Below are 56,798 nucleotides of genomic sequence, written 5' to 3'. Positions count from 1 at the left end.
ACCTCGTCGGTCACAGCCCTGAGGACGAAGCGGTCGCCCTCCATGCCGTGGTAGCGGCTGAAGTCGAGCGGCTTGCCGATGCGGATGCCCGGCCGCATCAGCTTCGGCATCACCTTGCCCGGAGGCTGGATCTTCTCGGTGTCGATCATGGCGACGGGGATGACGGGGGCGCCGGTGGACAGCGCCACGCGCGCGAGGCCGCCCGGCTTGCCCCGGTAGAGGCGCCCGTCGGGCGAGCGCGTGCCCTCCGGGTAGATGCCGAACAGCTCACCGCGCTCCAGGACCTCGATGCCGCTCTTGATGGCGGCCTCGCCGGCGCCCCGCGAGCCGGAGCGGTCCACGGGCAGCTGGCCGACGCCCTTGAAGAACGCGGCCGTCAACTTGCCCTTGACCCCGGGGGTGGTGAAGTACTCCGCCTTCGCGATGAAGGTGACCTTGCGGTCGAGGACGGCGGGCAGGAAGAACGAGTCGGAGAACGAGAGGTGGTTGCTGGCGAGGATCGCGGGCCCTTCCTCGGGGATGTTCTCGAGGCCCTCCACCCACGGCCGGAAGCCGAGCTTCAGCGGCCCGCCGATGGCCACCTTCATTGCGCCGTAGATCAACCCTCTGCCTTCCCTAGTGCCCGGACCTCGTCCCCGGACCAGTCCGAGGGTCCGACCTTAACCCGCTGGGCCGCCCCGGGGCCCGACGACCCTGGTCGGTGTCAGTCCGGTCGCGTACCGTGAGGTGCACGTCCCCGTTGCTCGTCCGTCCACCGTTTCTCTGCCATGAACAGGAGACCGAAGGTGCCGGTCCTTCCTGGAGCCGAGCCGTACCGCCACGAAGGCGGCGAGGTCGGCGTCCTCCTCTGTCACGGATTCACCGGGTCACCCCAGTCGCTGCGGCCCTGGGCCGAGTACCTGGCGGAGCGCGGTCTCACCGTCTCCCTCCCGCTGCTGCCGGGCCACGGCACGCGCTGGGAGGACCTGGCCGTCACCGCGTGGCAGGACTGGTACGCGGAGGTGGACCGCGCCCTGCGCGAGCTCACGGAGCGCTGCTCCAAGGTCTTCGTCTGCGGCCTGTCGATGGGCGGCGCGCTCGCCCTGCGCCTCGCGGCCCGGCACGGGGACGAGATCGCGGGCCTCGTCCTGGTGAACCCGGGGAACAAGGTGCACGACCTGGCCGCGCACACCCTCCCGGTCACCCGGCACCTCGTGCGCTCGGTCAAGGGCATCGCCAGCGACATCGCCAAGGAAGGTGTGACGGAGCTCGGCTACGGCCGGATGCCGCTGCACGCGGTGCACCAGCTGCGCGGCTTCTTCCGGGTCGTGGACCGCGAACTGCCGCAGGTGACCCAGCCGTTGGTGGTCCTGCACAGCGTGCAGGACCACGTCGTGCCGCCCGTCGACTCGGCGCGTGTCCTCGGCCGCGTCTCGTCCACGGACGTCACGGAGATCCTGCTGGAACAGAGCTACCACGTGGCGACGTTGGACCATGACGCGGACCGGATCTTCGAAGAGAGCTACGCGTTCTTCGACCGGCTCGCCCCCGAAGTCGGCAAGATCCCCAGCGCGGGCGTGGAAGGGACGACCACCGGTGACTGAGCAGGAGCGCGGCGGGTCCGAGCGGCCGGAGAGCTCGGACTCGGAAGGCCAGGAGGAGAGCGGCGGGCAGTCGCGCGACCCCTTCCTGCCGACCGACGAGGACGCGGCGTGGGCGGCGATCGTCGCCGGTTACGGGGAGGAGCCGCCGGACCCGCCGGGCGCCAAGCCGTTCAAGTCGGTCGAGGACCTGGCCCTGCTCGAACCGGAGACCAACGACGCGCCAAAGCGGTCGGCCGACGCCGAGCGGGACACTCCGCAGAAGGACACCCCGGCGTCGAACCGGGACGAGGACCGCAGCGAGGACAAGGACCAGGGCCGGGACAAGGACGAGGGCGGGAAGCGCCCCCTCGGCTCCTCGATCTCCTTCGCGCCCGGCATCGCCGCCACCCCCGGCCCGCGCGACCACACGGCGCCCGAGGCCTCGGACGACGACTTCGACGGGGACGACGAGGGCCACTTCGTCCCGCCGGAGCCGCCCCCGCTGCCGGAGGGCGACGTCACGTCCAAGTTCGCCTGGCTCGCGGTGGTCGGCGGACCCGTCCTGCTGCTCCTCGCGGTGCTGCTCAACTGGGACATGACGTGGTGGCTCGCGACGCTCTGCATCGGCGGCTTCCTCGGCGGCTTCGGCACGCTCGTCGCCCGGATGTCCCCGGGTGACGACGACGGGGACGACGATCCGGGTCGCGGCGCCGTGGTCTGAGGCTAGGCGGCGGGAAGACGGAGGGCGGCAAGCACCGGCAGATGGTCGGTGGCCGCCCTCATCTCGTTAACGTCCAGGAAGTCCGGCACCCCGCACCCGAGCACCTCAATGCCCTTGGTGGCGAGGATCGCGTCGATCCGCTGATGGGGATCGTCCGGCGTCGAGGTGTACTCGCCGCCCCAGGGGCGCGTCGCCCGGGCGTCCTGGAGGGTGCTCGCGAGCCGCCGGAAGGTGCGCCCGCCGGGCCGCTCGTTGAGGTCGCCGCCCACGACGACGTGCGGCACCCCCGCGGCCTCCATCGCCGCGACCCGGTCGAGGAGCATCCCGCCCTGCGCGTACCGCTCGTCCTTCTGCAGGCTCAGATGGCAGCTGACGACGCCGAGCCGTGGGCCACGCCGGCCCCCGAACCGTACGACGGCGGTCGCGAAGCCGCGCCGGTGCAGTCCCGGCGTGAGCGGGAGCAGCACGTCCTCGGTGCGCTCGACGGTGGCCCGCAGCGAGCAGAGCAGCGCGGGCCCGGCGGCGCTGCCGCCCCCGGAGAGGACCACCAGATCGGCGGCGCGGGCCAGCCGGGCGAGGTGCTTGCGCCAGCGGAAGAACCGGGGCGCCTCCTGGATCAGTACGAGGTCCGGGGCGCAGGCCTTCATCACCCGGGCGAGGGCGACGGGGCTGTCGCGCATCGAGCGGATGTTGTAGCTGAGGACGCGGATGACGGCCGAACCGTCGGGTTCCGTACGGGAGTTGGGCAGTTCTTCGGTGCGTTCGGGGAGCGAGCCGGAGTCCATGAAGATCAAGATACGCCGGTGCCCGCCGCCCCAGCGGGGAACGACGGGCACCGGTTGCGTATGTACGTCACATGACGGGGTCGGGCTCCCGCGCGAGGTCGGCGGCGCCGACCATGCCCGCCTTGTTGCCCAGCTGGGCGGCGATCACATCGGCGACCGGCCGCCAGTTCCCGCCGACCAGCCACCGCTTGTACGACTTGCGGATCGGGTCGAGGACCAGCTCGCCCTCGTCGGAGAGGCCGCCGCCGACGATGAACGCCGACGGGTCGAACAGCGAGGCCAGGTCGGCCAGGCCCGCGCCGGCCCAGCGGGCCAGCTCGCGGTACGAGTCGACGGCCACGGGGTCGCCCTCGCGGGCGGCCGTGGAGATGTGCTTGCCCTCGATGCCCTCGGGGCTGCCGTCGCCGAGCGAGAGCAGGTACGAGGCGTTCTCCGGCGTCGCGTTCGCCCGCTGCTTCGCGTAGCGGACGAGCGCGCGGCCCGAGGCGTACTGCTCCCAGCAGCCCTGAGAGCCGCAGCCGCACAGCAGGCCGTCCGGCACCATGCGGATGTGGCCGAACTCGGCGGCCACACCGAAGTGGCCGCGACGCAGCTTGTTGCCGATGATGACGCCACCGCCGAGGCCGGTGCCGAGGGTGATGCAGATGACGTTGCGGTGGCCCTTGCCCGCGCCGAACTTGTACTCGCCCCAGGCGGCCGCGTTCGCGTCGTTCTCGACGACGACGGGCAGCTTGACGCGCGCCTCGACCTTCTCCTTCAGCGGTTCCTGGCGCCAGTCGATGTTCGGCGCGAAGTACACGGTGGAGCGCTGGCGGTTGACGTAACCGGCGGCACCGATCCCCACGCCCACGATGTCGTGTCCGGCCCGGGCACCCTCAACGGCCGAGGCGATCGCGTCGACGATCCCGTCAGGCGTGGAAGGCGTCGGCACCTTGAACGTGGAGAGGATGTTGCCGTCCTCGTCGACCACGCCGGCCGCGATCTTCGTGCCGCCGATATCGACGCCGATGGTGAGTCCCATGAATCCCTCAGTTCGGTCGAGCCCCGCTATGGCCCACCTTAACCGAGCAGGGGTCTGCCGTTGGATTCCCGTTGTTCGCCCGAAGGGCACCCGGCAGACGGGATCCGACGGCAGTCACCTGGTTTCAGTCCGCGTTCAGTCCAGGTCGATGTGCTCCCCGCCTCCGGAGCCCTCGTCCTTGGGCTTCGGCGGAGGCGTCGGTTCCTGGGTGCGTTCGGTCCAGCGGCGCTCCTGGCCCTCGACCGCGGAGCGGTAGGCGGCGAGCAGTTCGTTGCCCGCGGCTGCCAGGTGGTCGAACACGTCCGAGTTCCGGTCGATGACCGGCTCGATGACGGAGCGGGCCTGCCGGGCGGCCTGCTTGGCGACCTGCTCGGCGGTGCCCTGGGCGACCGAACCGAGGAACGGGGCCTGCACGGACGAGAGCTTGTCGGTGACGGCGTCGACGAGCTTCTTCAGCTCCTCGGCGGCGGATCCGGGCGGCGGCCCGGACTCGGCCCTGCGGCGGGCCCGCTCAGCCTGGAGATCCTCGGCGCACGCCTTCTCCCACGCGTCGGCGTCGACCTGGTGGGCGGGCTGCTCGGTGGCGTCGCTCATGACGGCTGACTCCTGCGGAGAGCTGGACCGGTTACGCCTTCGACGTTACCCGAACGGACGCGCCGCGTTCACCGGGTCTGCGCGGCACAATCCTCCGGGCGCCCGCCCGGACCGGCTGTCTTCTCCTGCCGGGGGTCCGGGGGTGTCCCCCGGGAGAATCAGTCCCGGGTCTGCGGCCACAGATCGGGGTCGGGGGCGAAGCGGACGCGGAGTTCGCCGTCGACGAGTCCGGCGCCCGCCACGGTGCAGCGGCGGGGCGCGGAGGGCAGCGGAACGATACGGCGGAACGCACCCGCGCCGACGACCAGTTCGTCGCCGCGCCGCACCAGGCTCAGCTCCTCGCGGACCGCCCCGGGCAGCGGTATCCGCCACACCAGGACGCCGTCCTCGCCGAGCCGGTCCTCCACGGGCCACGGGGTGCGGGGACCCGGCACGGCCACCGGCACCGGTACGTCCAGGTCCTCGGGGCGCGGGTCGCGGCCCAGGTGGGGCAGCTCGTGCGCGCCGGGCCACTCGGCGACGACCTTGCGCTGGCGGGCGGCGGCGTCGGCGAGCCACGGGTCGGTGGAGCCGTCGGGGAGCACCCGGTTGGCGACGACCGACTCGACGTCGAGTCCGTGCAGGGCGAGGCCGGTACGGGTGGTGCGCAGTGTCTCGGCGGCGGCCCTGGTGGGCTCGGCGACGAGTCGTACGCGAGTGGTGGCGGCGTCGACCACGGCCTGCGCGGCGGCGAGTTCGGCGTCCCAGCGGGCGGCGGACTCGTAGAGCCACTGCGCGGGCATCGGCACTCCGGCGAGCCGGCCGAGGACGGGGCGCAGGGCGCGCGCGGCCTGGCGCTCCGCGGGGAGCAGTCGGCGCAGATAGCGGCGCAGCTGTTCGGGCAGGGCGAGGACGGCGACGGCGCGGGGGGCGGCCGGCAGGTCGACGACGACCAGGTCGTACGTCTCCTCGGCGCTGCCCCGAAGGGCCCGCAGCAGCGCGAGTTCCTCGCTGCCGGGCAGCGGGGTGACCTCGTCGGTGTCGAACCGGGTGGCGCCGAGCAGTTCGAGGCCGGAGGCCGCGCGTTCTTGAAGGGCGAGGAGGTCGCGGCGGAAGTCGTCGGCGGGGGTGAGCCGGGTGACGTCGACGTCCTCGACCCCGTCCACGGGATCCGCGGTGATCAACCGCGTACGCAGCCCTTGCCGGGCGGCCTTCTGAGCTGTGGCGGCGGCGACGGTGGTGCGGCCGGCGCCGCCGGGGCCGGTGACGAGAAGGGTGCGCATGAGGTGTGAGGTTACCTGGGTGCACGCCACGGGGCTCCGCCCCGGACCCCACTGCCCATGCGCCGCAGGGGGCCTAGGGCCTGTCGTTTGGATCAGGCCCTAGCTCCCCGACTCGACCCGCTTCTTCAGGCCCGCCAGCGCGCGGTCGATGATGACCTTCTCCGCCTTGCGCTTGATCATGCCGAGCATGGGGATCTTCACGTCGACCGTGAGGGAGTACGTGACCTCGGTCCCGGAACCCGCGGGCTTCAGGACGTAGGAGCCGTCGAGGGAACGCAGCATCTGGGACTTCACGAGGGTCCAGGACACCTCGTTCTGACCCGCCCAGGTGTACTTCAGCGTCTGGTCGTCCTTGATCGCCCCGGCGTCCATCACGAGCCGGACCTGCTCGGCGCGGCCGGCCTCGTCCTCGGCGATGACCTCCGCCTCCTTCACCTCACCCGTCCAGTCCGGGTAGCGGGCGAAGTCGGCGATCACCCCCATGACATCGGCAGGGGCCGCCTCGATCGTGATGCTCGAGCTGGTGTGTTCCGCCATCGCCGTGGCTCCTCCAGATACCGGTCAGGGTGCGCCGTGCCTGCCTACGCGTGTGTCGCGTGAAGGCTATCGCGCGTACGGCGCCGCGCTGTCACCACTCCAGCGCCCACGGCCTGCCCGAGCCCGCGAAGTGCCCGACGTTCACGCACTCCGTGGACCCGATCCGCATCCGCCGCGCGAGCGGCTGGTGGACGTGGCCGAAGAGCGAGTACCGGGGACGGGTGCGGCGAATCGCCTCCAGGAGGGCGCGGCTGCCGCGCTCGAAACGCCGCGCCACCGTGTCGTAGACGAGATCGGGGACCTCCGGCGGAATGTGCGTGCACAGCACGTCGACCTCCCCCACGGCCTCGATCTTCGCGGCGTACTCCTCGTCGTCGATCTCGTACGGCGTGCGCATCGGGGTGCGCAGGCCGCCGCCGACGAAGCCGAAGACCCAGCCGCCTATCTCGACGCGCTCCCCGTCGAGCACGGTCGTGCCGGGCGCGGCGTACTCCCGCCAGAGCTGCGGCATGTCGACATTGCCGTAGGTGGCATACGTCGGAGTGGGGAACGCCGCGAACATCTCCGCGTACTGCTTGCGCACCGCTTTTTCGATGGCGGGCACACGGTCTATGCCGGCCCAGAGTTCCCGTCCGAAGGCCCGTGCCTCCTCGAAGCGGCGGGCCGTGCGCAGTTCAACGATGCGGTCCGCGTTCTCCTCACCGAACAATTCGGGGAAAATGCCGCGCGCATGATTTGCGTAATCAAGGAACAACACCAGGTCACCGAGGCAGACGACGGCATCGGCGCCGTCTCCGGCTCGTGCGAGGTCGGTGGAGTTTCCGTGCACATCGCTGACCACATGTACGCGCATGCCGATCACCCTAGGACGATGGGTCCCCGGATGGATAGAGGCCGCCGGACCTGCGGTTACTTCCGAGTCAGGAGGCTTCTGGACTAGGGTGCGAGAAGAGTCGCGGCGACATGTGACGCAGCGTACATCTGGTCCGACCCCCCTACCGAAGAAGCAGTACCGGTGGGTAACGTCCGGGCAGTCCAGTCGTGTTCAGTTCAAGCAATGAGTTCCGTCCGTTCGGGGCGGAGAATTCATTGATGCACTGTGCACCTGCCCGATCTTGGACCGCACCGACGCATCACAGAAGAGTCGTGGCGCCGGCGCCCTATGAGGAGCAGCAGTCTTGCGCGAGTTCAGCCTTCCCGCTTTGTACGAGGTCCCTGCGGACGGCAATCTGACCGACATCGTTCGCAGAAACGCCGCGCAGCATCCGGACGTCGCCGTGATCGGCCGCAAGGTCAACGGCACGTGGCAGGACATCACGGCCGTCCAGTTCCTCGCCGAGGTGCGCGCGACCGCCAAGGGCCTGATCGCCTCCGGCGTACAGCCCGGCGACCGCATCGGCCTCATGTCGCGCACCCGCTACGAGTGGACGCTGCTCGACTTCGCGATCTGGAGCGCGGGCGCGATCACCGTTCCCGTCTACGAGACCAGCTCGCCCGAGCAGATCCAGTGGATCCTCGGCGACTCGGGCGCGGTCGGCATCCTCGTCGAGACGGACACGCACGCGGCGGCCGTCGGCTCCGTGCGCGACCGGCTGCCGCAGCTGCAGCACCTCTGGCAGATCGAGGCCGGCGGCATCGAGGAGCTGCACCGCGTCGGCGCCGAGCTCTCCGACGGGATGGTCGACGACCGCAGCGCGATCGCGAAGGCCGACGACCCGGCGACCATCGTCTACACCTCGGGCACCACCGGGCGCCCCAAGGGCTGTGTCCTCACGCACCGCAGCTTCTTCGCGGAGTGCGGCAACATCGTGGCGCGCCTCGGCCCGCTGTTCCGCACCGGCGAGTGCTCGGTGCTGCTCTTCCTGCCGGTGGCGCACGTCTTCGGCCGCCTCGTCGAGGTCGCCTCGCTGATGGCCCCGATCAAGCTGGGCCACGCCCCCGACATCAAGCAGCTCACCGATGAGCTGGCCGCCTTCAGGCCTACGCTGATCCTCGGTGTGCCGCGCGTCTTCGAGAAGGTCTACAACTCGGCGCGGGCCAAGGCGCAGGCCGACGGCAAGGGCAAGATCTTCGACAAGGCCGCCGACACGGCGATCGAGTACAGCCGCGCGCTGGACACCCCGAACGGTCCCTCGCTGGCCCTGAAGCTCAAGTACAAGACGTTCGACAAGCTCGTCTACGGCAAGCTGCGCGCCGTCCTCGGCGGGCGCGGCGAGTACGCGATCTCGGGCGGGGCGCCGCTCGGCGAGCGGCTCGGCCACTTCTTCCGCGGCATCGGCTTCACGGTCCTGGAGGGCTACGGCCTCACCGAGTCCTGCGCGGCCACGGCGTTCAACCCGTGGGACCGCCAGAAGATCGGCACGGTGGGTCAGCCGCTGCCGGGCTCCGTGGTCCGGATCGCCGACGACGGCGAGGTGCTGCTGCACGGCGAGCACCTCTTCACCGGCTACTGGAACAACCAGGGCGCCACTGAGGAGGCGCTGGCCGACGGCTGGTTCCACACGGGTGACATCGGCACCCTCGACGAGGACGGCTACCTGCGGATCACCGGCCGCAAGAAGGAGATCATCGTCACGGCGGGCGGCAAGAACGTCGCCCCGGCCGTGATCGAGGACCGGATCCGCGCGCATGCGCTGGTCGCGGAGTGCATGGTCGTCGGCGACGGGCGGCCCTTCGTGGGCGCGCTCGTCACCATCGACGAGGAGTTCCTCGACAAGTGGGCCGCGGACCACGACAAGCCGGCCGGGTCCACGGTGGCCTCGCTGCAGCACGACCCCGACCTGCTGGCCACGGTGCAGGCGGCCGTGGACGACGGCAACGCGGCGGTGTCCAAGGCGGAGTCGGTCCGCAAGTTCCGCATCCTCGGTGCGCAGTTCACGGAGGAGTCGGGCCACCTGACGCCTTCGCTGAAGCTGAAGCGCAATGTGGTGGCGAAGGACTACGCGGACGAGATCGAGGCGATCTACCGCGGGTAGCGGTACCGGGTGGCATCCGCCGGGCGCGCGTTTGTGCGCTGCGGCGGATGTCGCGTTTCGGCCCCCGACAGCTCACGCCACGGGGCTCCGCCCCGGACCCCGCGCCTCAATCGCCGGCGGGGCTTGATTGGCTCACCCGCCGCCGAAGCTTGAATTGCCCGGGCCTTGGGCGGCAGGGTGGGCAAGGCGGCCCCCGGTGCCGGGCACCCGCTACAACAGCCGCCGCAACCGCTCCGCCAGCAGGTCCCAGCGCCACTTCTCCTCGACCCATTCGCGGCCCCGCTCACCCATGCGGCGCCGCAGCTCCGGGTCCTGAAGGAGTGTCACGATGCGGTCCGCGGACTCCGATTCCGAGCCGCCCCGGACGACCCAGCCCGTCTCCCCGTCGAGCACCGCGTCCGGCGCCCCACCGGAGTCACCGGAGACGACCGGGAGCCCGGTCGCGGAGGCCTCCAGGTAGACGATGCCGAGGCCCTCGACATCGAGCCCGCCCCGCCGCGTACGACACGGCATCGCGAACACGTCCCCCGCCCCGTAGTGCGCGGGCAGCTCCTCCCACGGCACGGATCCCGTGAAGCGCACCGAGTCCGCGACCCCGGTCTCCACCGCCAGCTTGCGCAGGTCCTTCTCGTACGGCCCGCCGCCGACGATCAGCAGCACCGCGTCCGGCACCGCCGCCAGGATCTTCGGCATCGCGAGGATCAGCGTGTCCTGCCCCTTGCGCGGCACCAGACGCGACACGCACACCACCACCGGACGCTCGCTCAACCCCAGCCGCGCCCGCACCACGTCCCCACCCGACCCCGGGTGGAACGTCTTCTCGTCGACCCCCGGCGGGAGTTGTTCCATCCGCGAGGCCGCCTCCGGCGTGAGCGCCGCCGCGATGCGCGAGCGCGTGTACTCGCCGAGGTACGTGATCGTGTCCGTGCCCTCACCGATCCGCCGCAGCAACTGCCGGGACGCGGGAAGTTGCGCCCAGCCCGCCTCGTGCCCGTGCGTCGTCGCGACGATCCGCTCCGCACCGGCCCTGCGCAGCGCGGGCGCCATGAGCCCGAGCGGCGCCGCCGCCCCGAACCACACCGACGTACAGCCGTGCGCCCGCAGCAGCCCCGCCGCGCGCCGCGTCACGCGCGGGGTCGGCAGCAGCATCGTCGTGTTGTCGCGCACCACGGTGAACGGCTGCTCGGCGTCGAAAGCCGCCGTGGCCTCGACACCCTCCCGGCTGCGCTTCCACGTGGAGGCGTAGACGACGAGCCGCTCGGGGTCCAGGCGCAGCGCCATGTTGTGCAGGAATGCCTGGATCCCGCCGGGGCGCGGCGGGAAGTCGTTGGTCACGAGCAGAGTCTTCGGTGTCTGGCGCATCACCGCCGACAGTACCGAACGCCTCCGGCGCCGGCCGCCGCGCCGCGGGGGTCCATGGCCAGGCCACGGGGCTTTTCGGCATCATGTCTCGAATGAAGACGCGAACGCCCGCCGGGCTCCTGGTCACCTGGGTACTGACCCGGGCGCTGCTCCTGCTGTGCGTCTTCAAGGTGATCGTGGTGCCGGGACCGGACGTCACCAGCGACGTCCACGTGATTTACCACGGCTGGTTCGACGTGCTGCGCACAGGAACGTTCCCGCTGGACGACGTGACGTGGCAGTACCCGCCGGCCGCCGCGGTCGCGATCCTCTCCCCCGCGCTGCTGCCGTTCCTCAGTTACGCGTCGGCGTTCTTCCTGCTCGCGTTCCTGGCGGACGCCGTCGTCCTGCTGATGCTGCTGTACGTCTCCGAACGGCGGGACATGTCGCGGCGCGGCACCTGGGTGTGGGTCGTCGGGCTGCCGCTGCTCGGCCAGACCGTCTACGCGCGCTACGACGTGATGGTGACGGCCGTGGCGATCGCGGCGCTGCTCGCGGCGGCCCGGCATCCGCGGGCCGCGGGCGTCTTCGCGGCGATCGGCGCGGTGGTCAAGGTGTGGCCCGCGCTGCTGCTGCTCGGCACGCGCCGCGGCCGGGACACACGGGAGACGTGGGGCACGGCGGTGCTCACGGCGGTCGGGCTGCTCGCCGTCTTCACGGTGGCGATGCCGGGCGCGCTGGCCTTCCTCACGTTCCAGAAGGACCGCGGCACGGAGGTGGAGTCCCTCGGCTCACTGGTCTTCCACGTGGCGCGCCAGTTCGGCTGGAACGGCACGGTGCAGCTGAACTACGGCTCGGTGGAGTTCCTCGGCCCGTACGTGAACGTGGTGAGCACGCTGGCACAGGTGCTCACGGCGCTCGCGTTCGGCTGGCTGGTGCTGTGGCGGTTCAGGGCGCGCGCCTGGCAGCCGGCGACGCTCGCCGACGCGGGCCTGACGGCGGTGCTGCTGTTCACGACGACGAGCCGGGTGATCAGCCCGCAGTACATGGTGTGGCTGGTGGGCGTGGCCGCGGTCTGCATGCTGTTCCGGGACAGCCGGATGACGCTGCCGGTGTGGCTGGTGCTGGCGGCGACGTTCACGACGTTCCTGGAGTTCCCGCTGTACTTCGGGAACGTGGTGGCCAGCGACCCGCTGGGCGTCACCCTCCTCGCGGTGCGCAACGGCCTGCTGGTGGTGGCCTCGATCAGCGCCTGCCGCCGCCTGTGGCGCGCCACGGTGACCGAGCCGCGCCGGGCGGAGCCGGAGCCCCTGCCCGCGCGGGCCCCGCGGTCCGCGCACGACGACACGATTCCGGCGCCGTAGGTCTCAGCCCAGCTCGGAGCGCACGTACTCCCGCCACTGCGCCACGAACTCCTGCTCGTCGACGCCGAGCGCCTGGCGCAGCGCCGCGTCGACGGCCCCGGACCGCTGCTTGTGGCCGCCGACGGCCTTGTAGAAGGCGTTGAGCTTCTCCTCGCCCCACCGGTCGGCGATCATCCGGCAGGCCAGCCAGCCGCTCTCGTACGCGCGGGCCAGTTCGTCGGAGTCGCCGGAGAAGCCGAAGTCCTTGTCGGCGGGGAGCCCGCCGGGGACCGAGCCCTGCTGGACCGCGCGGCGCAGCTCGGGCGCGGCCTGCCCCGGCGTGCGGTCGCTCTCGCGGTAGCCCGCCCAGTCCGCGTACCCCTCGGAGAGCCACAGCGGGGTCGCGGCGGACGTCGCGCGGCGGGTGGCGACGTGGGCGGTCTCGTGGGTGAGGACGACCTGCTTGCCGACGGCGCCGAGCACGCTGTACGCCTCCGGGTTGAGGATCACCCGGTCCGCGGGCGCCGAGTCCGGCCCGCCCGCCTCGCCCGTGGTGACGGCCGCGATGCCCTGGTAGCCGGCGGCGGGCGCCCCCAGCAGCTCGCCCATCTCGTTGAGGGACCCGGGCACCAGGACGACGATCCGGCGCGCCCAGTCGTCGCCCCACGCACGGTTCAGCGAGGGCACCGCCGTGTCGGCGAGCCGTGCGTAGGAGCGCAGTTCGGAGCGTGGCTTGCCGACGCCGAGGACGAGGCTGTGCGTGCCCTTCACGGCGGCCACCGGGCCCTGCTCCCACAGCTGCTCGCCCGCCTTCTTCGCGGGGCGGTCCCCGGTGACGTACCAGCCGTCGTCGCCGTGGCCCAGGGTCAGCGTGCGCTCGGCGACGACGGGCGCCTTGTCGTAGCCGTCGACGCGGTAGCGCAGTTCGGCGGAGGCGGTGGCGGACCGCGATCCGGTGCGGTCGAGGTCGGTGAGCTTGTACTGCCAGGAGTCGAGCGGGACCTCGGAGAGGTCGTCGAGCAGGCCCGGCTCCGCGCTGCCCGTGGCCCGGTAGGCGGGGCCGTCGCCGGTGACGACGGCGTGCGCCCGCTGGTCGAGCAGCCGCTGCACGGCGGAGGCCTCGGCGCCCTTCGGCGCGTCGCCTCCCCCGCAGCCGGTCAGCGCGGACAGCCCGAGGAACAGGGCGCCCAGTGCCCCCGCACTCCACGCCCTGCCCAGCGCACGCCGACGACCAGCCATCTTTTCGATCGTACGGCGAAGTCGGGCGGGGAGCGTCAGACCCGGGTCACGGACGAGACCGGCATCATGCCCACCGGGTCGTAGCGCACGGGGGCGCCCGGGTGCGGCGCGTGGATGACCTGGCCGTTGCCCGCGTAGATGCCGATGTGGTGGGCGTCGGAGCCGTACGCGACGAGGTCGCCGGGCTCCGCCTGGGACAGCGGCACCTGGCGGCCCGCGTACCGCTGCTCCTGCGAGGTGCGGGGCAGACCGACGCCCGCCTGCCCGTACGACCACTTCATGAGGCCCGAGCAGTCGAAGCCGGAGGGGCCCGTCGCGCCCCAGATGTACGGCTTGCCGAGCGCGGACTTGGCGGCGGCGAGCGCGGCGGCGGCGCGGGCCGATGAGGCGGGGCCCACGCCGGACAGGTCGGGGCGGCTCTCGGCGCGCGAGGCCCGGTCGAACGCGGCGCGCTCGCCGCTCGGCAGCGCTTCGAGCAGCCGCCGCGCCTTGGCCAGCTTCTTCTCCACGCTGTGCTTGTGCCGCTGGACGGCCTTGCGGCTGGCCTCCAGTGCGGCGAGCTCGCCGCGCGCCTCTGCCCTGCGCTGGTCCAGGCTCCGCTGGGCGCCGCGCAGTTCGGCGAGTTGGCCCGCGTTGCGGGCGCCGATCCGGTCAAGCGTGCCGGCCTTGTCGAGGTAGGCGTCCGGGTCGGAGGAGAGCATCAGGGCGAGCGAGGGGTCCATGCCGCCGGAGCGGTACTGGGCGCCCGCCACGGCGCCGAGGGCCTGGCGCATCGCGTTGATCCGGTCCTGCCCGCGTGCCACCTGGTCCCGGGTGGCGGCGAGTTCCTTGCGGAGCCCGTCCGCCCGCTCGTCGGCCCGGTTGAACGCCTCGGTGGCCTTCTCCGCCTGCTCGTACAGGCGGTCCACAGCGGCCTTGGTCGCGCCCGGCCTGTCCTGGGGCGTGGCGTCCGCCGGGGCGGCGCCGAGGGCCGCCGCCGCGGATGCGGCGGCCACGGTCAGAACGGTCGCGCGCGTACTCCGGTCGAGGCCGGAGTTCCGAGAGTGCGAGACACGGCGATGAGAACCCACGGGTAGCCGCTCTCCCTTCCGCTGACGGACCCCCGATGATCGGGGGAATGCGCGCCGACAGTAGTCGGGCGACTACCCCCTGACCAAAGACCGTTCAGGGGACACGCAGCACGACGCCCCGCCTCTGACGCAGGTCATGGGCGGGGCGTGGGGGTCAGCGAACGGCCCTGGAATTCGCCCGAACGGGCGCGTTTCCAGGGCGCGTTGGAGAGCGAAATGCGCGGAATGCGGTGCGTCAGATGCGGCGGGCCGTCTGGTAGGGGCCGACCGTGTCCATCGACTCGTAGCGCACGCCGGCACCGGGGTGCGGGGCGTGCAGCACCTGGCCGTTGCCCGCGTACAGGCCCACGTGCTGGGTGTTGTTGAAGAAGACCAGGTCACCGGGCTTGAGCTGACTCCTGGCCACCTCGGTGCCCTCGCCGATCTGCGTGTACGTGGTCCGGGTTATGGAGACACCGGCCTGGTTGTACGCCCACTGGGTGAGGCCCGAGCAGTCGTAGGAGTTGGGGCCCGAGCCGCCGGAGACGTACGGCTTGCCGATCTGGGTGGCGGCCGCGGACAGGGCGGCGGAGGCGCGCCCGGAGGCGGGCACCGCGTTGCCGAGGTCGACGCGGCTCGCGGCGTCGCGGCTGGCGCGCTCGTCGGCGGCGGCCATCTTGGCGCGCTGCTCGGCGGTCAGCGTGTTGAGCAGCTTGCGGGCCTCCGCGAGCTTGCTCTGGACCTCTTCCTTCTTCTTGCCGAGCTCGGCGCGCGTGTCGGCGAGGTCCTTGAGCTTCTGGGAGGCCTCCGCGCGCTCCTGGGCGAGCGTGCGCTGCTTCTCCTGGACCTTCTTGAGCGACTCGAGCTGCTGGGCGCTGAGCGAGTCGAGCGTGGAGGCCTTGTCGAGGTAGCTGTCCGGGTCGGACGAGAGGAAGAGCTGGACCGAGGGGTCGATGCCGCCGTTGCGGTACTGCTGGCCGGCGAGCGAACCGAGGCCGGAGCGCAGCTCGTTGAGCTCCTCCTGGCCGCGGGCGACCTTGTCCTGGAGATCACCGATCTCGGACTCGAGCTTCTTCTGCTTCTCCTTGGCCCCGTTGTACCGGTCCGTCGCGCCACCGGCCTCTTCGTAGAGCTTGTCGACCTTGGCCTTGACTTCGCTCTTGCTGGGCTTCGGTGCGGCGTTGGCGGCCTGAGAGGTGAGGGCCACGGCAGCGGCGGCGGTCGCGGTGAGCACGGTCACGCGGGTGCGGCTCGGCTGCTTGGGTCGACGATGGGACGCCACGAAGGCGATCTCCTTCTTCCTCCAGCCGCCTGCCGATTGCGCCGGCGGGCGGTGCCCCTCCACCGTCACCCCTTTTAGGTGATCACCCGAGCGGAGGTTCGAGCCAGACCCTAGTGACCTCTTCGTGATCAGTTCAAATCCCTCAGAGAAAAAACTCCGTCACACGCTGCATTCTTTGCACTCAACTCACATGCAGTGATGTCCGCTTGACGCTACGTTGCGTGAAGGTTTCGCCAATTCGGGCATTCGACACGGATGTTGCGGGTGTGACATAGCTAACTCAAACCCCGTCAGCCGTGCGACAACCGCTTCAGGAGCACGACGGAGGCGACCGGCCGCGCCCCCGCCTTCGCGACGCCGTCCGCGACCTCCCGGTCGGTCGACACGACGATGACGGGCCGCCCCGAGGGCTCCGCGCGCACCAGCTGGCGGATCAGCTCGTCCGCCGTGACCCCCGGCTTGGAGAACAGCACCCGCACCCCGCGCGGCGGCGCGAGCAGCACCGGAGCGGCCAGTTCGGCCCCGTCGAAGACGCAGGTCACCTCGGCCCCGGTCTGCGCCGCGAGCTGCGAGAGCGAGCCGAGCAGGCGCAGCCGCTGCTTCTCCAGGGGCATCGTCGGATAGCCGGTCTTCGTGACGTTGTAGCCGTCGACCACGAGGTGCGCCTGGGGCAGCGCGAGCAACTGGTCGAGGATCGCCGGGTCGTGCTCGTGCAGGGCGCGCGCCGCGATGTCCTTCGGCGACATCCGGCCCGGCTCCACGGCGTCCACGGAGTCGGCGGGCCGGGAGGACACGGGCGGCAGCGCCAGCTCCCTGCGCAGCCCCTGGGCCGCGTCCAGGACCGTGTCGAGCAGCAGCCGCACCCGCATGTCCTCGATGCTGCGCCCCTCGCGGGCCGCCCGGCGGGAGGACTCCAGGGCCGCCTCCGCCTCGCCGAGCCGCGATTTGAGCCGGCGGGTCTCGCTCTCCGCCGCGGACACCTGGGCCTGGCTCTCGGCGCGCACCGCGTCGGTCTCGGCCTTCGCCTTGCGCACGGCGGCCTCGCCGCGCTTCACGTCGCTGAGCGCGGCCCGCAGCTTGCGCTCCACGGAGCCGACCTCGCGCTTGGCCGCGTCGAGTTCCGTGCGGAGTCGCTCCGTCTCGTTCTTGGTGTGGGCGCGGGCCTCGGCCAGTTCGTCGCGCAGCCGGTCGAGTTCGGCGCGGGTCTCCTCGTCGGCCCGCTCGGCGTCGGCCCGCTGGGCGTCCTCGCCCGCCGCGGCGACGAGCTTCACCCAGCCGACGGGGCGCAGCACGTAGGCGGCCGCCGCCACGTCGAGCGGGTCGGCGGCGGGCGGCGGCGTACCGGCCTCCAAGGCGCCGGTCAGTTCGGGCTGCGCGTCCCGCAGGCGCTCCCCGATCCGCTGCCGGAACACCGGGTCGCTCTCCAGGGCCGCCGCCATGGCGTTGCCGGCGAACTTCATCCGCCGGGTCGGGGTGAACCGGGCATACTGCCGCAACTGTGGCGGCAGTTCACCCACCGTCAGTCCGCCGAAGCCGTCCGACGCGATCTGCACGACCCGTCGTCGTACGCCTTCGGGCAGCGGGCGGTCGAGCACTTCGGCGGCGGCGGCCTGCTCTGGGTGCCCGGCCTCCCCACCTGTGCTCTCCACCATCCGTCACCCCAAAGTCGATGTGGGGCCGCTCCTCAGGAGTCGGCGCCGGGCCTGTCCACTAGTTCCACCTGGTCCACCGCGTTGCACCAGCGGCAGCGCACCGACTCGATGGTCTCACTGACCACGTCGCGCTCCTCCACCTTCGGCTCGCCGGCCAGGTCCAGGTGGACGTACTCGACGACCTTCGAGGACCGCGTGACGTCGAAGCGCGTCAGGTTGCCGCACAGGGTGCAGCGCCAGCGGGTGGTGGCGGTCGGCAGGGGAACCGTCATCGGGTGGTGCCTTCTTCCGGATGCATGCGGGTTGCGTGGTGCTTGCTTTATTGCCCGTAACCCTACGGCCTGCCGCGCGCCGCCCGCTCCCCGCCTTGCGTCATGCTCTGTCCATGATCGGCAATGGGCGCTCCGCGATCGACAGGCTGACCGCATTCCTCAGAGGACACCCGGCTCCGGTCACGTACGGCATCATCGCGGTCTGCTGCGTGGTCTTCGTACTGTCCCCGGCCTCGGGGCTGAACCCCGGCTACGGCACCGGGGACCGGCTGCTCGCCGCGCAGAGCGCGTACTTCGAACGCTGGGGCGTGGTCCCCGACGAACTGCTCGGCGGCTCGGCGCGGGCCCTGCTCACCCCGCTCACGGCCTTGTTCGTGCACGGAAGCTGGCTGCACCTGCTCGGCAACATGCTCTTCCTCTACGTCTTCGGGGCGATGGTCGAGGAGCACATGGGCCGCGTCACGTACGCCCTGTTCTATGTGGTCACCGGCTATGTGGCGCTCCTCGGGTACGCGATCCCGCACGCCGATTCCGATCAGAGCCTGGTCGGCGCGTCGGGGGCGATCTCGGCGGTGCTCGGCGCGTTCCTCTATCTCTTCCCCGAGGCCCGCGTGACGAGCGTCTTCCCGTTCCTCTTCTTTCTGCCGCTGCGCTTCCCGGCATGGGTGGTGCTGCCGTTCTGGGTGGCGCTGCAGTGGGTGGCGGCGGGCCAGGACAGCCAGGGGCCGGGGGTGGCGTATCTGGCGCACCTGGTGGGGTTCTCGGTCGGGTTCCTGTGGGCGTGGGGCAGATACAGAGGGCGGGCTAAGGTTGAGGCGAACCCAGCCACGGCCACCGAGGGAGACAGCCAGCCGTGATCACCGCGATCGTGCTCATCAAGACCAGCGTGGACCGGATCCCCGAGATCGCCGAGTCGATCGCGGCCCTGGACAACGTGAGCGAGGTCTTCTCCGTCACCGGTACGTACGACCTGATCGCCATGGTCCGGGTCGCCCGCCACGACGATCTGGCGGACGTCATCCCCGGAAAGATCAGCAAGATCCAGGGCGTCGAGGGCACGGACACGCACGTCGCGTTCCGCACGTACTCGCAGCACGACCTCGAGGCCGCCTTCTCGATCGGCCTCGACGCCTAGGACCCGCTCCGCTCCCCCTCAGGCGCTCGCCGTGTCCGGCACGCAGCGGCCGTCCTCCGTGCGGTAGTTCCAGCGCGCGCCGTCCCGCACCAGCTCCGTCACGGCGGACACGAAGCGGTCCACGTGCTCGTCGGGCGTCCCGGCGCCGAAGCTCACGCGGATGGCGTTGAGCGACTTCTCGCCCGGCGCGGCATCCGGGGCCCCGCACTCCCCCTGCTGCTGCGGGTCGGAGCCGAGCAGCGTGCGCACCAGCGGGTGGGCGCAGAACAGACCGTCGCGGACCCCGATCCCGTACTCGGCGGAGAGCGCGGCGGCGAAGTGCGAGGAGTTCCACCCCTCGACGACGAAGGACAGCACGCCCACGCGCGGCGCCTCGTCACCGAACAGGGACAGCACCTTCACCTCGGGCACCGCCGCGAGCCCCTCCTGGACCTTCCGGATGAGGTGCTGCTCGCGGGCGACGAGGTTGTCGAACCCGGCCTCGGTCAGCGCCTTGCAGGCGGAGGCGATCGAGTACACGCCGATGACGTTCGGGGAACCGGCCTCGTGGCGGGCCGCGGTGGTCTGCCACTCCACGTCCACGCCGCCGTCGGTGCGCCGCGCGACCTTCTTCGAAGCGCCGCCGCCCGCGAGGTACGGCTCGGCCGCCGTCAGCCAGTCGGAGCGCCCGGCGAGCACACCGGAGCCGAACGGGGCGTACAGCTTGTGCCCGGAGAAGGCGACCCAGTCGACGTCGAGGTCCGCCACGGAGACCGGGTGGTGGGGCGCGAGCTGCGCGGCGTCGAGCACGATGCGGGCACCGTGCGCGTGAGCGGCCGCCGCGAGCTCGCGCACCGGCCAGAGCTCACCGGTGACGTTCGAGGCACCGGTGACGCAGACGAGGGCGGGCCCGTAGGGCTCGCGGTCGGCGAGAGCCCGCTCCAGGGTGGCGACGGCCTCGTCGGGCGTACGAGGGGCGTTGAGGTACGTGACACGGGCGTCGCGCCACGGCAGCAGCGAGGCGTGGTGCTCGGTCTCGTAGACGAACACCTCGCAGTCGGCGGGCAGCGCGGCGGCGAGCAGGTTCAGCGAGTCGGTGGTGGACCGGGTGAAGACGACCTGGTCGTCCTCGCGGCAGCCGAGGAACTCCGCGACGGCGACCCGGGAGTTCTCGAACAGGTCGGTGGACAGCTGCGACAGGTACCCGGCGCCGCGGTGCACGCTGCCGTAGTACGGCGCGTAGGCGGCGACGTCGTCCCACACCCGCTGCAGGGCGGGCGCGCTGGCGGCGTAGTCGAGGGCGGCGTAGGTGACCTCGCCACCGGTGACGAGCGGCACGGTGACGTCCCGGCCGAGGACCTGGAGCGGGGCGACGGTCTCGGTGCAGGCGGCGGCGTCGACGGAAACAGACATGGGTGAACTCCCTGGCGAGGTCAGCGAATTGACCATGCCGGAGCGCCACGGCAGCAGCGCGCTCTACGGCACGGAAAGAAAGGTGAAACGGGTACGCGGAGGCGGGGCCGAAACGCCCTATCGCATTCGCTTGCTCACGAGACTGCTCCCTTGAGGACCAGGACCCCAGGGTTGCGAGGGGTCCGCGCTTGCCACACGCCTTGCTGCGTACGGCCTGGTCTTCACCCAGGGCACCCCGCCACGGACGGAGGGTTGCCGGACAGCGGGCTGGGGCCTCGATCGCTGTCACTCATGACCTTGGAAAGCATCCTGCCACACGTCTCGGATACGGCAAGGGCGCAGTCCAACTCTTGAGACAAGTCGTACTGCGCCCTGCGTCACACCAAGAACGTGGCTACCGGTTGCTGGCCGCCACCCAGCGCTCCAGCGCCGCCTTCGCCGCGCCGGAGTCGATGGACTCGGCGGCCCGGTCCATGCCGGCCCGGATCTGCTCGACGAGCGTGCCCTCGCCCGGCCGCACGGCCACCAGGGCCGCCGCCGAGTTCAGCAGCACCGCGTCGCGCACGGGCCCCCGCTCGCCGTCGAGGAGCCGCCGGGCGACCTCCGCGTTGTACGAGGGGTCGCCGCCGCGCAGCGCCTCGATGGGCACGATGTCGATGCCGACGTCGCGCGGGTCGAAGGTCTCCTCGCGCACGGCGCCGTCCCGGACGACCCAGACGCGGGACGAGCCGGTGGTGGTCAGCTCGTCGAGCCCGTCGTCGCCGCGGAACACCAGCGAGGAGTTGCCGCGCTCGGCGAAGACCCCGGCCACGATGGGCGCCATCCGGGCGTCGGCGACACCGACGGCCTGCGCCTTCACCTTGGCCGGGTTGGTCAGCGGACCGAGCAGGTTGAAGACGGTCCGGATGCCGAGCTGGCCGCGCGCCGCGCCCGCGTACCGCAGCGCGGGGTGGAACTTTATGGCGAAGCAGAACGTGATGCCGGCTTCCTCGGCGACCTCGGGCACCCGCTTGGGCGACAGGTCGAGATTGACGCCCAGCTTCTCCAGGACGTCGGAGGAGCCGGAGGCCGAGGAGGCGGCGCGGTTGCCGTGCTTGACGACCTTGGCGCCGGTGCCCGCGACGACGATCGCGGACATCGTGGAGATGTTGACGGTCTTGGCGCCGTCCCCGCCGGTGCCGACGATGTCGACGGTCTCGCCGGGCACGTCGATCACGTTCGCGTGCTCGTACATGCCGCGTACGAGACCGGAGATCTCCTGCACGGTCTCGCCCTTGGCGCGCAGCGCCACCGCGAACCCGGCGATCTGCGCGTCGGTCGCCTCGCCCCGCATGATCCGGTCCATCGCCCACGCCGTGTCGTCGGCGCTCTGGTCGCGGCCCTCCAGCAGGCCGTTCAGGACGGCGGGCCAGGAACGGCCCGCCGCGGTGTCGCCTCCAGCGGGGTTCAAAGCGCTCATGGCCGCTCCTGTGTGCATCTGTGGGTCGAAAGCTGCTGCGCCCCCACCCTATCCAGGTATCGGGACCGCAAAGAGCCCCCGTCCAGGCACTGGACGAGGGCTCCCGCTGTGGCTTACAGCGACGGATTCAGAGATCAGTGATGGCCGTGGCCGCTGGTGATCTCCTTGTACTCCTCGGCGGTCGGCTTGGGGATCTGGTTGTTCTCCCCGTAGTAACCGCGCGAGAGCTTGGCCCGCAGCTTCTGCCGCCGGGTGGCCTTGCGCTCGACACCGTTCTCGTCGACCGTCGGGCCGATCTCGGCCGGCTTGTACTGCTCGTGCGCCGTGAGCGTGTGCAGCGCCTCCTGGTCGAGGGGCTCGTGCACCTCGATGAACTCACCGTGCGGCAGGCGCTTGATGATGCCGGACTCGCGTCCGTGCAGCACCTTGTCCTTGTCGCGGCGCTGGAGGCCGAGGCAGATCCGCTTGGTGACGATGAAGGCGATGACCGGTCCGACGAAGAAGGAGATCCGGACGAACCAGGTGATCGCGTTGATCGACAGGTGGAAGTGCGTGGCCCAGAGGTCGTTGCCACCACCGACGAGCAGCACCATGTACCAGGTGATCCACGCGACACCGAAGGCCGTACGGGTCGGAGCGTTGCGCGGGCGGTCCAGGATGTGGTGCTCGCGCTTGTCGCCGGTGACCCAGGACTCGATGAACGGGTAGACGGCGATGGCCGCGAGGACCAGCGGGAAGATCACCAGCGGGATGAACACACCCAGGACGAGCGTGTGACCCCAGAGGTTGATCTCCCAGCCCGGCATCACACGGATCAGGCCTTCGGAGAAGCCCATGTACCAGTCGGGCTGGGCGCCGGTGGACACCTGGTCCGGACGGTACGGGCCGATGGCCCAGATCGGGTTGATCGAGGCGATCGCGGCGACCACCGCGATGACACCGAAGACCAGGAAGAAGAAGCCACCCGCCTTGGCCATGTAGACCGGGAGCAGCGGCATGCCGACGACGTTCTTGTTGGTCTTTCCGGCGCCCGCGAACTGCGTGTGCTTGTGGTAGAAGACCAGGATCAGGTGCGCCACCATCAGGCCGAGCATGATGCCCGGCAGCAGCAGGATGTGGATCGAGTAGAACCGCGCGACGAAGTCGCCGCCCGGGAACTCGCCGCCGAAGAGGAAGAACGAGATGTACGTGCCGATGATCGGCACGGACAGGATCGCGCCCTCCATGAAGCGGACACCGGTGCCGGAGAGCAGGTCGTCCGGGAGCGAGTAACCGGTGAAGCCGGTGAACATGCCCAGGACGAACAGCAGGAAGCCGAACAGCCAGTTGACCTCACGCGGCTTGCGGAACGCACCCGTGAAGAACACGCGCATCATGTGCACGAACATGCCGGCGAGGAAGATCAGCGCGGCCCAGTGGTGGATCTGACGGATCAGCAGACCACCGCGCACATCGAAGGAGATGTGCATGGTCGAGTTGAACGCCTCGGACATCAGCTGTCCCTGCAGCGGGACGTAGCTGCCGTGGTACTCCACCTCGTTCATCGACGGGTGGAAGAACAGCGTCAGGTACACACCCGTGAGGATGATGATGATGAAGCTGTACATGCAGATCTCGCCGAGCATGAAGGACCAGTGGTCCGGAAAGATCTTGCGCATGTTGGACTTGGCCAGGGAGTAGATCCCCAGACGTCCGTCGGCCCAGTCGGCGACACGCTCGCCGGCCGGTGCCTTCTCGCGCTCAGGCGCGTCGTTCGTGGTCGTAGTACTCATCCGCGCTCCCAGAAGGCAGGACCGACGGGCTCAGCGAAATCGCTCAGCGCCTCGAGGTGACCCTCACCGTTGACGCCGATGCGCAGCTGCGGCAGCGCGTGACCGGCAGGACCGAAGATCACCCGGGCGCCGTCGGAGAGGTCGAAGGTGGACTGGTGGCACGGGCACAGAGCGTGGTGCGTCTGCTGCTCGTACAGCGAGATCGGGCAACCGACGTGGGTGCAGATCTTCGAGTACGCCACGATGCCCTCGTGGGACCACTCGAGTTCCTGCTTGTCCTTGATGTTCTCCGGCTGGATCCGGACGAGCATCAGGGCGTCCTTGGCGATGTTCTTCTGGAAGTCCTCGTCGTGCTCCTCCAGGCCCTCGGGCTTGGCGAAGGTGAGCGAGCCGACCGCGATGTCCGAAGGACGCAGCGGCTCGTTCGTGTTCATGTTGACGAGGGTCAGGCCCTTCTTCCAGGACGTGGAGCGCAGCTTCTTCTCGGGCAGCGGCCCGAGGTCACGAAGCAGGACCACACCGGAGAGGGGCACCAGCGCGAGCGCGCCGAACATCGTGTTGCGGATCAGCTTGCGGCGGCCGAACTGCGACTCGCGGGCACCGTCGGCGAAGTCCTGCAGGACCTTCGCCTTGACCTCGGGCTCCGCCTCGATCGCGTGCCGCTCCTGCACGACCTCTTCGTCGGACATCAGCGTGCGGGCCCAGTGGACCGCGCCGGCGCCGATGCAGAACAGCGCCACGCCCAGGGTCACGCCGAGCGCGAGGTTGAGCGCGCTGACATGTCCGATCGGGAAGACGTAGATGCTCTTGTTGACGTCGATGGTGACGTACGAGGCGATGAAGGCGATGGTGGCCAGCATCGACACCGTGAACAGCATGGCCACGACGCGCTCGGACCGCTTGGCGGCCCGCTCGTCGAGGTCCTGGATCCGGTGCTCGTGGGGCGGCAGACCCGGGTCGGCGAAGGGCTCGTCCTTCACCGCTACCGAGCCGTGCTCCTCGGCGGCCTGCTCAGTGGGCAGGTTCTCTTCTGGAATGTCTTGGCTACTCATGACTTCTTGGCCTTTGCGGTCCGAGCGGCGACCCAGATGGCAACGGCGATCAGACCGCCGAGACCGAAGATCCAGGCGAACAGACCCTCACTGACCGGGCCGAGCCCGCCCAGCTTGAGACCGCCGGGGCTCTCGGTGTCGTCACCGTTGACCGCGTCGAGGTACGCGATGATGTCCTTCTTGTTCTGCTTGGTCATCGTCGTGTCCGGGAACGACGGCATGTTCTGCGGGCCGGTCTGCATGGCCTCGTAGATGTGCTTCGGGGCGACACCCTCGAGGCTCGGTGCGAACTTGCCGTGCGTCAGCGCGCCACCCTCACCGGTGAAGTTGTGGCACTGGGCGCAGTTGGTGCGGAACAGCTCGCCACCCTTGGCGATGTCCGCGCCGTTGGCGCTGTAGTCCTTCTCGGTCGGCGCGACCGGACCGGCGCCGAGCGACGCGATGTACGCCGCGAGCTGGTCGATCTCGGCCTGCGAGTAGATGACCTTCTTCTTCGGGACCTGCGCGCCCGGCTGCTGGGCGGGCATGCGACCGGTGCCGACCTGGAAGTCGACGGCTGCGGAGCCGACGCCCACCAGGCTCGGCCCGTCGGAGGTGCCCTGACCGCCGGTTCCGTGGCAGCTGGCGCAGCCGACGGAATAGAGCTTCTTGCCCTCGTCGATGGCGAGGGACTGGGCGGTCTCATCGGCCTGCGCCTTGTCCGCGGGTGCGAACGCGGCGTACAGCCCCCCGGTGGCCGCCAGCGCGAGGAGTAGGACGACGACCGCCGCCAGCGGATGGCGTCGTCGTGCGGAGAGCTTTTTCACGGATTACCCCGGTGTCAGGATCTTCTGCGTCGGTGCTGCGGAAATGTGTCGGGTTCTACGCCCGATGCTGTGATCGTCGAACTACTTGATCAGGTAGATCGTGGCGAAGAGGCCGATCCAGACGACGTCGACGAAGTGCCAGTAATAGGACACGACGATGGCGGCCGTCGCCTGCTCGTGGGTGAACCTCCGGGCCGCGTACGTCCTGCCGAGGACGAACAGGAAGGCGATGAGGCCACCTGTCACGTGCATGCCGTGGAAGCCGGTGGTCAGGTAGAAGACCGAGCCGTACGGGTCGGAGGAGAGCGAGAGCCCATCCTTCTTGACCAGCTCGGTGTATTCGTACACCTGACCGCCGATGAAGATCGCACCCATGATGAAGGTGACGATGAACCACGTCCGGAGCTTCTTCACGTCGCCACGCTCGGCGGCGAACACGCCCATCTGGCACGTGAGTGAGGAGAGCACCAGGATCGTGGTGTTCGTCGCGGAGAACGGAAGGTTCAGCGCATGCGCCATTTCCTTCCAGTGATCCGGTCCGGTCACCGATCGCAGGGTGAAGTACATCGCGAAGAGGGCCGCGAAGAACATCAGCTCGGAACTCAGCCAGATGATGGTTCCGACGCTGGTGAGGTTCGGTCGATTGACCGACGGGTGCGCGTGCCCGGTTTCTACTGTCGTTGCTGTCGCCACGACCGACATTATGTCGGTCGCTTATCTCGCCCTCACTCCGGGGGGTGTCATTCGGAGTGTCTGGGTGGTGTGTCCAGCCCATATGGCCCATCGGAGCCGCGTGCGAACCGGTGTTGACGGGGTGTCGGGAGGAGTAGGCTCCGCGACACGGATCACCGTACGACGCCCTTAAGACGCCGATGTCTTCGGAGGAACGATGCAGTCGACCGCGACGGTTCTGGTCTACAGCGACGACGCCAACACGCGCGAGCAGGTGCGCCTCGCGACAGGCCGCCGGCCCGCGTCCGACGTCCCCGAGGTGCAGTTCATCGAATGCGCCACGCTTCCGGCAGTCCTGAAGGAGCTGGACAGGGGCGGGATCGATGTCTGTGTCCTGGACGGCGAGGCCGCCCCCGCGGGCGGCATGGGCGTGTGCCGGCAGATCAAGGACGAGATCTTCCACTGTCCGCCGGTGCTGCTCCTGATCGGCCGCCCGCAGGACGCGTGGCTCGCGACGTGGAGCCGCGCGGAGGCCGCTGTGACGCTCCCTGTGGAGCCCGTGGAGTTCGCCGAGGCCCTGGCCTCCCTGCTGCGCTCCCGGCTCGCTGTCGGCGCCTGACAGGCCCGCGCGCTTCCGACTCCCGTACGCCGGCGGCGTACGGGAGTCGGAAGTGTCACACGGTTGATTCTTCCGGGTGATCTCAGACCTCGGGGCTGAGCCGCGCCTGGAGGGCCGGGTCGGGCTTGTCGGCCTTCTTCGTGAGGGCACTGCCGGCCTGCCACTTCTTCCAGCCGACGTTCCAGTCGCCGAACCCGTTGCCGAACGGGTCCATCTCCGAGCCGTAGCTGTTGACGACCTTCACGATGTCGCCCTGGCGCACGGTGTCGTAGAACCAGGCGGCGTTGTTGGTGCTCATGCCGGTGCAGCCGTGGCTGACGTTCGCGGAGCCCTGTGAGCCGACGGACCAGGGCGCGGCGTGCACGTACTCGCCGCTCCAGGTGACGCGGGTCGCGTAGTAGACCGGCAGGTCGTACGAGTCCGATGAGCCCTCGGCGATGCCGATCGTCTCGCCCCGCATCCGTACGTAGTACTCCTTGCCGAGCACCACCTTGACGCCGTTCCGGGTCTCGAAGCCGGCCTTGCCCGTGGTGACCGGGATGGAGTTGATCTCCTTGCCGTTGCGGTAGACCGTCATGGAGTGCGCGGAGGCGTCGGTGACGGCCACGATGCGGTCGCCCGTGGTGATGGTCAGCGGCTTGGAGCCGCCGCCCCACAATCCGTCGCGGATCTTCACTCCGTCGAGTCTGCTGGTGGCCGTGATCTTCGCCTGAGTGGGCCAGTACCCCTTGGGGCGGTAGTGCAGTTCCGTGCTGTCCACCCAGTACCAGGAGCCCTTCACGGCCGGCTTGGAGTCGACCTTCAGGGAGCGCTCCACGAGGGCCCGGGACTTCTCGTCCTTCACGGGCTTGTTCAGCTCGGCGGTAATCGGCTGTCCGACGCCGTACGTGCCCTTCTGCGGCCCGAACGTGACCTTGAGGGCCTTCTCCTTGTTCGGGTGGCCCGTGTCGAAGGTGAGGACCTTGCGGCCGGGCTCGCCGTCCTCGTCCTCGGTGCTCACCCGGACCGTGTACTGGGCGTTGGCGGTCAGCGGAGCGGTCGTGTGCCACCTCGTGCCGTCGGCGGAGAGTTCGCCCGCGACAAAGCGGCCCATGGCGTCCTGGGCGGTGACGTCGGTGATGCGGGACTCCTCGCCCTGGGCGGTGACCTCGAGCGGCTTGTCCGGGTCCGCCTTTTTGCTGCCGCCCGCGGGCCCGTTGAAGGAGATCTGGCTCGCCGCGTCGTACGGCTTGGCGGTGAGCGGGTGGCTGGAGCTGCCGCACCCCACGGTGCCCGCACCGAGTGCGGCCACCAGCAGGGAGCAACCCAGAACCGTACGGATACGCGGTGAGTGGTTCATGACCTCACCGTAAGAAGGAACACCCGGTCCAGCGCGGCGAAGTGCGCCGCACGGGGCAACGGGCGGCATGCGGAAGGGCCCGGACGCTCCATCAGGAGTGTCCGGGCCCTTCGGCTACGGGAGTTCAGTACCGGTCAGCCGGAGCTCACTGGTTCTGGTTCTCACCGCGGTAGTACTCGAAGACCCAGCCCCACAGGCCGAACAGGATGATCGGGGCCGAGAAGTACAGCAGCCACCAGCCGATGGCGACGGCCAGGAACGCGAGCGCGCCACCGACCGCGAGGGAGAGCGGCTGCCAGGAGTGCGGGCTGAAGAAGCCCACCTCGCCGGCGTCGTCCGCGACGTCGGCCTCCTTGTTGTCCTGCGCACCGGTGTCGACACGCCGGGCCGTGAAGGCCAGGTAGTAGCCGATCATGATGCACAGGCCGAACGCCAGGAAGAGCGCCGTCGTACCGGCCGGCTCCTTCGACCACACGCCGTAGACACCGGCCATGATCAGGACGAAGAGGCTCAGCCAGATGAACATCTTGCCTTGGACCTTCACTTGCCGGCCTCCTTAGCAAGAGCCTTGTCGCCATGACCGGAGTTCTCCAGCTGGTCCAGGGCGGCGATCTCCGGGTGGTGGAGGTCGAACGCCGGGGATTCGGACCGGATGCGCGGCAGCGTGAGGAAGTTGTGCCGCGGCGGCGGGCAGGACGTCGCCCACTCGAGCGAACGGCCGTAGCCCCACGGGTCGTCGACCTCGATCTTCTTGCCGTACTTGGCGGTCTTCCACACGTTGTAGAAGAACGGCAGGATCGACAGACCGAGCAGGAACGAGGAGATCGTCGAGATCGTGTTCAGCGCGGTGAAGCCGTCGGCCGCGAGGTAGTCCGCGTAACGACGCGGCATGCCCTCGACGCCCAGCCAGTGCTGCACCAGGAACGTGCCGTGGAAGCCGATGAACAGCGTCCAGAAGGTGATCTTGCCGAGGCGCTCGTCCAGCATCTTGCCGGTGAACTTCGGCCACCAGAAGTGGAAGCCGGAGAACATCGCGAAGACGACCGTTCCGAAGACCACGTAGTGGAAGTGCGCCACCACGAAGTACGAGTCGGAGATGTGGAAGTCCAGCGGCGGCGCGGCCAGGATGACGCCGGTCAGACCACCGAAGGTGAAGGTGATCAGGAAGCCGATCGCCCAGAGCATCGGTGTCTCGAAGGACAGCGAGCCCTTCCACATCGTTCCGATCCAGTTGAAGAACTTCACGCCTGTTGGCACGGCGATGAGGAACGTCATGAAGGAGAAGAACGGCAACAACACACCGCCGGTGACGTACATGTGGTGCGCCCACACGGTCACCGAGAGACCGGCAATGGCGATCGTCGCGCCGATGAGGCCGGAGTAGCCGAACATCGGCTTGCGCGAGAAGACCGGGATGACCTCGGAAATGATGCCGAAGAACGGTAGCGCGATGATGTACACCTCTGGGTGTCCGAAGAACCAGAAGAGGTGTTGCCAGAGCAACGCGCCGCCATTGGCCGCGTCGAATACATGGGCACCGAACTTGCGGTCCGCCTCCAGGGCGAACAGCGCGGCGGCGAGCACCGGGAAGGCCAGCAGGACCAGCACACCGGTCAGCAGCACGTTCCACACGAAGATCGGCATGCGGAACATCGTCATGCCGGGAGCGCGCATGCAGATGATCGTGGTGATGAAGTTGACCGAGCCGAGGATGGTACCGAAGCCGGAGAAGGCCAGGCCCATGATCCACATGTCGGCGCCGATGCCCGGCGAGCGGACGGCGTCCGACAGCGGGCTGTAGGCGAACCAACCGAAGTCGGCGGCGCCCTGCGGGGTGAGGAAGCCACCCACCGCGATCAGCGAGCCGAACAGGTACAGCCAGTAGGCGAACATGTTCAGGCGCGGGAACGCGACGTCGGGGGCACCGATCTGGAGCGGCATGATCCAGTTCGCGAAGCCGGAGAACAGCGGCGTCGCGAACATCAGCAGCATGATCGTGCCGTGCATCGTGAACGCCTGGTTGAACTGCTCGTTCGACATGATCTGCGTGCCGGGGCGAGCAAGTTCGGCGCGCATGAAGAGCGCCATGACGCCGCCGATGCAGAAGAACGCGAACGACGTGACCAGATACAGCGTGCCGATGGTCTTGTGGTCAGTGGTGGTGAGCCACTTGATCACCGTCGCGCCGGGGCTCTTGGGCCGGGCCGGCAGCTCGTTCTCGTACGAGTCGCTTGCTGCCGCGGCACCCTGGGGTTCGTTGAGGATGCTCACAGGTTCTTCGTCTCCCGGTCCTTCTCGTGGTCCGTCTGAGCGATGCCCGACGGGACGTAACCGGTCTGCCCCTTCTTGGCGAGGTCCTTGAGGTGCTGCTGGTAGCGCTCAGGAGAGACGACCTTCACGTTGAACAGCATCCGGGAGTGGTCGACGCCGCAGAGCTCGGCGCACTTGCCCAGGAAGGTCCCCTCCTTGTTGGGAGTCACCTCGAAGGAGTTGGTGTGGCCCGGAATGACGTCCTGCTTCATCAGGAACGGCACCACCCAGAAGGAGTGGATGACGTCACGCGAAGTGAGGACGAAGCGGACCTTCTCGCCCTTGGGGAGCCAGAGGGTCGGACCGGGGTTGTTGGTCTGCGGGTTCCGCTCACCAGGCGTACCGACCTCGTAGACACCACCGGCGTTCGCCGGGAAGTCGTCCTTGAAGCGCTTCGGGATCGCCGAGAGCTCCTTGGAGGTCTTGGCGTCACCGTCGACACCCGGCACGTTCTCGACGTAGTTGAAGCCCCAGCTCCACTGGTAGCCGACCACGTTGACGGTGTGCGCGGGCTTGTCGTCGAGCTTCAGGAGCTTCGACTCGTCGCGCGCGGTGAAGTAGAAGAGGACCGAGACAACGATCAGCGGAACGATCGTGTACAGCGCCTCGAGCGGCATGTTGTACCGCGTCTGAGTGGGAACCTCGATCTTGGTGCGGCTGCGCCGGTGGAAGATGACACTCCACAGGATCAGACCCCACACCAGCACGCCCGTGGCGAGCGCTGCCGCCCACGAGCCCTGCCAGAGGGAGAGGATCCTAGGGGCCTCCTCCGTCACCGGGGTGGGCATACCAAGACGAGGGAAGTCCTTGTATGTGCAACCGGTAGCGGTTACCAGGATCAGGCCCGCAGTCAGCACCTGCGGCAGCTTCCGCCGCATCGGGCGCCGCGACGAGCGGTCGGAGCCGTTGGGACTCACGTAGCGCCTTCCCGAGAGTCTCGCCCGCGCTCTTTGGTTGGCTACGGCCGCCATCTCGCTGGTCGCTCGCCGCCCTGGCACACGGGCAGGGGTTTGGATGTTTATGCGGACCAAACCCTACTGGACGCTATTTGGGGTCGCGCGGGGAGGGTGCCTAACGCGCCGCGGGTCACTCCGAAGGGTGGGATCGGGGGGCGTTTGAGGCTTTCTGACGGTGGATCGGGGCTGGGGGCGCCCCGGGCGGGCGGGGCTGCCGAGCCGCGGGGCGCGGTCCGTGGTGGTTGGCGTGCGGCCCGCGGCGGAGCCGCAGATGTCACAGCCCCGCGCCCCTGAGCGGCGCGTCCTCCTCGCCCACCCGTAGCGTTGCGCCGTGGCCTACTTTGACTCGGCGTCGTCCGCTCCTCTTCATCCCGTCGCCCGGCAGGCCCTGCAGGCCTCGCTGGACGAAGGGTGGGCCGATCCGTCGCGTTTGTACCGGGAAGGGCGGCGGGCGCGGCTGCTGCTCGACGCCGCGCGGGAGGCCGCCGCCGAGGCGGTGGGCTGCCGGGTCGACGAGCTCGTGTTCACCTCGTCCGGCACGCGGGCGGTGCACGACGGCGTCGCGGGGGCGCTCGCGGGGCGACGGCGCGCCGGGAAGCACCTGGTCGTGTCAGCCGTCGAACATTCGTCTGTGCTCCATTCGGCGGCGGCGCAGGAAACGGCCGGCGGATCGGTGACGCAGGTGGAGGTCGGGCGCGAAGGGCGCGTCACGGTCGAGTCGTTCCGGGGCGCGCTGCGGGAGGACACGGCGCTCGCCTGCCTCCAGTCCGCCAACCACGAGGTGGGCACCGAGCAGCCCGTCGCCGAAGTGGCCGAGGCGTGCCGGGCCGCCGGGGTGCCGCTCTTCGTGGACGCGGCGCAGTCGTTGGCCTGGGGGCCGGTGCCGGGCGACTGGTCGCTGCTCGCCGGGAGCGCCCACAAATGGGGCGGCCCGGCCGGGGTCGGCCTGCTCGTCGTAAAGAAGGGGACGCGGTTCGCCCCTCAAGGACCCGCCGACGAGCGGGAGTCCGGGCGGGCTTCCGGCTTCGAGAACATTCCGGGCATCGTGGCCGCGGCGGCGTCGCTACGGGCGGTGCGGGCCGAGGCCGCAGGGGTGGCGGCGCGACTCAAGGAGTTGACGGACCGGATCCGGGCGCGGGTGCCGGAGCTGGTGCCGGACGTGGAGGTCGTCGGCGATCCGGCACGACGGCTGCCGCATCTGGTGACGTTCTCCTGTCTGTACGTCGACGGGGAGAGCCTCCTGCACGGACTCGACCGGGCCGGTTTCTCCGTTTCCTCCGGTTCGTCCTGTACGAGCAGCACGCTGACGCCCAGCCATGTGCTGCGCGCGATGGGCGTGGTGAGCGAGGGCAACGTACGGGTGTCGCTGCCACCGGGCACGGAGCCCGCCGAGGTCGACCGCTTACTCGACGTGCTGCCGGGGGTGGTGTCCGAGGTCCGGGAGAAGCTGGGCGCACCGACCGCCGGGGCGGAGGGCACGGCGGATTCCCTGACCGTGGACGCCATGGGCATGACCTGCCCCCAGCCGGTCATCGAACTGGGCCGGGCGATCACCCGCGTACGACGGGGCGGCACGGTCACGGTCCTGGCCGACGACGAAGTGGCGGCGGTGGACATCCCGGCCTGGTGCTTCACCCAGTCCCACGAGTACGTAGGGGCGGAACCACACCCCGATGGGGGCATGACATACGTGGTGCGCAAGAACGGATAGCCCGGGGGCGCGGGGCTGTGTCGACATGCGGCTCCGCCGCGTGGGCGCAAACAGGACCACAGCAGGACCGCGGCCGCCCTGCTCGCCAAGAGAGCAGGAACGGCCGCGGCCATGGACCGAGGTCAGCCGAGGTAGCCCTCGACCTCCAGAGCGGCAGCGTCCCCGTACTGCTTGCGGAACCGGTCCATGAACGGCGCCCGCCGCAGCTCGTACTCCTGCGTGCCGAGGGTCTCGATGACCAGCGTCGCGAGCATGCAGCCGATCTGCGCGGCGCGCTCGTGCGGGACGCCCCAGACGAGACCGGACAGGAACCCGGCGCGGAACGCGTCGCCGACGCCCGTCGGGTCGACCTTGGCCTCCTCCTCCGGGACACCGACCTCGACCGGGTCCTCGCCGGCCTTCTCGATGCGCACGCCGCGCGCGCCGAGCGTGGTGACGCGGTGGCCGACCTTGCCGAGGATCTCGGCGTCGGTCCAGCCGGTCTTGGACTCGATGAGGCCCTTCTCGTACTCGTTGGAGAAGAGATACGTGGCGCCTTCGAGGAGCGTGCGGATCTCCTCGCCGTCCATCCGGGCAATCTGCTGCGAGAAGTCGGCGGCGAACGGGATGGAGCGCGTGCGGCACTCCTCCGTGTGGCGGAGCATCGCCTCCGGGTCGTCCGCGCCGATGAGAACCAGGTCGAGTCCGCCGACGCGGTCCGCGACGGTCTTCAGCTCGATGAGCCGGGCCTCGCTCATGGCGCCCGTGTAGAAGGAGCCGATCTGGTTGTGGTCGGCGTCCGTGGTGCACACGAAGCGGGCCGTCTGCAGGGTCTCGGAGATCCGGACCGAGTCCGTGTCCACGCCGTGGCGCTCGAGCCACGCGCGGTACTCGTCGAAGTCCGAACCGGCCGCGCCCACCAGGATCGGGTTCGTGCCGAGCTGACCCATGCCGAAGGCGATGTTGGGGCCGACGCCGCCGCGGCGTACGTCGAGGGCGTCGACGAGGAAGGAGAGGGAGACCGTGTGCAGCTGGTCCGCGACGAGCTGGTCGGCGAAACGGCCGGGGAAGGTCATCAGGTGGTCGGTGGCGATGGAGCCGGTGACTGCGATTCGCACGGCGTGAGCACGCTTCCTGAATAAGGGGAGGAGTTGACGCTTCACGCTACCCGCTCGGGGCGTGCGGGCTGAAGTATGGGAAATGCCTGATAGCGGGTCTTTCTTCGGATGTCACCTCAGGGCTACCGTGCCGTCATGACCTACGACGTGGCAGGCATGGCCGAGGACGATCTCGCTTCGCTGCGGGGTGACTGCGTCCGGATGCTTCCGCACTGGTCGACGCCGCGCGCACCGTGGGAGGTGGAGAGCCGCTCCGCCGTGGCCGGGCCGACCGGGATTCACGGCGTCGTCGTGCCCGAGTCGTCCGCGCGGCTGATCGACTCCATGGCCGGTTTCGGCGACTGAGCGTTCCCGGAAATTCCCGGAAGGGAACCGCGCGCCCCCGCATCCCGTCCCATCGGTGTCCCCGGTGCGAAGGAGCGATGCGGTGAGCGGCGAAGAGCGGACGCGGGATCTGCACGGGCGACGGCGGACGACTGCCATCGTGTCGGTCGCGGCGGCCGTCCTGCTCGCCGGAGGCGGCGGCGCGTATCTGGCGGCGAACGCCGACGGCGGGTCAGGCCACGAGGATTCCGCCCGGCCCGGCGGCACGGGCACTCCCCCGCCGCTCGCCCTGGACGGCTACTCCGAGGGCTCCGGCTCCACCGGCCCCTCCGGCGCGGAGCAGCCCGGTATCGCGCCCGGCGAGCCCGACCCGAACGGCACCCGCTACAGGGCGACCGGCGATCTCCCGGCGGGCCCCGGCAAGGCCCCCGTCTACCGGTCCGGCGGCGGGGTGACCGCCGCCGAGGCGAACCGGCTCGCCGATGCGCTCGACGTCCAGGGCACACCGCGGCAGTCCGGCGACGCCTGGAAGGTGGGTCCGGCGAAGGACGGTTCGGGGCCCTCGTTGCAGGTGAGCCGGAAGGCGCCGGGGGCGTGGACGTACTCCCGGTACGCGCCGTCCTTCGGCGGCAAGTGCGGTGACGCGGCGAAGTGCGCGGACCCGACGGGCGGGGGCAGCGCGAAGGACGCGGTGGGCGAGGCCGCCGCGAAGCGGGCCGCGGCGCCGGTCCTGAAGGCCCTCGGCCAGGACGACGCCAAGCTCGACGCGGAGCAACTCATGGGCGCCACCCGCGTGGTGAACGCCGATCCGGCGGTCGGCGGGCTGCCCACCTACGGCTGGTCGACCGGGATCCTGGTCGGCCCGGACGGCCAAGTGGTCGGCGGCAGCGGAATGGTGAAGGAGCCGGTCAAGGGCGCCACGTATCCGACGGTCGGGGCCCGCGAGGCGCTGGAGCGGATGAACGGTGCGGCGGCCGGGGGCCGGGTGTCCGTCGGCGGGTGCGCGCGTCCGGTGCCGCTGGGCGGGGACGGCGGGGACAAGGACACGTCCTGCGCGTCGGCGCCGGCGAGGCCCTCGACGGTCGACGTCACCGGGGCGACGTTCGGGCTCGCCGCGCACTTCGTCGGGGGGCGGCAGGCGCTGGTGCCGTCGTGGCTGTTCGAGGTGCGGCCCGCCGGGTCGCGGGCCGCGTACACGGTGACGTATCCGGCGGTGGAGCCCCGCTATCTGGTGGCGCCGAAGAGCGCGGCGCCCTCCCCCACGGGCCGCGCCGACTCCGTGCACATCCAGGGGTACAGCGCCGCGGGGAAGACGCTGACCGTGCACTTCACGGGTGGCGTGTGCGCGAAGTACGCGGCGTCGGCCGACGAGTCCGGGGGCCGGGTGAGCGTGAAGGTCACCGGGACGGAGAAGAAGGGCACCGTCTGCATCGAGCTGGCGAAGTACTACACGTTGCGGGTGCCGCTGGACGAGCCGCTCGGTGAGCGGAAGGTGGTGGCGGCCGACGGGTCCGCCGTGCCGCACGCGCAGAAGAACGCGCCGGGCGGCGTCGAGCCCGCACCGCGGGACTGACCTGTCGGACCACGAGAACGCCGAAGGGGCGGCCCCATGGGGGCCGCCCCTTCCGCGCTACCACTGTGCTGCTTAGCTGAACGAGTCGCCGCAGGCGCAGGAACCCGTCGCGTTCGGGTTGTCGATCGTGAAGCCCTGCTTCTCGATCGTGTCGACGAAGTCGATGGAGGCGCCGCCCAGGTACGGGGCGGACATGCGGTCGGTGACGACCTTCACGCCACCGAAGTCCTTGACGACGTCACCGTCGAGCGAGCGCTCGTCGAAGAAGAGCTGGTAACGCAGGCCGGAGCAGCCGCCGGGCTGAACAGCCACACGCAGGGCCAGGTCGTCACGGCCTTCCTGGTCGAGCAGAGCCTTGACCTTGGCCGCGGCTTCGTCGCTGAGGATGATGCCGTCGCTGACGGTGCTGGTCTCGTCCGATACGGACATCTACATCTCTCCCGGGTTGTACGGAGACTGCTTGCCGACCATTGCTAACCGGCAAAGGCCCGGATCCATTCCGGGTTTCGCTTTTCTTCTCTTCATGCTCGCACACCGTGCGCGGGCGGGGCACGGGGCGGCCTCGGCCGGATGCGTCACATCGACGACATCACCATCGTCAAACTGACGTGAAGCACGTATGATAGATAACGTCATTTCGACGAAAAGTCGAGCAGAGCGAAGAAAGGGTGCGTGACGTGACCACGGCCCAGTCCCCCCAGGCCCCTGTTGACCTGGACGTTTCTCCCACGCCTCTGGCGCTGCTGCTGCTTGGGCGCGAGGCCGACCCGCGCAGCGAGCGCGGTGTGGAGTGCCCCGGCGATCTGCCCTCGCCGTCCGACCCGGACCTGGTGGAGCGGGCCCGCGCGGCCAAGGAAAAGCTCGGAGACAAGGTGTTCGTGCTCGGACACCACTACCAGCGCGACGAGGTCATCCAGTTCGCCGACGTCACCGGGGACTCCTTCAAGCTGGCGCGGGACGCGGCGGCCCGGCCCTCGGCCGAGTACATCGTGTTCTGCGGTGTGCACTTCATGGCCGAGTCGGCCGACATCCTCACCGGGGACGACCAGAAGGTCGTGCTCCCGGACCTCGCCGCCGGCTGCTCCATGGCCGACATGGCGACGGCCGAGCAGGTCGCCGAGTGCTGGGACGCGCTGACGGAGGCCGGCATCGCCGAGTCCGTCGTCCCCGTCTCGTACATGAACTCCTCCGCGGACATCAAGGCGTTCACGGGCAAGCACGGCGGCACGATCTGTACGTCGTCCAATGCCGAGCGCGCGCTGACCTGGGCGTTCGAGCAGGGCGAGAAGGTCCTCTTCCTGCCGGACCAGCACCTGGGCCGCAACACGGCCGTCCGTGACCTCGGCATGTCGCTCGACGACTGCGTCGTCTACAACCCGCACAAGCCGAACGGCGGGCTGACCGTCGAGCAGCTGCGGGACGCCAGGATGATCCTGTGGCGCGGGCACTGCTCCGTGCACGGGCGCTTCTCGCTGGACTCGGTCAACGACGTGCGGGAGCGCATACCGGGCGTGAACGTCCTCGTGCACCCGGAGTGCAAGAACGAGGTCGTGGCCGCGGCGGACTACGTCGGGTCGACGGAGTACATCATCAAGGCGCTGGAGGCGGCGCCTGCCGGGTCGAAGTGGGCCATCGGCACGGAGCTGAACCTGGTGCGGCGCCTGGCCAATCGGTTCGCCCCGGAGGGCAAGGAGATCGTCTTCCTCGACAAGACGGTGTGCTTCTGCTCGACCATGAACCGGATCGACCTGCCGCACCTGGTGTGGACGCTGGAGTCCCTGGCGGACGGCCAGTTGGTCAACCGCATCGAGGTCGACCGCGAGACGGAGCAGTTCGCCAAGCTGGCCCTCGAGCGGATGCTGGCGCTGCCGTAACCGGTCCTGCCCTCTGAGCCCCTGCGGCGATTGAGCAGCGGGGTCCGGGGCAGAGCCCCGAAACCGGAAGCGGGGCGAGCGCCAGATGAACGCTCGCCCCGCACCAAAGCGGCGGTAGCCGCTACACGTTCGCCGGCTCCGGGTCCGTGGCCGGCGTCTGGGGCGGAACCCCGGAGTCGTCACCGCGCTTCGCCGCCCGCTTCGCGGCCCTCCGCTCCTTGCGCAGCTCCAGCATCGCGTAGAGCGTCGGCACCAGAAGCAGCGTCAGCAGCGTCGACGTGATCAGACCGCCGATCACGACCACGGCCAGCGGCTGCGCGATGAAGCCGCCCTCGCCCGTGACACCGAGCGCCATCGGGAGCAGGGCGAAGATCGTCGCCAGGGCCGTCATGAGGATCGGGCGCAGTCGGTGCCGCCCGCCCTCGACGACCGCCTCGACCACACCGAGCCCCTGGGCCCGGTACTGGTTGATCAGGTCGATGAGCACGATCGCGTTCGTCACCACGATGCCGATGAGCATCAGCATGCCGATCATCGCGGGCACACCCATCGGCGTCCCCGTGGCCACCAGCAGCCCGAGGGCACCGGTCGCCGCGAACGGGATCGAGACCAGCAGGATCAGCGGCTGGGCCAGCGAGCGGAACGTCGCGACCAGGAGCATGAAGACGATCGCGATCGCCGCGAGCATCGCCAGGCCCAGCTTCTTGAACGCGTCGTCCTGGTCCTCGCTGACACCGCCGATGCTCGCCGTGGCGCCCTTCGGCAGATCCAGCTTGTTGATCTTCGTCTGGAGGTCGGCGCTGACCGCACCCGTGTTGTCGCCGTCCGGCTTCGCCGTGATCGTCGCCGCGCGGGCGCCGTCGATCCGGGTCATCGAGACCGGTCCGTCGACCGTCTTCACCGTGGCGATGTCGCCGAGGGTGAGGCCGCGCGGGCCCATCGGCAGCTTCTTCAGCTCGGCCATCGTGGTGGCCGGCTTCGCCGACTTCACGACGACGTCCCGCTCGGTGTCGTCGATGGTCGCCTTGCCGCTGGTGGTGCCGCGCACCGCCTGGGTGACGGCGGCGCCGAGCGTGGTGTCGTTGAACCCGGCGGCGGCCGCCTTGGAGTTGGCCTTCACCGAGATTCGCGGCACCGACTGCGACAGGTCGCTGGAGACGTCCGTGACGTCGTCGATCGAGGCGACCGCGGAGCGGACCTGCTCGGAGGCCTTCTCCAGTACGTCGCCGTCGGCGGCCTTCACGACCACGGACAGGTCCTGGTTGCCGAAGCCGCCACCGGCCGCGATGGTCGTCGTACCGATGCCGGAGAGCTGTCCGAGCTCGCGCTCGATGCGCTTCTGCGTGGCCTCGTAGGTGTGGCTGTCCTTCAGCTTCACCTGGTACGACGCCTGGTTGGTGTCGGTGCCGCCGCCGAAGGCCGCCATGAAGCCGGAGGAGCCGATGGTGACCTGGTAGTCCTCGATCTCGTCGATGCCCGCAAGCATCTTCTCGATCTTCTTCGCGGAGGCGTCGGTCGCCGACAGGCTGGTGCCGGGCCGCAACTCCTGCTTGATGGAGAGGACTTCCTGGTCGCCCTGGTCGAAGAAGTTCGTCTTGAGCAGCGGCGCCATGCCGAACGTGCCGACGAGCACGACCACCGCGATCAGCAGACTGGTGAAGCGGCGGCGCGTCGCGAAGCGCAGCACGGGAACGTAGATCCGCTGAAGCCAGGAGCGCGCCTCCTTCTCCTCGGCCTTGCGCCGGGCCTCCTCCGGGTCGACGCCGCGGGCCGCCTTGGGCGGGCGCAGGAACCAGTAGGAGAGGACCGGGACGACCGTGAGCGAGACCAGCAGGGACGCGAGGAGCGCCGCCGTCACCGTGATGGAGAACGAGCCGAACAGCTCGCCCACCATGCCGCCGACCAGGCCGATCGGCAGGAAGACCGCCACGGTCGTCAGCGTCGAGGAGGTCACCGCGCCCGCGACCTCGCGCACGGCCTTGAGGATCGCTTCCCTGCGTTCCTCGCCGTAGCCGAGATGGCGCTTGATGTTCTCCAGGACGACGATCGAGTCGTCGACGACGCGGCCGATCGCGATGGTCAGCGCGCCGAGCGTGAGCATGTTGAGCGACAGGTCGCCGGTCCACAGGACGATCAGCGCGAGCACCACGGACAGCGGGATGGAGACCGCCGTCACGAGCGTCGAGCGCAGCGACGCCAGGAAGATCAGGATCACGATCACCGCGAAGAGCAGGCCGAGCGCGCCCTCCGTGGTCAGGCCCGAGATCGACTTCGAGACGGCCGGGCCCTGGTCGCTGACGACCGTGATGTCGGCGCCGGAGCCGAGGTCCGAACGGAGCTGCGGCAGCTTGTCCTTGACGGCGTCGGAGATGGAGACGGCGGAGCCGTCGTGGTCCATGGTGACCGCGAGCGAGAGGCTGGGCTCGCCGTCGGTGCGGGTGATCGAGTCGGCCGTGGACGGCTGCTGCTGCACGGTCGCGATGTCACCGAGGCGTACGGGCTTCCTTACGCCCTCCCCCGTGATCATCAGGTCCTGGATCTGCTTCAGGGACGTGAAGCCGCCGCCGACCTGGACCGTGCGGTTCTTGCCCGCCTCGTCGAGCGAGCCCGCGGGCATGGTCGCGCCGCCGGCCTTCAGGGACTCGGCGAGGGCCTGGGCGTTCACCCCGGCCGCGGCCATCTTCCGGTCGCTGGGCGTGATGTCGACCTGGAGGTCGCGGACGCCGTCCACCGTCACCTGGGAGACGCCGTCGATGTCCTTCAGCGTCGGTACGACGGCCTTGTCGAGCTGGTCGGCGAGCGCCTGCTGGTCCTTGTCGGAGGTGACGGCGAGCACGACGGTCGGGATGTCGTCGGTCGAACCGGCGACGACCTGCGGGTCGACGCCGTCGGGCAGCTGGGCGCGGGCCCGGTTGACCGCCTGCTGGACATCGGCGACGAGCTGCTTGCTGCCGTCCGTGCCGTAGTCGAACTGGGCCATCACCAGGGCGTTGCCCTCGCTGGCCGTGGAGGTGACGCCGGTGATTCCGTCGACGGCGTCGATGGAGTTCTCGAGCGGCTCGACGACCTGCTTCTCCACCACGTCCGGGGACGCGCCCTGGTAGGGGGCGACGACGGAGACCATGGGCAGTTCGATCGAGGGCAGCAGCTGCTGCTTGAGCTGAGGGATCGCGATCGCGCCGAAGACGATCGCGATGATCGACATCAGTCCGATGAGGGCGCGCTGGGCGAGGCTGAATCTCGACAGCCAGGACATGGATCGGGTCTCCGAGTGACGTGAGCGGAAGATGAAGGCCCGTGCCATGACAAGTCGTGCGGTGGCAGGCGTGGGACCCACGGTCCACCCTCGGTCATCCGTGCGAACCGGGGCGTCGCTCCCAGGTGCCGTTCTTACCCGCCGCCTACTGCGCCCGTAGTACGCGCCCCGTCGGGGTCACTCCACCCGTGGACGGACCAGCCCCGACTCGTACGCGATGACGACGAGTTGGGCGCGGTCGCGGGCGCCGAGCTTGGCCATGGCGCGGTTGACGTGGGTCTTCACGGTGAGCGGGCTGACCGTGAGGCGCTCGGCGATCTCGTCGTTGGAGTGGCCGCCCGCGACCTGCACGAGGACCTCGCGCTCGCGCCCGGTGAGCGCGGCGAGCCGCTCGGCGCTGCCGTCCGTGGGGCGCTCCCCGTCCTCGTAACCGTCGCCCTGCGCGAGGAACTTGGCGATCAGGCCCTTGGTCGCGACGGGTGAGAGCAGGGCGTCGCCCGCGGCCGCGATGCGCACGGCGCCGAGCAGTTCCTCGGGTTCGGCGCCCTTGCCGAGGAAGCCGGAGGCGCCGGCCCGCAGCGACTGCACCACGTACTCGTCGACCTCGAACGTCGTCAGCATCACCACGTGCACGTGGCAGAGCTCCGGGTCCGCGGTGATCTCACGGGTCGCGGCGAGGCCGTCGGTGCCGGGCATCCGGATGTCCATGAGCACGACGTCGGGGCGCTCGGAGCGGGCGAGCCGGACGGCCTCCGCGCCGTCGGACGCCTCCCCCACCACCTCCATGTCGGGCTCGGAGTCGACGAGCACGCGGAAGGCGCTGCGCAGCAGGGCCTGGTCGTCGGCCAGGAGTACCCGGATGGTCATGTGGTGGCGTCCTCGGAGGTGTTGGTGCCTTCGGCGGGGTCGGCGCCGCCGGTGCGGGCCTTGGTCGGAAGGATCGCATGGACGCGGAAACCGCCGCCGTAGCGCGGTCCCGCGGTGAGGGTGCCGCCGAGCGCCGTGACGCGTTCGCGCATGCCGAGCAGTCCGTGCCCGCCGTTCGCGTCCGGCTCGTCGGGATCGCTGGGGTGGTCGCCGTACGCGGCCGCGGCGCCGGGCCCGTTGTCGAGGATGGTGATCTCCACATTGGGACCCACCCGTACGACGCTGACCTCGGCCTTGGCGTCGGGGCCCGCGTGCTTGCGTACGTTCGTCAGCGCTTCCTGTACGACACGGAAGGCGGCGAGGTCGACGGCGGCGGGCAGCGCGGGGGCGTCCTTCGCGCGCGCCACCTCCACGGGCAGGCCCGCGTTGCGGAAGGTGTCCACGAGGTCGTCGAGCCGGTCGAGTCCGGGAGCGGGCTCGGTGGGCGCCTCCGGGTCCCCGGTCTGCCGCAACAGGCCGACCGTGGCGCGCAGTTCGCCCAGCGCGGAGCGGCTGGCCTCGCGGACGTGCCCCAGGGCCTCCTTGGCCTGGTCGGGCCGCCGGTCCATGACGTGCGCGGCGACGCCCGCCTGCACGTTGACGAGCGCGATGTGGTGGGCGACGACGTCGTGCAGATCGCGGGCGATCCGCAGCCGCTCCTCGGCGACGCGGCGCCGCGCCTCCTCCTCGCGGGTGCGTTCGGCGCGTTCGGCGCGCTCCCTGATCGCGGTGACGAAGGCGCGCCGGGAGCGGACCGCGTCGCCCGCGGCGGCGGCCATGCCGGTCCACGCGAAGATGCCGAGGTTCTCCTGGGAGTACCAGGGCAGCGGGCCCGCGAACATGGCGACGCCGGTCAGCACCGCCATCGTGGCCAGGCCCACGCGCCAGGTGGTGGGGCGGTCCGTGGTGGCGGCGACCGTGAAGAGGGCGACGACCGCGGACATCACGACGGGGGCGCGGGGGTCGCCGGTGACCAGTTCGACGACGGAGACAGTGGCCGTCGCGGCGAGTACGGGGAGCGGGGCGCGGCGGCGGAACACGAGGGCGGCGGCGCCGAGCAGCATCAGCACGAGGCTGAGGGCGTTCGGCGTTCTGGCGCCCCAGGCGTAGGTGCCCTCCGGTCCGTGCGGGTCCACGAAGGAACCGGCGACCATGCAGAGCAGGACGCCCAGCGCGAGGGAGGCGTCCAGGGCCAGCGGATGCGTCCTGGCCCACCGTACGAAGCGGTTCACCGGGTTCACGGTATCGGGTCGCCTCGCGCGGCACCGGTGCCGTCACATCAAGCCCGGCTACCCCGGGATCAGGCCGTCGTCGCTGAGCATGTCGCGGACCTCCGCCAACGTGGCGTCGGCCGCGGGCAGGATCAGCTCCGACGGTTCCAGGGCGTCGTCCGGCAGCGGAGCGCCCAGGCGGCGGACCGCGTCCAGGAGAGCGGTGAGCGTGCGGCGGAACCCCGCCTCGTCCCCGCTCTCCATCTCGGCGAGCAGCTCGTCGTCGAGCTTGTTGAGTTCGGTGAAGTGGTCGTCCGCCAACTCCACCTGGCCCTCCCCCATGATCCGGACGATCATGTCGGCCTCCTCAAGGCACTACAGGCACTGCGTACAGGCACTACTGCTTGTCGAAGCGCGGGGTGTCCCGGGGCTGCTGCGCCGGCTGAGCCTGCTCCTGGCCGCCCTCGATCGCGGTCTGCGAGGAGGACGAGCCACCGGACAGCTCCGCCTTCATGCGCTGAAGCTCCAGCTCTACATCCGTACCACCGGAGAGCCGGTCCAGCTCGGCCTGGATGTCGTCCTTGGCCATGCCGGAGGGGTCGTCGAGGGCACCGGAGGCGAGCAGCTCGTCGATGGCACCGGCGCGCGCCTGCATCTGGGCGGTCTTGTCCTCGGCACGCTCGATCGCCATGCCGACGTCGCCCATCTCCTCGGAGATGCCGGAGAACGCCTCGCCGATCCGGGTCTGCGCCTGCGCCGCGGTGTAGGTCGCCTTGATCGTCTCCTTCTTGGTGCGGAAGGCGTCGACCTTCGCCTGGAGCCGCTGGGCCGCGAGGGTGAGCTTCTCCTCCTCGCCCTGGAGCGTCTGGTGCTGCGTCTCCAGGTCGGTGACCTGCTGCTGGAGGGCGGCGCGGCGGGAGAGCGCCTCGCGGGCCAGATCCTCCCGGCCGAGCGCGAGGGCCTTGCGGCCCTGGTCCTCGAGCTTGGACGACTGGGACTGGAGCTGCCCCAGCTGCAGTTCCAGTCGCTTGCGGGACGTCGCCACGTCGGCGACTCCCCTGCGTACCTTCTGGAGCAGCTCCAGCTGCTTCTGGTACGAGTAATCGAGGGTCTCGCGCGGGTCCTCGGCCCGGTCAAGGGCCTTGTTCGCCTTCGCGCGGAAGATCATCCCCATACGCTTCATGACACCGCTCATGGGCTTCGCGCGCCCCCTTCTGACAGATCCAGCCTTGGTCCAGCTCCGGCACTGCGACAGAAACCACAGTACGGGTCCTGCCTCTATTACCGCACTGTTCAGGTACGGATGCGCTCATACCCGAGGACGACTGATGACGGCCCCGATCCGGCGCAAGGAGTAGATGACCCCTGACGGAGGACGCCGGGTGTTGTCGGATCGTTCCCCACGGCCCTGTGGTCGATGCATGACCACCACGTACCCTGGCGATTGTGTTCCGTAGCCGATCCAAGGACGACAAGGCCCAGGCCGCGCAGGCCAAGGTGACCATGTCCAAAGAGCCCCGAGACCCGCAGGCGCCCAAGGGCCGCCCCACGCCCAAGCGCAGCGAGGCCCAGACGCAGCGCCGCAGCGTGGCCAACACCAAGATGACGCCGAAGGAGGCCCGCACCCGCTCGCGCGACGAGCGCCGCACCGCGATGCAGCGCCAGCGCGAAGCGCTGGCCAACGGTGACGAGCGTTATCTGCCGGCCCGCGACAAGGGTCCGGTGCGCAAGTTCGCCCGCGACTTCGTCGACTCGCGGTTCGCGATCGCCGAGTACTTCCTGCCGATGGCCGTCGTCATTCTCGTCCTGAGCATGATCCGCGTCGGTTCGCTGCAGAACATCGCGCTGCTGCTGTGGCTGTTCGTGATCGTCGCGATCGTGATCGACTCGGCCGTCACGGGCTTCCGCCTGAAGAAGATCCTCGCGGAGAAGTTCCCGAACGAGCGCCGCAAGGGCGCCGTCGCGTACGCGCTCATGCGCACGCTCCAGATGAAGCGACTGCGCCTGCCGAAGCCGCAGGTCAAGCGCGGAGAGCGGCCCTGAGCGCGGACAGCACCGAGGCTTTCGCCGGCGACGCCGTGCACTCCTGGCTGGACAAGCTCGGCGGTCTGCGCAACATCGTGCGGCAGGAGCTCGTGGCCCGGCAGCTCGACGAGCAGCTGGCCGGGCGGTTCCCCGTCGGCCAGCGGCTGCGGGTGCTCGACGTGGGGATGGGCCAGGGCACGCAGGCGCTGCGCCTGGCCCGCGCCGGGCACAAGGTGACCGGGGTGGAGCAGGATCCGGAGATGGTCTCCGTGGCGCGCCGGACGCTCGCCACGGAGCCCGCGGGGGTGCGGGACCGGGTCCGGCTCGTGCAGGGCAGCGGCATGGAGACCGGTGTCCACTTCCTGCCGGGCAGTTTCGACGTCGTGCTCTGTCACGGCGTCCTGATGTACGTCGAGGATCCCGACGCGCTGCTCGCGGGCCTGGCCCGGATGCTGGCGCCGGGCGGGCTGCTCTCCCTCGTCGTGCGCAACGGGGACGCGCTCGCGATGCGTCCCGGGCTCGCCGGTGACTGGATCACCGCGCTCGGCGCCTTCGAGTCGACGAAGTACACGAACCGGCTCGGGCTCGACGTCAGGGCCGACCGGCTCGGCCCGCTGACGGAGACGCTCGCCGGGATCGGGGCGCCGCTGCACTCCTGGTACGGGGTGCGGGTCTTCACCGATCAGGCCGCGGACGACGCGGTGGTGCCGGAGCACGGGGAGCTGCAGACGTTGCTCGCCGCGGAGGAGAAGGCGGGTCGTTCTGATCCGTACCGCCGGGTGGCGGCGCTCTTGCACCTGTGCGGGGTACGGGGCTGAGGTCCGCTGCTCAAGCCCCTGCGGCGATTGAGCACCGGGGTCCGGGCCGCAACCACGGCGCCGTTGGTGACGCCTCGGGGCGCTGCCCCGGACCCCGCGCCTCAATCGCCGGCGGGGCTCAATTGGCTTCCGCTTCCTCCGCATGGAGGCCCATCGGGCCGTAGATGACCTTGTCGTCCTCGAAGAGGGTGACCTGGTCCGCTCCCCCGTCCGCGAGCTGCTTCCAGTACTCGCCGACCCAGGACTCGGCGTCCCCCTGCGTGGTGAACTCCTCAGGCTCCACCGCGGGAGACACCTCCGTCCCGTCGGACTTCTCGAACCGCCACGTCCACGCCGCCATGTCAGCCTCCCGGTATCGGTCGTCCGCTCTGCCGCTGTCCCCGGAAGCCTATCCGGGCGCGCGTCGATCAAGGGGGCGCGGGAGGATCTTCCTGTGGAACTGACACTGCTCGGCACCGGTGGCCCCGACGGGCTGCCCCGCCCCGACTGCCCTTGCGCCGCCTGCGCGACCGCGCTCGGCCGCGACGCCCGTGCCGCGACGGCGGTCCTGATCGACGGGACGCTGCTGCTCGACCTGACGCCGGGGGCCGCGTTCGCCGCGGCCCGTTCGGGGCACAGCCTCGGCGGCGTCCGGCAGGTGCTGCTCTCCCATCCGCACGACGGGCCCGCGGTCGAGGTGCCCGCGGGGCTCCCGCAGCCCGGCCGGGTGCCGGACGGCCGGGAGCTTGCGCTCATGAGCGGGCACCGGGTGCGGGCGCTCGCCCTGGACGCGCCGGGCACCGGCTACGAGGTGACCGGGCCGGAGGGCGAGCGGCTGCTCTATCTGCCGCCCGGCACCGCGCCCGCGGGGTTCGAGGAGCCACGGGCGCCGTACGAGATGGTGCTCGCCGATGTCGTCGGGCGGCCGGACGCGCTTGCCCGGCTGCGTTCGGTGGGCGCGATCGGTCCGACCACCGATGTCGTCGCCGTCCATCTGGACCATGACGTGTTCCCCGGTCCCGAGCTGGCGCGGCGGCTCGCGGCGGCGGGCGCGCGGGCCGTGCCCGACGGCACGACCCTGGACGTCGGCACGTACGAGGACGTGCCCGATGTGCCGCGCAGGACGCTGGTGCTCGGCGGGGCGCGGTCGGGCAAGTCGGTGGAGGCCGAGCGGCGCCTGGAGGCGTTCCCCGACGTGCTGTACGTGGCGACCGGCGGAACGCGCGGCGGGGACACGGAGTGGGCGCAGCGGGTGGCGGCGCACCGGGAGCGGCGGCCCGGTTCGTGGCGGACCGCGGAGACCTGCGACCTCGTGCCGCTGCTGGAGGACGCCGAGGACACCGCCCCGCTGCTCGTCGACTGTCTGTCGCTGTGGCTGACGTACGCGATGGACGAGGTGGGCGCCTGGGACGACGCCGAGTGGGCGGGCGGCGGCGAGAAGGCGCTGCGGGAGAAGGTGGCCGCGCTCGTCGACGCCGTGCGGCGCACCCGGCGGCCGGTCGTCGCCGTGTCGAACGAGGTCGGTTCGGGGATCGTGCCCGCGACCGCGTCGGGACGCCGCTACCGGGACGAACTCGGCCGCCTGAACGCGGCGTTCGCGGCCGAGTGCGAGCACGTGCTGCTCGTCGTCGCCGGTCAGGCGCTGGCGCTGCGCGGCTGACCGGGAGCCCCCGGCCTACGCGTCGGGGTCGCGGCGGGCGATCACCCGGTACGCGTTGGAGAAGCGGCTGCGGCGGGCGAGCGGGGCGAGGAGCCGGTCGGCCGCGCGGGCGGCGAGGAACGCGGGCGCGACGGCCCGCGTCAGGATCTCGCGCAGGATCCGCTGGGCCTCGCTGGGGGCCTTGGCGCGCCACGGGTCGTCGGCGTCGGGCAGGTGGCGGCCCGCGAACAGGGCGAGGCCGGCCGCGAGATCGAGCGGCACGTGGGCCTCGCGGCGGTCGACGGCGACCACCGTGTAGCCGAGGGCGCGCAGTTCGGTGCGGAGGTTGGCGAGCGGGATCAGATGCAGGTGCTGGGGCTGGAAGTACGAGATCCACCACTTGCCGAGCAGCTTCGCGAAGCGGCTCTCGGGGTCGGGGACCTCGATCAGCAGATGCCCGCCGGGGCGCAGGACGCGGCGTGCGGCCTTCAGTTCCTCGCGGGGGTCGCGGGAGTGCTCCAGGTGGTGGAACATGCTCAACGCGTCGTAGCCGCCCTCCAGTTCGGGCGCGAGGTCGACGAGGGAGCCCTGGTGGGCCCGCTCGATGCGGCCCGCCCTGCGCCCCTCCGCCAGGCCGTCGCCGCTGTCGAGGCCGTCGAAGGCGGTGTACGGCAGGACGTCCCGGGCGGCCGCGGGGAAGTGGCCGTGGCCCGTGCCGACGTCGAGCCAGCTCTCCGGTTCGATGAACGCGGCGAGGGCGCGGGTGGCGGCCCGGTGGCGCCGGTCGGAGCCGCGCTCACCGAAGATCCACTCGGCCTGGCCCGCGTACCGGCCCTCGCGGAAGTCGCGGTAGTAGAAGTCCAGGCCCTCGGGGGTGAGGCGGGGGTTCTGGAACGAGTGGGCGCAGGAACCGCACTGGTCGAGGGTGAAGCTGCCGGGCTTGTGCTGGAGGAGATCGGTGGTGCGCAGGCGGGTGCGCAGCCGGGTGCTGCCGCACCAGGGGCAGTCGGGGCGCCGCGGCTCGTGGAAGCGTTCGGTGCCCCCGGCGAGTTCGGTGAGGTAGGCGGGGCGCCGCTCGGCGACCGGCTGGAGGGCGGGTGCGGTCATGGGCGAGGGCTCCTGTCATGTTCTGCGGTGCCACAACAAGTGAGCGGGATCGGGGTACGACAATTCGGCACGGAGAAGGACGTAACCGATCATCCACAAGCGGCACATGGCACCTCGGAGGCGACTCACCGCCCGCCGTCGGCGTCCGCCGGAAGGACGCACCCATCGGTGTCCCCCGGCGGCCGGTACTGTTCGGCGAATGAGCTCGCTGAACCTCGACGACTTCACCGATCTGATCGAGCGCCCCGACGGCGGGACCCGCCGCGACGCGGAGGAGCGCAGGGCCCGCTTCGCCGTGCCGCCCGGCGCGCTCGGCCGCCTCGACGAACTGGGCGAGTGGCTGAGCGCCGCCCAGGGCGCCGTGCCCGTACGGCCGGTCGCACGGCCCCGCGCGGTCCTCTTCGCGGGCGACCACGGCGTGGCCTCGCTCGACGTGTCGAAGCGGGCGGCGGGCAGCGCGGCCGGCCTCGTACGGGAGGTCGTCGAGGGCGCGTCCACGGGAGCGGTGCTCGCGCGCCAGCTCGGCGTCGGGGTGCGCGTCGTCGACGTGTCCCTGGACTGCGAGCCCGACGAGCTGCCCCAGACCGTCGACGGCCGCCGGGTGCGGCGCGGCTCGGGCCGCATCGACACCGAGGACGCGCTCACCCTCGACGAGGCGGAGGCCGCGTTCCGCGCGGGCATGGCGGTGGCCGACGAGGAGGCCGACTCCGGTACGGATCTCGTCGTGCTCGGCGACCTCAGCGTCGGCGGCACGACGGCGGCGGCCACGCTGATCGCGGCGCTGTGCGGCACGGACGCGTCCGTCGTCACCGGGCGCGGCGGCGACCCCATCGACGACCTCGCCTGGATGCGCAAGTGTGCGGCGATCCGGGACGCGCTGCGCCGGGCCCGCCCCGTCCTCGGCGACCAGCTCCAGCTCCTCGCCACGGTCGGCGGCGCGGACCTCGCGGCGGCGACCGGCTTCCTGCTCCAGTGCGCGGTGCGGCGGACGCCGGTGATCCTGGACGGCGTCGTCTCCGCGGCCTGCGCGCTCGTCGGCCAGCGGATCGCGTTCCGCGCCCCCGACTGGTGGCTGGCCGCCCACGCCAGCGGCGAGCCGGCCCAGGCGAAGGCGCTGGACCGGATGGCCATGGACGTCCTCCTCGACCAGGACGTCCGGGTGGGCGGCGCCACCGGCGGCCTGCTGGCCCTCCCCCTGGTCCAGGCGGCGGCCTCCCTCGCGGCGGAACTCCCGGAGACGGCGGCGCCCGCGAAGGAAGACGACTAGCACCGGTGGAACGACCAGCAGCAATGGACGGCATACGGTTCGCCTTCGGCACCCTCACCGTCATCCCGGTCGAGGTCACCCGCTGGGACCGCGCCGCCGCCCGCGCGGGGATGCTCTGCGCTCCGCTGGCCGGGCTCGTCGTCGGGCTCGCGGCGGCCCTGCTCGGCGGGGTGCTGACGGTGCTGGGGGCGGGCGCGCTGCTCGCCGCCGTCGCCGCGGTCGCGGTACCGGCGGCGCTGACCCGTGGGCTGCACCTCGACGGGCTCGCGGACGTCGCGGACGGCCTCGGCAGCGGGAAGCCCGCGGAGGACGCGCTGCGGATCATGAAGCAGTCGGACATCGGCCCGTTCGGTGTCGTCACGCTCGTCCTGGCCCTGCTCGCCCAGATCGCCGTCCTGGCCGACCAGTTCGGTCAGTCGTGGCAGCGCGGCGCCCTCGCCGCGGCCGTCTCCGCGGTGACCGCACGCCTCGCGCTGACCTTCGCCTCCCGCACCGGCGTACCGGCCGCCCGCCCGGAGGGCCTCGGCGCGGCGGTCGCGGAAACGGTGTCCCCGCGCACGGCGCTGCTCGTCGGGGCGGTGGTGGTCGCGGTGACCGCCGTCTTCTCGCTCCAGGCCGCCCTGGCCGTCGTACTGGCCTGCGGCGCGGCCGAACTCCTCTCGCGCCGCTGCGTTTCCCGCTTCGGCGGAGTGACGGGCGACGTGTTCGGCGCGGTGGCCGAGACGGCGGCCACGGCGGCACTGGTGGTCCTGGCGCTGGGCTGAGCCGGTTAAGCCCCTCCGACGATTGAGGAGCGGGGTCCGGGGCAGCGCCCCAGCGGCGGCCCGTACCTGGACGGAGCACCGCAAGTACGACGGGCGTAGGCTCCCCCACGGGCGGGCCAACTACCCCCGGCCCCGGCGAAGAAGCCGGTACACCCGATGAAAGAGGGACCTCACCACCGTGACTGCTCTGACTCTCAGCACTGCCGCGGCGACCGGCCTGCGCGCCGACGCGATCGTCGTCGGCGTCGTCAAGGGCGACAAGGGCCCGGTCGTCGCGCACGGCGCGGAAGCCGTGGACAAGGCGTACGACGGAAAGCTCGGCTCCGTCCTGGAGGCGCTCGGCGCCAGTGGCGGCGAGGGCGAAGTGACCAAGCTCCCCGCCCCGTCCGGCTTGAAGGCGCCCATCGTGCTGGCGGTCGGCCTCGGCGGCGAGCCCGAGAAGGACGGCGCGTACGACTCCGAGGCGCTGCGCCGCGCCGCCGGTGCCGCGGCCCGTGCCCTGGCCGGTTCGAAGAAGGCCGCGTTCGCGCTGCCGGTCGACGACGCCGAGGACGCCGGTGCGGTCGCGGAGGGCGCGCTGCTCGGCGCGTACTGCTTCGACGCGTACAAGGAGTCCCCGAAGGACCCGAAGAAGAACGCGAAGGCGCCGCTTGCCGAGGTCGCGATCCTCGGCGGCAAGCCCCGCGACAAGGCGTACAAGGCGGCCGTCGAGCGCGCCCTCGCGGTCACCGAGGAGCTCAACCGCGCCCGCGACCTGATCAACACCCCGCCGAACGACCTGAACCCCGAGTCCTTCGCCGCCGTGGCCCAGGCCGCGGCCAAGGAGCACGGCATCAAGGTGCAGGTGCTCGACGAGAAGGCGCTCGCCAAGGGCGGCTACGGCGGCATCCTCGGCGTCGGCGCCGGTTCCTCCTCGGCCCCGCGCCTGGTGAAGCTGTCGTACAAGAGCACGAAGGCGAAGAAGCACCTCGCCTTCGTCGGCAAGGGCATCACCTACGACTCGGGCGGCATCTCGCTGAAGCCGGCCGGGCACAACGAGACGATGAAGTGCGACATGGCCGGCGCCGCCGCCGTGTTCGCCGCCGTCGTCGCCGCCGCCCGCCTGGGCCTGGAGGTGAACGTCACCGGCTGGCTGGCGCTCGCCGAGAACATGCCGTCGGGCTCGGCCACCCGCCCCGGCGACGTGCTGCGCATGTACTCGGGCAAGACGGTCGAGGTGCTCAACACCGACGCCGAGGGCCGCCTGGTCCTGGCCGACGCCATCGCCAAGGCCTCCGAGGAGACCCCGGACGCGATCGTCGACGTCGCGACGCTGACCGGCGCGATGATGGTGGCGCTCGGCTCCCGCACCTTCGGCATCATGTCCAACGACGACGCCTTCCGCGGCTCGATCCACGAGTCCGCCGAGGAGTCCGGCGAGCCGGCCTGGCCGATGCCGCTCCCGACCCACCTGCTCAAGGGCATGGACTCGCCGACCGCCGACATCGCCAACATCGGCGAGCGGATGGGCGGCGGCCTCGTCGCCGGTCTGTTCCTCAAGGAGTTCGTCGGCGAGGGCATCGCGTGGGCCCACCTCGACATCGCGGGTCCGGCCTTCAACGAGTCCGCCCCGTTCGGTTACACGCCGAAGGGCGGCACGGGTTCCGCGGTCCGTACGCTGGTCCGCCTCGCGGAGCGGACGGCGGCCGGCGACCTCGGCTGAATTCCGCTGAGCGCCGCATAACCCCTGCGCAAGCGCTGAACGGCCCCCGTGTGCACGGCACCGGGGGCTGTTCGCTTTCAACGAAATCCGCGTGTTTGTCCCCGCCCGGCACAGCCGTTTCCGGTGTAACAGCCGTCTCACACCCCAGCCCGACGTCCCGCATGCCGTGGACAAGTGCGAGGATGGGGTACGGCAGGACAGGGCCCTCACCCAGGGCCGAAGAACGAGCGGCCGAACACCCCGCCGCCCGGTCGTCGGAGACCGGCGTACGGCGCACATGCATGGAGGACGTGACGTGGCGAACGACGCCAGCACCGTTTTCGACCTAGTGATCCTCGGCGGTGGCAGTGGCGGTTACGCCGCGGCCCTGCGCGGAGCGCAGCTGGGCCTGGACGTCGCCCTGATCGAGAAGAACAAGGTCGGCGGTACCTGCCTGCACGTCGGTTGCATCCCCACCAAGGCGTTGCTGCACGCCGGTGAGATCGCCGACCAGGCCCGTGAGTCCGAGCAGTTCGGCGTGAAGGCCACCTTCGAGGGCATCGACATGCCCGCCGTCCAGAAGTACAAGGACGAGGTCGTCACCGGTCTGTACAAGGGCCTGCAGGGGCTCATCGCCTCCCGCAAGGTGACGTACATCGAGGGTGAGGGCAAGCTCTCCTCCCCGACGTCCGTGGACGTCAACGGCCAGCGCATCCAGGGCCGCCACATCCTCCTCGCGACCGGCTCCGTGCCGAAGTCGCTGCCGGGCCTGGAGATCGACGGCAACCGCATCATCTCCTCGGACCACGCGCTGAAGCTGGACCGCGTCCCGCAGTCCGCCATCGTCCTGGGCGGCGGCGTCATCGGCGTCGAGTTCGCCTCGGCGTGGAAGTCCTTCGGCACCGACGTCACGGTCGTCGAGGGCCTCAAGCACCTCGTCCCGGTCGAGGACGAGAACAGCTCCAAGCTCCTGGAGCGCGCCTTCCGCAAGCGCGGCATCAAGTTTAACCTCGGCACCTTCTTCGAGAAGGCCGAGTACACGCAGGACGGCGTCCGCGTGACCCTCGCCGACGGCAAGACCTTCGAGGCCGAGGTCCTCCTGGTCGCCATCGGCCGCGGCCCGGTCTCCCAGGGCCTCGGCTACGAGGAGCAGGGCGTGGCCATGGACCGTGGCTTCGTCCTCGTCGACGAGTACATGCAGACCAACGTGCCGACCGTCTCGGCCGTCGGTGACCTCGTCCCGACGCTCCAGCTCGCGCACGTCGGCTTCGCCGAGGGCATCCTGGTTGCGGAGCGTCTGGCCGGCCTGAACCCCGTTCCGGTCGACTACGACGGTGTCCCGCGCGTGACCTACTGCCACCCGGAGGTCGCCTCCGTCGGCATCACCGAGGCCAAGGCCAAGGAGATCTACGGCGCGGACAAGGTCGTCGCTCTGAAGTACAACCTGGCGGGCAACGGCAAGTCCAAGATCCTAAAGACCGCGGGCGAGATCAAGCTCGTCCAGGTCAAGGACGGTGCCGTGGTCGGCGTCCACATGGTCGGCGACCGCATGGGCGAGCAGGTCGGCGAGGCCCAGCTGATCTACAACTGGGAAGCGCTGCCCGCCGAGGTCGCCCAGCTCGTGCACGCGCACCCGACGCAGAACGAGGCGCTCGGCGAGGCCCACCTGGCCCTCGCGGGCAAGCCGCTGCACGCGCACGACTGAGCCCCGCCCCCTGTCGCGACTGGGCGCGACGACCGACCACACAGACTTCCGCACTGCGTTGCCGCGCATTGCACATCGTTAAGGAGCAACAGAAACCATGGCGGTTTCCGTATCCCTTCCGGCGCTCGGTGAGAGCGTCACCGAGGGCACTGTCACCCGCTGGCTGAAGGCCGAGGGCGAGCGCGTCGAGGTCGACGAGCCGCTGCTCGAGGTCTCGACCGACAAGGTCGACACCGAGATCCCCTCGCCCGCCGCCGGCGTGCTTGCCTCCATCAAGGTCGCCGAGGACGAGACCGTCGAGGTCGGCGCCGAGCTGGCCGTCATCGACGACGGTTCCGGCGCCCCGGCCGCCGAGTCCGCCCCGGCCGCCGCCGAGGCCCCGGCCGCCGAGCCCGCTCCGGCCCAGGAGGCCCCGGCCCCCGCGGCCGAGCCGGCCCCCGCCGCTCAGGAAGCCCCCGCCGCCCCGGCCGGTGGCGCCTCCGGTACCGACGTCGTGCTGCCCGCGCTGGGCGAGTCGGTCACCGAGGGCACCGTCACCCGCTGGCTGAAGGAGGTCGGCGAGGAGGTCGCGGAGGACGAGCCGCTGCTCGAGGTCTCCACCGACAAGGTCGACACCGAGATCCCCTCGCCGGTCGCCGGCGTGCTGCTCGAGGTCGTCGTGGGCGAGGACGAGACCGCCGAGGTCGGCGCCAAGCTCGCCGTCATCGGTGCTCCGGGCGCCGCCCCGGCCGCCGCCGAGACCCCGGCTCCGGCCGCCCCGGCCGCCGCTCCGGAGCCGGCCCCGGCTCCCGAGCCCACCCCGGCTCCGGCCCCGGCCGCCCCCGCGGCTCCGGCTGCTCCGGCCGCGCCCGCCGCCCCGGCTGCTCCGGCCCCCGCGCCGGCCGCCCCGGCTCCGGCCGCTGCCGCGCCGGCCGCCCCCGCCTCGCCGGCCGCCCCGGCCGACGAGGGCGCGTACGTGACCCCGCTGGTGCGCAAGCTCGCCGCCGAGCACGGCGTGAGCCTGTCCACCGTCAAGGGCACGGGCGTCGGCGGTCGCATCCGCAAGCAGGACGTCATCGCCGCCGCCGAGGCCGCCAAGGCCCAGGCCCCGGCCGCTGCCGCCCCGGCCGCCGCCGCGCCGAAGGCCCCGACCCTGGAGGCCTCGCCGCTGCGTGGCCAGACGGTCAAGCTGCCGCGCATCCGCAAGGCCATCGCGGACAACATGCACAAGGCGCTGCAGGAGCAGGCTCAGCTGTCCTCGGTCATCGAGGTCGACATCACCAAGCTGATGAAGCTGCGCAACCAGGCGAAGAACGGCTTCGCCGCCCGCGAGGGCGTCAAGCTGTCCCCGATGCCGTTCTTCGTCAAGGCCGCCGTCCAGGCGCTGAAGGCCCACCCGGTCATCAACGCCCGCCTGAACTACGACGAGGGCACCATCACCTACTTCGACTCCGAGAACGTCGGCATCGCCGTTGACTCGGAGAAGGGCCTGATGACCCCGGTCATCAAGGGCGCGGGTGACCTCAACATCGCGGGCATCGCCAAGAAGACCGCCGAGCTGGCCGACAAGGTCCGCACGAACAAGATCGCCCCGGACGACCTGTCCGGCGCGACCTTCACGATCTCCAACACGGGATCGCGCGGCGCCCTCTTCGACACCGTCATCGTCCCGCCGAACCAGGTCGCCATCCTGGGCATCGGCGCCACGGTCAAGCGCCCGGTCGTCATCTCCGACCCGGAGCTCGGCGACACCATCGCCGTCCGTGACATGACGTACGTGACGCTCTCCTACGACCACCGTCTGGTGGACGGCGCGGACGCCGCCCGCTACCTGACGACGGTCAAGCAGATCCTCGAGGCCGGCGAGTTCACCGCCGAGCTGGGTCTGTAAAGACAGCGGATGTACGACGGCGCCCCCGCCCGGAAATCTCCGGGCGGGGGCGCCGTCGTGTCCCTGCGTGCGTAGCCGTGCGCTCCGGCGGGCACCCCCTTCTGTAGCCCGCCCCCGACAAACGCTCTCTGTAACCGGCATCACCCGCCCCATGCGCGGCCGTACCCCGTCTGGCCAGGGCCGCGGCCGTATTGTCTAAGGGTCCCCGCCGACCCACCGGGTCCACCCTGCCAAGGAGCCCCCCATGACCGCGCCCGTCGTCCACTCGCTTCGCGATCAGATCCGCGAGCACATCGTCGAGGGGATCGTCAGCGGCCGCTGGAAGCCGGGCGAGCGCATCGTGGAGCGCCGGATCGCGACCGAGCTGGAGGTCTCGCAGACCCCGGTGCGGGAGGCGCTGCGGGAGCTGGAGTCGCTGCGGCTCATCGAGTCGGCACCGAACAAGGGCGTGCGCGTACGGAACCTCTCCGCGGCGGACCTGGAGGAGTCCTACCCCGTCAGGGCGGGCCTGGAGGCCATCGCGGCGGAGCTGGCGGCCGAGCGCCTGGCCGAGGACTGCTCGGCCCTCGAACCCCACGTGGAGGCCCTCTACCGGGCCGACCAGGAGGCGGACGGGACCGCCCAGGTGCGGCACACGGTCGCCTTCCACCGGGCGCTGGTGCGGGCAGCGGACAATTCGGTGCTGCTGCACACCTGGGAGGGCCTGGGCATCGAAGTCTTCACCGCGCTGTCCATCCGCTGGCTGGGCACCGTGCAGCAGTCGTACGCGGAGGAGCACGCCGATCTCGTCGCCGCGTTCCGGCGCCGTGACCCGGAGATCGCGGCGCTCGTGAAGGCCCACGTG

52 protein-coding genes and 1 riboswitch (2 of these 53 cut by a window edge) are annotated in these 56,798 nt (G+C 70.7%); of the genes, 20 read left to right on the top strand and 32 right to left on the bottom strand.

The features are described 5' to 3' along the window. Positions 1–602, bottom strand: the 5' portion of a protein-coding gene (locus ACY34M_RS04290; protein WP_462717684.1) for a lysophospholipid acyltransferase family protein. Its footprint begins 172 nt before the window's first position; the window shows 602 of its 774 coding nt (coding positions 1–602); the start codon lies at positions 600–602; the stop codon falls past the left edge of the window. A gap of 183 nt (positions 603–785) precedes the next feature. Between ACY34M_RS04290 and ACY34M_RS04285 the strand changes: the two genes are divergently transcribed. After that, positions 786–1,583, top strand: coding sequence for an alpha/beta hydrolase (locus ACY34M_RS04285; RefSeq protein WP_462717732.1), 798 nt, complete (start codon positions 786–788; stop codon positions 1,581–1,583). Then, on the top strand, positions 1,576–2,283 hold the full coding sequence (locus ACY34M_RS04280; protein WP_462717683.1) for a hypothetical protein: 708 nt from the start codon (positions 1,576–1,578) through the stop codon (positions 2,281–2,283). The genes ACY34M_RS04285 and ACY34M_RS04280 overlap by 8 nt, the downstream gene beginning before the upstream one ends. 2 nt (positions 2,284–2,285) lie before the next feature. Here the strand turns inward: ACY34M_RS04280 and ACY34M_RS04275 are convergent, their stop codons facing one another. The 6 genes from ACY34M_RS04275 to ACY34M_RS04250 form a co-directional block, all read right to left on the bottom strand. After that, complete coding sequence (locus tag ACY34M_RS04275) at positions 2,286–3,068, bottom strand: endonuclease/exonuclease/phosphatase family protein (RefSeq protein ID WP_462717682.1); 783 nt, start codon at positions 3,066–3,068, stop codon at positions 2,286–2,288. A 67-nt stretch (positions 3,069–3,135) separates the two neighbouring features. Then, positions 3,136–4,089: an ROK family glucokinase gene (locus ACY34M_RS04270; protein WP_462717681.1), complete on the bottom strand. Its 954-nt coding sequence runs from the start codon at positions 4,087–4,089 to the stop codon at positions 3,136–3,138. A gap of 135 nt (positions 4,090–4,224) precedes the next feature. Then, positions 4,225–4,683 carry a DUF5304 domain-containing protein gene (locus ACY34M_RS04265; RefSeq protein WP_462717680.1) on the bottom strand — a complete coding sequence of 153 codons (459 nt, stop codon included), beginning with the start codon at positions 4,681–4,683 and terminating at the stop codon, positions 4,225–4,227. Between the two features lie 158 nt (positions 4,684–4,841). Beyond that, positions 4,842–5,945: an ArsA family ATPase gene (locus tag ACY34M_RS04260; RefSeq protein ID WP_462717679.1), complete on the bottom strand. Its 1,104-nt coding sequence runs from the start codon at positions 5,943–5,945 to the stop codon at positions 4,842–4,844. Positions 5,946–6,044: 99 nt separating this feature from the next. Next, positions 6,045–6,482, bottom strand: coding sequence for an SRPBCC family protein (locus ACY34M_RS04255; RefSeq protein ID WP_462717678.1), 438 nt, complete (start codon positions 6,480–6,482; stop codon positions 6,045–6,047). Between the two features lie 91 nt (positions 6,483–6,573). Further along, the gene (locus tag ACY34M_RS04250) at positions 6,574–7,335 is read right to left on the bottom strand and encodes a metallophosphoesterase family protein (protein WP_462717677.1); all 762 of its coding nucleotides are present in this window, start codon (positions 7,333–7,335) and stop codon (positions 6,574–6,576) included. A 325-nt stretch (positions 7,336–7,660) separates the two neighbouring features. Here ACY34M_RS04250 and ACY34M_RS04245 point away from each other — a divergent pair, with 325 nt between their 5' ends. Further along, entirely contained in the window at positions 7,661–9,457 is a 1,797-nt protein-coding gene (locus ACY34M_RS04245; protein ID WP_462717676.1) for an AMP-dependent synthetase/ligase, read from the top strand. Between the two features lie 210 nt (positions 9,458–9,667). On the opposite strand, the gene ACY34M_RS04240 is transcribed toward ACY34M_RS04245, so the two are convergent. Next, positions 9,668–10,819 (bottom strand): glycosyltransferase family 4 protein, encoded by a 1,152-nt coding sequence (locus ACY34M_RS04240; RefSeq protein WP_462717675.1) that lies wholly within the window; start codon positions 10,817–10,819, stop codon positions 9,668–9,670. 92 nt (positions 10,820–10,911) lie between these two features. Here ACY34M_RS04240 and ACY34M_RS04235 point away from each other — a divergent pair, with 92 nt between their 5' ends. Continuing rightward, positions 10,912–12,162: a glycosyltransferase 87 family protein gene (locus ACY34M_RS04235; protein WP_462717674.1), complete on the top strand. Its 1,251-nt coding sequence runs from the start codon at positions 10,912–10,914 to the stop codon at positions 12,160–12,162. Between the two features lie 3 nt (positions 12,163–12,165). Here ACY34M_RS04235 and ACY34M_RS04230 read toward each other — a convergent pair whose 3' ends face one another. The 5 genes from ACY34M_RS04230 to ACY34M_RS04210 form a co-directional block, all read right to left on the bottom strand. Then, on the bottom strand, positions 12,166–13,380 hold the full coding sequence (locus ACY34M_RS04230) for a hypothetical protein (RefSeq protein ID WP_462717673.1): 1,215 nt from the start codon (positions 13,378–13,380) through the stop codon (positions 12,166–12,168). Positions 13,381–13,415: 35 nt separating this feature from the next. Then, the gene (locus tag ACY34M_RS04225; RefSeq protein WP_462717672.1) at positions 13,416–14,450 is read right to left on the bottom strand and encodes a C40 family peptidase; all 1,035 of its coding nucleotides are present in this window, start codon (positions 14,448–14,450) and stop codon (positions 13,416–13,418) included. A 235-nt stretch (positions 14,451–14,685) separates the two neighbouring features. After that, positions 14,686–15,711: a C40 family peptidase gene (locus tag ACY34M_RS04220; RefSeq protein WP_462717671.1), complete on the bottom strand. Its 1,026-nt coding sequence runs from the start codon at positions 15,709–15,711 to the stop codon at positions 14,686–14,688. A 290-nt stretch (positions 15,712–16,001) separates the two neighbouring features. Continuing rightward, the gene (locus ACY34M_RS04215; protein WP_462717670.1) at positions 16,002–17,363 is read right to left on the bottom strand and encodes an NYN domain-containing protein; all 1,362 of its coding nucleotides are present in this window, start codon (positions 17,361–17,363) and stop codon (positions 16,002–16,004) included. Between the two features lie 32 nt (positions 17,364–17,395). Next, positions 17,396–17,635 (bottom strand): hypothetical protein, encoded by a 240-nt coding sequence (locus tag ACY34M_RS04210; protein WP_356388719.1) that lies wholly within the window; start codon positions 17,633–17,635, stop codon positions 17,396–17,398. Positions 17,636–17,748: 113 nt separating this feature from the next. On the opposite strand from ACY34M_RS04210, the gene ACY34M_RS04205 reads away from it, so the two are divergent. Both ACY34M_RS04205 and ACY34M_RS04200 read left to right on the top strand, forming a co-directional pair. Next, on the top strand, positions 17,749–18,492 hold the full coding sequence (locus ACY34M_RS04205; RefSeq protein ID WP_462717669.1) for a rhomboid family intramembrane serine protease: 744 nt from the start codon (positions 17,749–17,751) through the stop codon (positions 18,490–18,492). Further along, positions 18,489–18,770 carry an Lrp/AsnC family transcriptional regulator gene (locus ACY34M_RS04200; RefSeq protein WP_425834796.1) on the top strand — a complete coding sequence of 94 codons (282 nt, stop codon included), beginning with the start codon at positions 18,489–18,491 and terminating at the stop codon, positions 18,768–18,770. The genes ACY34M_RS04205 and ACY34M_RS04200 overlap by 4 nt, the downstream gene beginning before the upstream one ends. A gap of 18 nt (positions 18,771–18,788) precedes the next feature. Here the strand turns inward: ACY34M_RS04200 and ACY34M_RS04195 are convergent, their stop codons facing one another. The 6 genes from ACY34M_RS04195 to ctaE form a co-directional block, all read right to left on the bottom strand. Further along, positions 18,789–20,162 (bottom strand): aminotransferase class V-fold PLP-dependent enzyme, encoded by a 1,374-nt coding sequence (locus ACY34M_RS04195; protein WP_462717668.1) that lies wholly within the window; start codon positions 20,160–20,162, stop codon positions 18,789–18,791. Positions 20,163–20,341: 179 nt separating this feature from the next. Continuing rightward, a riboswitch (SAM riboswitch) is annotated at positions 20,342–20,459 on the bottom strand. A 97-nt stretch (positions 20,460–20,556) separates the two neighbouring features. Further along, positions 20,557–21,621, bottom strand: a complete 1,065-nt coding sequence (trpD, locus tag ACY34M_RS04190; protein ID WP_462717667.1) for an anthranilate phosphoribosyltransferase — start codon at positions 21,619–21,621, stop codon at positions 20,557–20,559. A 134-nt stretch (positions 21,622–21,755) separates the two neighbouring features. Next, positions 21,756–23,393, bottom strand: coding sequence for a cytochrome bc1 complex cytochrome b subunit (gene qcrB / locus ACY34M_RS04185; RefSeq protein ID WP_462717666.1), 1,638 nt, complete (start codon positions 23,391–23,393; stop codon positions 21,756–21,758). Beyond that, the gene (gene qcrA, locus ACY34M_RS04180) at positions 23,390–24,445 is read right to left on the bottom strand and encodes a cytochrome bc1 complex Rieske iron-sulfur subunit (protein WP_462717665.1); all 1,056 of its coding nucleotides are present in this window, start codon (positions 24,443–24,445) and stop codon (positions 23,390–23,392) included. Before qcrA ends, qcrB begins: the two co-directional genes overlap by 4 nt. Further along, the gene (gene qcrC, locus ACY34M_RS04175; protein WP_462717664.1) at positions 24,442–25,251 is read right to left on the bottom strand and encodes a cytochrome bc1 complex diheme cytochrome c subunit; all 810 of its coding nucleotides are present in this window, start codon (positions 25,249–25,251) and stop codon (positions 24,442–24,444) included. The genes qcrA and qcrC overlap by 4 nt, the downstream gene beginning before the upstream one ends. 81 nt (positions 25,252–25,332) lie before the next feature. Further along, positions 25,333–25,953 (bottom strand): aa3-type cytochrome oxidase subunit III, encoded by a 621-nt coding sequence (ctaE, locus tag ACY34M_RS04170; protein WP_462717663.1) that lies wholly within the window; start codon positions 25,951–25,953, stop codon positions 25,333–25,335. 187 nt (positions 25,954–26,140) lie between these two features. Between ctaE and ACY34M_RS04165 the strand changes: the two genes are divergently transcribed. Further along, positions 26,141–26,542, top strand: coding sequence for a hypothetical protein (locus ACY34M_RS04165; protein ID WP_462717662.1), 402 nt, complete (start codon positions 26,141–26,143; stop codon positions 26,540–26,542). Between the two features lie 82 nt (positions 26,543–26,624). Here the strand turns inward: ACY34M_RS04165 and ACY34M_RS04160 are convergent, their stop codons facing one another. The 4 genes from ACY34M_RS04160 to ctaC form a co-directional block, all read right to left on the bottom strand. Further along, a complete protein-coding gene (locus ACY34M_RS04160) occupies positions 26,625–27,881 on the bottom strand; it encodes a L,D-transpeptidase (protein WP_462717661.1) in 1,257 nt (418 codons plus the stop codon). 145 nt (positions 27,882–28,026) lie between these two features. Beyond that, positions 28,027–28,425, bottom strand: a complete 399-nt coding sequence (locus tag ACY34M_RS04155) for a cytochrome c oxidase subunit 4 (protein WP_462717660.1) — start codon at positions 28,423–28,425, stop codon at positions 28,027–28,029. After that, the gene (ctaD, locus tag ACY34M_RS04150; RefSeq protein WP_462717659.1) at positions 28,422–30,152 is read right to left on the bottom strand and encodes an aa3-type cytochrome oxidase subunit I; all 1,731 of its coding nucleotides are present in this window, start codon (positions 30,150–30,152) and stop codon (positions 28,422–28,424) included. Before ctaD ends, ACY34M_RS04155 begins: the two co-directional genes overlap by 4 nt. Next, positions 30,149–31,108 carry an aa3-type cytochrome oxidase subunit II gene (ctaC, locus tag ACY34M_RS04145; protein WP_462717658.1) on the bottom strand — a complete coding sequence of 320 codons (960 nt, stop codon included), beginning with the start codon at positions 31,106–31,108 and terminating at the stop codon, positions 30,149–30,151. Before ctaC ends, ctaD begins: the two co-directional genes overlap by 4 nt. A 370-nt stretch (positions 31,109–31,478) precedes the next feature. On the opposite strand from ctaC, the gene ACY34M_RS04140 reads away from it, so the two are divergent. Further along, positions 31,479–32,858, top strand: a complete 1,380-nt coding sequence (locus ACY34M_RS04140; RefSeq protein ID WP_462717657.1) for an aminotransferase class V-fold PLP-dependent enzyme — start codon at positions 31,479–31,481, stop codon at positions 32,856–32,858. A 122-nt stretch (positions 32,859–32,980) separates the two neighbouring features. Here ACY34M_RS04140 and ACY34M_RS04135 read toward each other — a convergent pair whose 3' ends face one another. Next, positions 32,981–33,955: a carbohydrate kinase family protein gene (locus tag ACY34M_RS04135; RefSeq protein WP_462717656.1), complete on the bottom strand. Its 975-nt coding sequence runs from the start codon at positions 33,953–33,955 to the stop codon at positions 32,981–32,983. Positions 33,956–34,090: 135 nt separating this feature from the next. Here ACY34M_RS04135 and ACY34M_RS04130 point away from each other — a divergent pair, with 135 nt between their 5' ends. After that, positions 34,091–34,300, top strand: a complete 210-nt coding sequence (locus tag ACY34M_RS04130; protein ID WP_462717655.1) for a hypothetical protein — start codon at positions 34,091–34,093, stop codon at positions 34,298–34,300. Between the two features lie 82 nt (positions 34,301–34,382). Then, entirely contained in the window at positions 34,383–35,852 is a 1,470-nt protein-coding gene (locus ACY34M_RS04125; RefSeq protein WP_462717654.1) for a hypothetical protein, read from the top strand. Between the two features lie 72 nt (positions 35,853–35,924). Here the strand turns inward: ACY34M_RS04125 and ACY34M_RS04120 are convergent, their stop codons facing one another. Continuing rightward, positions 35,925–36,281, bottom strand: a complete 357-nt coding sequence (locus ACY34M_RS04120; protein WP_306321347.1) for a HesB/IscA family protein — start codon at positions 36,279–36,281, stop codon at positions 35,925–35,927. Positions 36,282–36,520: 239 nt separating this feature from the next. On the opposite strand from ACY34M_RS04120, the gene nadA reads away from it, so the two are divergent. Next, positions 36,521–37,726: a quinolinate synthase NadA gene (gene nadA, locus ACY34M_RS04115; protein ID WP_462717653.1), complete on the top strand. Its 1,206-nt coding sequence runs from the start codon at positions 36,521–36,523 to the stop codon at positions 37,724–37,726. A gap of 121 nt (positions 37,727–37,847) precedes the next feature. Here the strand turns inward: nadA and ACY34M_RS04110 are convergent, their stop codons facing one another. The 5 genes from ACY34M_RS04110 to ACY34M_RS04090 form a co-directional block, all read right to left on the bottom strand. After that, positions 37,848–40,982 (bottom strand): efflux RND transporter permease subunit, encoded by a 3,135-nt coding sequence (locus ACY34M_RS04110; RefSeq protein WP_462717652.1) that lies wholly within the window; start codon positions 40,980–40,982, stop codon positions 37,848–37,850. 177 nt (positions 40,983–41,159) lie between these two features. Further along, positions 41,160–41,849, bottom strand: coding sequence for a response regulator (locus ACY34M_RS04105; RefSeq protein WP_462717651.1), 690 nt, complete (start codon positions 41,847–41,849; stop codon positions 41,160–41,162). After that, positions 41,846–43,120, bottom strand: coding sequence for a sensor histidine kinase (locus tag ACY34M_RS04100; RefSeq protein ID WP_462717650.1), 1,275 nt, complete (start codon positions 43,118–43,120; stop codon positions 41,846–41,848). Before ACY34M_RS04100 ends, ACY34M_RS04105 begins: the two co-directional genes overlap by 4 nt. Positions 43,121–43,177: 57 nt before the next feature. Beyond that, on the bottom strand, positions 43,178–43,456 hold the full coding sequence (gene pspAA, locus ACY34M_RS04095; protein ID WP_462717649.1) for a PspA-associated protein PspAA: 279 nt from the start codon (positions 43,454–43,456) through the stop codon (positions 43,178–43,180). Positions 43,457–43,496: 40 nt separating this feature from the next. Then, complete coding sequence (locus ACY34M_RS04090) at positions 43,497–44,294, bottom strand: PspA/IM30 family protein (RefSeq protein ID WP_462717648.1); 798 nt, start codon at positions 44,292–44,294, stop codon at positions 43,497–43,499. A gap of 251 nt (positions 44,295–44,545) precedes the next feature. Between ACY34M_RS04090 and ACY34M_RS04085 the strand changes: the two genes are divergently transcribed. Both ACY34M_RS04085 and ACY34M_RS04080 read left to right on the top strand, forming a co-directional pair. Further along, positions 44,546–45,142 carry a DUF3043 domain-containing protein gene (locus ACY34M_RS04085; protein ID WP_462717647.1) on the top strand — a complete coding sequence of 199 codons (597 nt, stop codon included), beginning with the start codon at positions 44,546–44,548 and terminating at the stop codon, positions 45,140–45,142. A 92-nt stretch (positions 45,143–45,234) separates the two neighbouring features. Further along, positions 45,235–45,942, top strand: a complete 708-nt coding sequence (locus ACY34M_RS04080; protein WP_462717731.1) for a class I SAM-dependent methyltransferase — start codon at positions 45,235–45,237, stop codon at positions 45,940–45,942. Positions 45,943–46,060: 118 nt separating this feature from the next. Here ACY34M_RS04080 and ACY34M_RS04075 read toward each other — a convergent pair whose 3' ends face one another. Further along, positions 46,061–46,282 carry a hypothetical protein gene (locus ACY34M_RS04075; protein ID WP_462717646.1) on the bottom strand — a complete coding sequence of 74 codons (222 nt, stop codon included), beginning with the start codon at positions 46,280–46,282 and terminating at the stop codon, positions 46,061–46,063. A 93-nt stretch (positions 46,283–46,375) separates the two neighbouring features. Between ACY34M_RS04075 and ACY34M_RS04070 the strand changes: the two genes are divergently transcribed. Beyond that, complete coding sequence (locus tag ACY34M_RS04070; protein ID WP_462717645.1) at positions 46,376–47,581, top strand: bifunctional adenosylcobinamide kinase/adenosylcobinamide-phosphate guanylyltransferase; 1,206 nt, start codon at positions 46,376–46,378, stop codon at positions 47,579–47,581. Positions 47,582–47,596: 15 nt separating this feature from the next. On the opposite strand, the gene ACY34M_RS04065 is transcribed toward ACY34M_RS04070, so the two are convergent. Further along, positions 47,597–48,667 carry a class I SAM-dependent methyltransferase gene (locus tag ACY34M_RS04065; RefSeq protein ID WP_462717644.1) on the bottom strand — a complete coding sequence of 357 codons (1,071 nt, stop codon included), beginning with the start codon at positions 48,665–48,667 and terminating at the stop codon, positions 47,597–47,599. Between the two features lie 199 nt (positions 48,668–48,866). Between ACY34M_RS04065 and ACY34M_RS04060 the strand changes: the two genes are divergently transcribed. From ACY34M_RS04060 to ACY34M_RS04035, 6 genes are all read left to right on the top strand, one after another. Then, positions 48,867–49,934, top strand: a complete 1,068-nt coding sequence (locus ACY34M_RS04060; RefSeq protein ID WP_462717643.1) for a nicotinate-nucleotide--dimethylbenzimidazole phosphoribosyltransferase — start codon at positions 48,867–48,869, stop codon at positions 49,932–49,934. Between the two features lie 23 nt (positions 49,935–49,957). Continuing rightward, on the top strand, positions 49,958–50,698 hold the full coding sequence (locus ACY34M_RS04055; protein WP_462717642.1) for an adenosylcobinamide-GDP ribazoletransferase: 741 nt from the start codon (positions 49,958–49,960) through the stop codon (positions 50,696–50,698). 178 nt (positions 50,699–50,876) lie between these two features. Continuing rightward, positions 50,877–52,400 carry a leucyl aminopeptidase gene (locus tag ACY34M_RS04050; RefSeq protein ID WP_462717641.1) on the top strand — a complete coding sequence of 508 codons (1,524 nt, stop codon included), beginning with the start codon at positions 50,877–50,879 and terminating at the stop codon, positions 52,398–52,400. 295 nt (positions 52,401–52,695) lie between these two features. Next, positions 52,696–54,084, top strand: a complete 1,389-nt coding sequence (lpdA, locus tag ACY34M_RS04045; RefSeq protein ID WP_462717640.1) for a dihydrolipoyl dehydrogenase — start codon at positions 52,696–52,698, stop codon at positions 54,082–54,084. Between the two features lie 97 nt (positions 54,085–54,181). Beyond that, on the top strand, positions 54,182–55,954 hold the full coding sequence (sucB, locus tag ACY34M_RS04040; protein WP_462717639.1) for a 2-oxoglutarate dehydrogenase, E2 component, dihydrolipoamide succinyltransferase: 1,773 nt from the start codon (positions 54,182–54,184) through the stop codon (positions 55,952–55,954). A 244-nt stretch (positions 55,955–56,198) separates the two neighbouring features. Beyond that, positions 56,199–56,798, top strand: partial view of a GntR family transcriptional regulator gene (locus ACY34M_RS04035; protein ID WP_462717638.1) — the 5' portion only. The gene runs 24 nt beyond the window's last position; 600 of the gene's 624 nt are visible here — the first part of the coding sequence; its start codon is at positions 56,199–56,201; its stop codon lies beyond the right edge, outside the window.

It is taken from the genome of Streptomyces sp. EDA2-14 (assembly GCF_054963755.1).
The sequence above is the reverse complement of the archived record's forward strand: the minus strand, read 5'-3'. Positions and strand labels throughout refer to the sequence as shown.

Excerpts from the sequence above, each read along its gene's own strand:
- sucB (WP_462717639.1), top strand. The coding sequence starts at position 54,182 with ATGGCGGTTTCCGTATCCCTTCCGGCGCTCGGTGAGAGCGTCACCGAG.
- ACY34M_RS04255 (WP_462717678.1), bottom strand. The coding sequence starts at position 6,482 with ATGGCGGAACACACCAGCTCGAGCATCACGATCGAGGCGGCCCCTGCC.
- qcrA (WP_462717665.1), bottom strand. The coding sequence starts at position 24,445 with ATGAGTAGCCAAGACATTCCAGAAGAGAACCTGCCCACTGAGCAGGCC.
- ACY34M_RS04250 (WP_462717677.1), bottom strand. The coding sequence starts at position 7,335 with ATGCGCGTACATGTGGTCAGCGATGTGCACGGAAACTCCACCGACCTC.
- ACY34M_RS04195 (WP_462717668.1), bottom strand. The coding sequence starts at position 20,162 with ATGTCTGTTTCCGTCGACGCCGCCGCCTGCACCGAGACCGTCGCCCCG.
- pspAA (WP_462717649.1), bottom strand. The coding sequence starts at position 43,456 with ATGATCGTCCGGATCATGGGGGAGGGCCAGGTGGAGTTGGCGGACGAC.
- ctaE (WP_462717663.1), bottom strand. The coding sequence starts at position 25,953 with ATGTCGGTCGTGGCGACAGCAACGACAGTAGAAACCGGGCACGCGCAC.
- ACY34M_RS04275 (WP_462717682.1), bottom strand. The coding sequence starts at position 3,068 with ATGGACTCCGGCTCGCTCCCCGAACGCACCGAAGAACTGCCCAACTCC.
- ACY34M_RS04270 (WP_462717681.1), bottom strand. The coding sequence starts at position 4,089 with ATGGGACTCACCATCGGCGTCGATATCGGCGGCACGAAGATCGCGGCC.
- ACY34M_RS04105 (WP_462717651.1), bottom strand. The coding sequence starts at position 41,849 with ATGACCATCCGGGTACTCCTGGCCGACGACCAGGCCCTGCTGCGCAGC.
- ACY34M_RS04160 (WP_462717661.1), bottom strand. The coding sequence starts at position 27,881 with ATGAACCACTCACCGCGTATCCGTACGGTTCTGGGTTGCTCCCTGCTG.
- ACY34M_RS04090 (WP_462717648.1), bottom strand. The coding sequence starts at position 44,294 with ATGAGCGGTGTCATGAAGCGTATGGGGATGATCTTCCGCGCGAAGGCG.
- ACY34M_RS04235 (WP_462717674.1), top strand. The coding sequence starts at position 10,912 with ATGAAGACGCGAACGCCCGCCGGGCTCCTGGTCACCTGGGTACTGACC.
- ACY34M_RS04240 (WP_462717675.1), bottom strand. The coding sequence starts at position 10,819 with ATGCGCCAGACACCGAAGACTCTGCTCGTGACCAACGACTTCCCGCCG.
- ACY34M_RS04120 (WP_306321347.1), bottom strand. The coding sequence starts at position 36,281 with ATGTCCGTATCGGACGAGACCAGCACCGTCAGCGACGGCATCATCCTC.
- ACY34M_RS04055 (WP_462717642.1), top strand. The coding sequence starts at position 49,958 with ATGGACGGCATACGGTTCGCCTTCGGCACCCTCACCGTCATCCCGGTC.
- ACY34M_RS04210 (WP_356388719.1), bottom strand. The coding sequence starts at position 17,635 with ATGACGGTTCCCCTGCCGACCGCCACCACCCGCTGGCGCTGCACCCTG.
- ACY34M_RS04130 (WP_462717655.1), top strand. The coding sequence starts at position 34,091 with ATGACCTACGACGTGGCAGGCATGGCCGAGGACGATCTCGCTTCGCTG.
- ACY34M_RS04165 (WP_462717662.1), top strand. The coding sequence starts at position 26,141 with ATGCAGTCGACCGCGACGGTTCTGGTCTACAGCGACGACGCCAACACG.
- ACY34M_RS04205 (WP_462717669.1), top strand. The coding sequence starts at position 17,749 with ATGATCGGCAATGGGCGCTCCGCGATCGACAGGCTGACCGCATTCCTC.
- ACY34M_RS04060 (WP_462717643.1), top strand. The coding sequence starts at position 48,867 with ATGAGCTCGCTGAACCTCGACGACTTCACCGATCTGATCGAGCGCCCC.
- ACY34M_RS04265 (WP_462717680.1), bottom strand. The coding sequence starts at position 4,683 with ATGAGCGACGCCACCGAGCAGCCCGCCCACCAGGTCGACGCCGACGCG.
- qcrB (WP_462717666.1), bottom strand. The coding sequence starts at position 23,393 with ATGAGTACTACGACCACGAACGACGCGCCTGAGCGCGAGAAGGCACCG.
- ACY34M_RS04215 (WP_462717670.1), bottom strand. The coding sequence starts at position 17,363 with ATGGTGGAGAGCACAGGTGGGGAGGCCGGGCACCCAGAGCAGGCCGCC.
- ACY34M_RS04230 (WP_462717673.1), bottom strand. The coding sequence starts at position 13,380 with ATGGCTGGTCGTCGGCGTGCGCTGGGCAGGGCGTGGAGTGCGGGGGCA.
- ACY34M_RS04260 (WP_462717679.1), bottom strand. The coding sequence starts at position 5,945 with ATGCGCACCCTTCTCGTCACCGGCCCCGGCGGCGCCGGCCGCACCACC.
- trpD (WP_462717667.1), bottom strand. The coding sequence starts at position 21,621 with ATGAGCGCTTTGAACCCCGCTGGAGGCGACACCGCGGCGGGCCGTTCC.
- ACY34M_RS04075 (WP_462717646.1), bottom strand. The coding sequence starts at position 46,282 with ATGGCGGCGTGGACGTGGCGGTTCGAGAAGTCCGACGGGACGGAGGTG.
- ACY34M_RS04065 (WP_462717644.1), bottom strand. The coding sequence starts at position 48,667 with ATGACCGCACCCGCCCTCCAGCCGGTCGCCGAGCGGCGCCCCGCCTAC.
- ACY34M_RS04110 (WP_462717652.1), bottom strand. The coding sequence starts at position 40,982 with ATGTCCTGGCTGTCGAGATTCAGCCTCGCCCAGCGCGCCCTCATCGGA.